At 64.4% G+C, this 57,671-nt stretch carries 47 protein-coding genes and 1 pseudogene (2 of these 48 running past the window's edge); 18 read left to right on the forward strand and 30 right to left on the reverse strand.

Annotated features, from left to right (window positions below; all coding sequences use genetic code 11):
* The 11 genes from CVM73_RS01805 to CVM73_RS01855 form a co-directional block, all read left to right on the forward strand.
* Positions 1–574 carry the end of a hypothetical protein gene (locus CVM73_RS01805; protein WP_100230291.1) on the forward strand. Its footprint begins 827 nt before the window's first position, so 574 of the gene's 1,401 nt are visible here — the last part of the coding sequence; its start codon lies off the left edge, out of view; its stop codon occupies positions 572–574.
* Between the two features lie 99 nt (positions 575–673).
* Positions 674–943: a hypothetical protein gene (locus CVM73_RS01810; RefSeq protein WP_100230292.1), complete on the forward strand. Its 270-nt coding sequence runs from the start codon at positions 674–676 to the stop codon at positions 941–943.
* 131 nt (positions 944–1,074) lie between these two features.
* A complete protein-coding gene (gene ccmI / locus CVM73_RS01815) occupies positions 1,075–2,184 on the forward strand; it encodes a c-type cytochrome biogenesis protein CcmI (RefSeq protein WP_100230293.1) in 1,110 nt (369 codons plus the stop codon).
* Between the two features lie 37 nt (positions 2,185–2,221).
* On the forward strand, positions 2,222–2,728 hold the full coding sequence (gene ccmE / locus CVM73_RS01820) for a cytochrome c maturation protein CcmE (RefSeq protein ID WP_100230294.1): 507 nt from the start codon (positions 2,222–2,224) through the stop codon (positions 2,726–2,728).
* Positions 2,725–4,707, forward strand: coding sequence for a heme lyase CcmF/NrfE family subunit (locus CVM73_RS01825; RefSeq protein ID WP_100230295.1), 1,983 nt, complete (start codon positions 2,725–2,727; stop codon positions 4,705–4,707). Before ccmE ends, CVM73_RS01825 begins: the two co-directional genes overlap by 4 nt.
* A gap of 4 nt (positions 4,708–4,711) precedes the next feature.
* Positions 4,712–5,194, forward strand: coding sequence for a cytochrome c-type biogenesis protein (locus tag CVM73_RS01830; RefSeq protein ID WP_100230296.1), 483 nt, complete (start codon positions 4,712–4,714; stop codon positions 5,192–5,194).
* Between the two features lie 117 nt (positions 5,195–5,311).
* Positions 5,312–6,655, forward strand: coding sequence for a methyl-accepting chemotaxis protein (locus CVM73_RS01835; RefSeq protein WP_100230297.1), 1,344 nt, complete (start codon positions 5,312–5,314; stop codon positions 6,653–6,655).
* A 220-nt stretch (positions 6,656–6,875) separates the two neighbouring features.
* Entirely contained in the window at positions 6,876–8,456 is a 1,581-nt protein-coding gene (locus tag CVM73_RS01840; protein ID WP_100230298.1) for a Do family serine endopeptidase, read from the forward strand.
* Positions 8,457–8,729: 273 nt separating this feature from the next.
* On the forward strand, positions 8,730–9,410 hold the full coding sequence (locus CVM73_RS01845; protein WP_100230406.1) for a response regulator transcription factor: 681 nt from the start codon (positions 8,730–8,732) through the stop codon (positions 9,408–9,410).
* The gene (locus tag CVM73_RS01850) at positions 9,394–10,854 is read left to right on the forward strand and encodes a sensor histidine kinase (protein WP_100230299.1); all 1,461 of its coding nucleotides are present in this window, start codon (positions 9,394–9,396) and stop codon (positions 10,852–10,854) included. Before CVM73_RS01845 ends, CVM73_RS01850 begins: the two co-directional genes overlap by 17 nt.
* Positions 10,851–13,838 (forward strand): bifunctional [glutamine synthetase] adenylyltransferase/[glutamine synthetase]-adenylyl-L-tyrosine phosphorylase, encoded by a 2,988-nt coding sequence (locus CVM73_RS01855; protein WP_100230300.1) that lies wholly within the window; start codon positions 10,851–10,853, stop codon positions 13,836–13,838. Before CVM73_RS01850 ends, CVM73_RS01855 begins: the two co-directional genes overlap by 4 nt.
* Here the strand turns inward: CVM73_RS01855 and CVM73_RS01860 are convergent.
* From CVM73_RS01860 to CVM73_RS01880, 5 genes are read right to left on the reverse strand one after another with little or no spacing between them, the layout of a single operon-like run.
* Complete coding sequence (locus CVM73_RS01860) at positions 13,795–14,028, reverse strand: formate dehydrogenase subunit delta (RefSeq protein WP_167406554.1); 234 nt, start codon at positions 14,026–14,028, stop codon at positions 13,795–13,797. The genes CVM73_RS01855 and CVM73_RS01860 overlap by 44 nt on opposite strands.
* Complete coding sequence (gene fdhD, locus CVM73_RS01865) at positions 14,018–14,845, reverse strand: formate dehydrogenase accessory sulfurtransferase FdhD (protein WP_100230302.1); 828 nt, start codon at positions 14,843–14,845, stop codon at positions 14,018–14,020. The genes CVM73_RS01860 and fdhD overlap by 11 nt, the downstream gene beginning before the upstream one ends.
* A gap of 4 nt (positions 14,846–14,849) precedes the next feature.
* Positions 14,850–17,735, reverse strand: a complete 2,886-nt coding sequence (gene fdhF, locus CVM73_RS01870) for a formate dehydrogenase subunit alpha (protein WP_100230303.1) — start codon at positions 17,733–17,735, stop codon at positions 14,850–14,852.
* 10 nt (positions 17,736–17,745) lie between these two features.
* Positions 17,746–19,302, reverse strand: coding sequence for a formate dehydrogenase beta subunit (locus CVM73_RS01875; protein ID WP_100230304.1), 1,557 nt, complete (start codon positions 19,300–19,302; stop codon positions 17,746–17,748).
* Entirely contained in the window at positions 19,299–19,775 is a 477-nt protein-coding gene (locus CVM73_RS01880) for a formate dehydrogenase subunit gamma (RefSeq protein WP_100230305.1), read from the reverse strand. Before CVM73_RS01880 ends, CVM73_RS01875 begins: the two co-directional genes overlap by 4 nt.
* Positions 19,776–19,999: 224 nt before the next feature.
* Here CVM73_RS01880 and CVM73_RS01885 point away from each other — a divergent pair, with 224 nt between their 5' ends.
* Positions 20,000–20,893 carry a LysR family transcriptional regulator gene (locus CVM73_RS01885; protein ID WP_027572019.1) on the forward strand — a complete coding sequence of 298 codons (894 nt, stop codon included), beginning with the start codon at positions 20,000–20,002 and terminating at the stop codon, positions 20,891–20,893.
* 223 nt (positions 20,894–21,116) lie between these two features.
* Here CVM73_RS01885 and CVM73_RS01895 read toward each other — a convergent pair whose 3' ends face one another.
* From CVM73_RS01895 to CVM73_RS39935, 15 genes are all read right to left on the reverse strand, one after another.
* Positions 21,117–23,447, reverse strand: a complete 2,331-nt coding sequence (locus CVM73_RS01895; RefSeq protein ID WP_100230306.1) for a PAS domain-containing sensor histidine kinase — start codon at positions 23,445–23,447, stop codon at positions 21,117–21,119.
* Positions 23,448–23,669: 222 nt separating this feature from the next.
* Positions 23,670–25,046, reverse strand: a complete 1,377-nt coding sequence (locus CVM73_RS01900; RefSeq protein ID WP_100230307.1) for a cation-efflux pump — start codon at positions 25,044–25,046, stop codon at positions 23,670–23,672.
* Positions 25,047–25,227: 181 nt separating this feature from the next.
* Entirely contained in the window at positions 25,228–26,196 is a 969-nt protein-coding gene (locus CVM73_RS01905; protein ID WP_100230308.1) for a zinc-binding dehydrogenase, read from the reverse strand.
* Between the two features lie 25 nt (positions 26,197–26,221).
* On the reverse strand, positions 26,222–27,217 hold the full coding sequence (locus CVM73_RS01910; protein ID WP_100230309.1) for an NAD(P)H-dependent flavin oxidoreductase: 996 nt from the start codon (positions 27,215–27,217) through the stop codon (positions 26,222–26,224).
* Positions 27,218–27,552: 335 nt separating this feature from the next.
* The gene (locus tag CVM73_RS01915) at positions 27,553–28,203 is read right to left on the reverse strand and encodes a hypothetical protein (protein ID WP_100230310.1); all 651 of its coding nucleotides are present in this window, start codon (positions 28,201–28,203) and stop codon (positions 27,553–27,555) included.
* A 42-nt stretch (positions 28,204–28,245) separates the two neighbouring features.
* Positions 28,246–28,449 (reverse strand): hypothetical protein, encoded by a 204-nt coding sequence (locus tag CVM73_RS01920; protein WP_061020029.1) that lies wholly within the window; start codon positions 28,447–28,449, stop codon positions 28,246–28,248.
* A 483-nt stretch (positions 28,450–28,932) separates the two neighbouring features.
* The gene (locus tag CVM73_RS01925) at positions 28,933–29,721 is read right to left on the reverse strand and encodes a fumarylacetoacetate hydrolase family protein (RefSeq protein WP_100230311.1); all 789 of its coding nucleotides are present in this window, start codon (positions 29,719–29,721) and stop codon (positions 28,933–28,935) included.
* Positions 29,718–30,737 carry a 2-dehydropantoate 2-reductase gene (locus tag CVM73_RS01930; RefSeq protein WP_100230312.1) on the reverse strand — a complete coding sequence of 340 codons (1,020 nt, stop codon included), beginning with the start codon at positions 30,735–30,737 and terminating at the stop codon, positions 29,718–29,720. Before CVM73_RS01930 ends, CVM73_RS01925 begins: the two co-directional genes overlap by 4 nt.
* Positions 30,738–30,976: 239 nt before the next feature.
* Positions 30,977–31,405, reverse strand: a complete 429-nt coding sequence (locus CVM73_RS01940; protein ID WP_100230313.1) for a CBS domain-containing protein — start codon at positions 31,403–31,405, stop codon at positions 30,977–30,979.
* A 176-nt stretch (positions 31,406–31,581) separates the two neighbouring features.
* A complete protein-coding gene (oxlT, locus tag CVM73_RS01945; RefSeq protein ID WP_100230314.1) occupies positions 31,582–32,904 on the reverse strand; it encodes an oxalate/formate MFS antiporter in 1,323 nt (440 codons plus the stop codon).
* 260 nt (positions 32,905–33,164) lie between these two features.
* Positions 33,165–34,454, reverse strand: a complete 1,290-nt coding sequence (gene oxlT / locus CVM73_RS01955) for an oxalate/formate MFS antiporter (RefSeq protein WP_100230316.1) — start codon at positions 34,452–34,454, stop codon at positions 33,165–33,167.
* Positions 34,455–34,859: 405 nt separating this feature from the next.
* Entirely contained in the window at positions 34,860–36,359 is a 1,500-nt protein-coding gene (locus tag CVM73_RS01960) for a tripartite tricarboxylate transporter permease (protein WP_100230317.1), read from the reverse strand.
* 42 nt (positions 36,360–36,401) lie between these two features.
* Entirely contained in the window at positions 36,402–36,893 is a 492-nt protein-coding gene (locus CVM73_RS01965) for a tripartite tricarboxylate transporter TctB family protein (protein ID WP_100230318.1), read from the reverse strand.
* A gap of 87 nt (positions 36,894–36,980) precedes the next feature.
* On the reverse strand, positions 36,981–37,988 hold the full coding sequence (locus CVM73_RS01970) for a Bug family tripartite tricarboxylate transporter substrate binding protein (RefSeq protein WP_100230319.1): 1,008 nt from the start codon (positions 37,986–37,988) through the stop codon (positions 36,981–36,983).
* A 464-nt stretch (positions 37,989–38,452) separates the two neighbouring features.
* On the reverse strand, positions 38,453–38,590 hold the full coding sequence (locus CVM73_RS39935) for a hypothetical protein (RefSeq protein ID WP_167406555.1): 138 nt from the start codon (positions 38,588–38,590) through the stop codon (positions 38,453–38,455).
* Between the two features lie 258 nt (positions 38,591–38,848).
* Between CVM73_RS39935 and zigA the strand changes: the two genes are divergently transcribed.
* A complete protein-coding gene (zigA, locus tag CVM73_RS01980; protein WP_100230320.1) occupies positions 38,849–40,054 on the forward strand; it encodes a zinc metallochaperone GTPase ZigA in 1,206 nt (401 codons plus the stop codon).
* Positions 40,055–40,171: 117 nt separating this feature from the next.
* Positions 40,172–41,476 (forward strand): Hsp70 family protein, encoded by a 1,305-nt coding sequence (locus tag CVM73_RS01985; RefSeq protein ID WP_100230321.1) that lies wholly within the window; start codon positions 40,172–40,174, stop codon positions 41,474–41,476.
* A 184-nt stretch (positions 41,477–41,660) separates the two neighbouring features.
* Here CVM73_RS01985 and CVM73_RS01990 read toward each other — a convergent pair whose 3' ends face one another.
* The 4 genes from CVM73_RS01990 to CVM73_RS02005 all read right to left on the reverse strand — a co-directional run bounded on the left by CVM73_RS01990 (position 41,661) and on the right by CVM73_RS02005 (position 45,434).
* On the reverse strand, positions 41,661–42,110 hold the full coding sequence (locus tag CVM73_RS01990) for a c-type cytochrome (RefSeq protein WP_100230322.1): 450 nt from the start codon (positions 42,108–42,110) through the stop codon (positions 41,661–41,663).
* 146 nt (positions 42,111–42,256) lie between these two features.
* Positions 42,257–43,540, reverse strand: coding sequence for a serine hydrolase domain-containing protein (locus CVM73_RS01995; RefSeq protein ID WP_100230323.1), 1,284 nt, complete (start codon positions 43,538–43,540; stop codon positions 42,257–42,259).
* A 368-nt stretch (positions 43,541–43,908) separates the two neighbouring features.
* Positions 43,909–44,352 (reverse strand): SRPBCC family protein, encoded by a 444-nt coding sequence (locus CVM73_RS02000; protein WP_100230324.1) that lies wholly within the window; start codon positions 44,350–44,352, stop codon positions 43,909–43,911.
* A gap of 392 nt (positions 44,353–44,744) precedes the next feature.
* The gene (locus CVM73_RS02005; RefSeq protein ID WP_100230325.1) at positions 44,745–45,434 is read right to left on the reverse strand and encodes a hypothetical protein; all 690 of its coding nucleotides are present in this window, start codon (positions 45,432–45,434) and stop codon (positions 44,745–44,747) included.
* Between the two features lie 53 nt (positions 45,435–45,487).
* Between CVM73_RS02005 and CVM73_RS02010 the strand changes: the two genes are divergently transcribed.
* The gene (locus tag CVM73_RS02010) at positions 45,488–46,543 is read left to right on the forward strand and encodes an alpha/beta hydrolase family protein (protein WP_245452186.1); all 1,056 of its coding nucleotides are present in this window, start codon (positions 45,488–45,490) and stop codon (positions 46,541–46,543) included.
* A 320-nt stretch (positions 46,544–46,863) separates the two neighbouring features.
* Here the strand turns inward: CVM73_RS02010 and CVM73_RS02015 are convergent, their stop codons facing one another.
* Positions 46,864–48,096: an alpha/beta hydrolase family protein gene (locus CVM73_RS02015; RefSeq protein ID WP_245452187.1), complete on the reverse strand. Its 1,233-nt coding sequence runs from the start codon at positions 48,094–48,096 to the stop codon at positions 46,864–46,866.
* A 389-nt stretch (positions 48,097–48,485) separates the two neighbouring features.
* Between CVM73_RS02015 and plsY the strand changes: the two genes are divergently transcribed.
* Positions 48,486–49,169: a glycerol-3-phosphate 1-O-acyltransferase PlsY gene (plsY, locus tag CVM73_RS02020; protein ID WP_100230327.1), complete on the forward strand. Its 684-nt coding sequence runs from the start codon at positions 48,486–48,488 to the stop codon at positions 49,167–49,169.
* 133 nt (positions 49,170–49,302) lie between these two features.
* On the opposite strand, the gene CVM73_RS02025 is transcribed toward plsY, so the two are convergent.
* The 5 genes and pseudogenes from CVM73_RS02025 to CVM73_RS02045 form a co-directional block, all read right to left on the reverse strand.
* Complete coding sequence (locus CVM73_RS02025) at positions 49,303–50,169, reverse strand: C13 family peptidase (RefSeq protein WP_245452188.1); 867 nt, start codon at positions 50,167–50,169, stop codon at positions 49,303–49,305.
* A gap of 204 nt (positions 50,170–50,373) precedes the next feature.
* A pseudogene (locus CVM73_RS41600) lies at positions 50,374–50,589 on the reverse strand (N-acetyltransferase); the annotation flags it as partial.
* Positions 50,590–50,918: 329 nt separating this feature from the next.
* On the reverse strand, positions 50,919–52,196 hold the full coding sequence (gene frc, locus CVM73_RS02035) for a formyl-CoA transferase (protein ID WP_100230328.1): 1,278 nt from the start codon (positions 52,194–52,196) through the stop codon (positions 50,919–50,921).
* 63 nt (positions 52,197–52,259) lie between these two features.
* Complete coding sequence (gene oxc, locus CVM73_RS02040; protein WP_100230329.1) at positions 52,260–53,993, reverse strand: oxalyl-CoA decarboxylase; 1,734 nt, start codon at positions 53,991–53,993, stop codon at positions 52,260–52,262.
* A gap of 76 nt (positions 53,994–54,069) precedes the next feature.
* The gene (locus CVM73_RS02045) at positions 54,070–54,765 is read right to left on the reverse strand and encodes a GntR family transcriptional regulator (protein ID WP_167406570.1); all 696 of its coding nucleotides are present in this window, start codon (positions 54,763–54,765) and stop codon (positions 54,070–54,072) included.
* A 352-nt stretch (positions 54,766–55,117) separates the two neighbouring features.
* On the opposite strand from CVM73_RS02045, the gene CVM73_RS02050 reads away from it, so the two are divergent.
* Entirely contained in the window at positions 55,118–57,247 is a 2,130-nt protein-coding gene (locus CVM73_RS02050) for an acetate--CoA ligase family protein (protein ID WP_100230330.1), read from the forward strand.
* Between the two features lie 164 nt (positions 57,248–57,411).
* Positions 57,412–57,671: the start of an IclR family transcriptional regulator gene (locus tag CVM73_RS02055; RefSeq protein WP_167406571.1), read on the forward strand. It continues 583 nt past the right edge of the window; the window shows 260 of its 843 coding nt (coding positions 1–260); the start codon lies at positions 57,412–57,414; its stop codon lies beyond the right edge, outside the window.

A 57,671-nucleotide genomic window follows, 5' to 3' on the forward strand; every position in this document is an offset into this window, starting at 1 on the left:
CGCGATCCTTCGCACGGACATCAAGCGCGGCCATTTCGACAATGTCGCCGGCAATCTCAAGACGCTGCACGACGGCGTGCGCGGCCTGCGCACCGAGCTCGACCTGCGCAACGATTCCGCCTGGGGCAAGCAGTTGACCTCGATCCGGGCTGACATCTCCAATGCGCTGCAATCCGAGATCGACAGCGTTCCCGGCCGCGTTCGCCGTATCCTGCGCCAGCGCCCCGAGAAAGACATTCCGCCGGGCGCGCGGATCGACAGCACCGAGGTCGAGGAAACCGTGGCGCTGATCGACTTCGTCGCGACTTGCCGCAACTATGCGAGCGAGCTTGCGATCAACGAGGTGACGCTGCGCACCTATTCCGACCTCCAGCAATATGTGGAACGGTCGACCGAGCAGCTGGTGCAGTCGCTGCGCGCCGCCGATCACAAGGTCCGCGCCTATCGGCAGCAGCAGGTGCAGGCCGCGATCCGCTTCTGCCAGGTGCTGTTCGGCGACGATTACGCCTCGCTGATGAGCAGGGCCGCGGAAAACGCACTCACAGGCGAGCGCAAATCGTCGCGCGCCGGTTAAGCAAGCGCATACTTTCGTAATCACAATTTACGGTTGACGGTGCCGGTCGCGCGCCGTACGGTCCCCGTGCAAGTCCGGGGAATTTCTATTTGTGGGCGCATGAAACCCGTTATCAGCTCCATCGAAATTGAGAACCGCGTTATCGTGGCCAAGTATCAAAGGCTGATGGTTGGGGCCAAGGTGGTGCTGGTCGAGAAGGCAAGCGATCGGCAGCTGCCTGAGACAATCACGAGGGTTGCATCTCGGGTTCCAGTCGGAGCGTTGCGCATCAGGTTGCCGGATGCAATCAAGCCGGGAACATACTTCCTGAAGGCCTTCAACGGGCACGGCGAGGACGCCGCGCAAAGTGTCGACTTCGAGATCGGCTAAGTCGTTGGATTTTCACCTTTTCGGCACCAGATGCGGTTGCGCCGACTTGACAATTGTCAATTGCCGCATCGTCCGGCCGTGGTGTAAAGGCACCTATAGGCGCGGTTCGTGCGCCGCCGGAAGCTTGCCAGATGACGCTATGGTTCGTGTTCGCGCTGATGACGGTCGCGGCGATTTTCGCCGTGCTCTGGCCGCTTGGCCGCACCAGCCGCGCGCAGGATCAGGGCAGCGAGGTCGCGGTCTACAAGGACCAATTGGCCGAGATCGAGCGTGACCTCACCGCAGGGTTGATCTTGGCACCGGAGGCCGAGGCCGCGCGCGTCGAGATCAGCCGCAGGCTGCTCGCGGCGGCGGCCAGCGAGCCCGCAACGGCGCCGAAGTCGAACGTCAAATGGCGCCGTGCGGCGGCCGTGCTGGCGCTCGCCGGCCTGCCGCTGGTTGCGGTCGGCGTCTACATGCCGCTCGGCTCACCGAGGCTTCAGGACTTTCCCCTGGCGCAGCGGGAGCGTGGCTCCGGGTCCGGCATGGCGCAGTCGCTCGAGAACCTCGTCGTGCAGGTCGAGCAGCATCTGGAAAAGAATCCAACCGACGGGCGCGGCTGGAACGTGCTCGCGCCGGTCCTGCAGCGGCTCGGCCGCTTCGACGACGCGGTGCGCGCCTATCGCAACTCGCTCACCTACAATGGCGAGAGCGCCGAGCGCCGGTCCGATCTCGGCGAAGCGATCTCGGCTGCCGCCGGCGGCGTGGTGACCGCCGAGGCCAAGGCCGAATTCGAGCGAGCACACGCCTTGAACGCCGACGATCCCAAGGCGAACTACTTCCTGGGCCTCGCCGCCGAGCAGGACGGCCGCAAGGACGATGCGGCCAATATCTGGCGCGCGCTGCTTGCGAAAGCGCCCGCGGATGCGCCGTGGCGTGCCCTGGTGCAGTCCTCGCTCGCGCGAGTCGGTGGCGGCACGATGCCGGCGTTGTCGGATGAGACGATTGCTGCCTCCAAGGACATGGCCGAAGGCGATCGCAACGCGATGGTGCGCGGCATGGTCGATCGCCTGGCCACGCGGCTGAAGCAGAACGGCGACGATGTCGAGGGGTGGCTGCGTCTGGTGCGCGCCTATCTCGTGATGGGGGAGCGTGACAAGGCTATGGGAGCTTCGGCTGATGCGCGGCAGGCTGTTGCCAGCGACGCCGAACGGCTGCGCCAGCTCAACGAAGGCCTGAGGACTCTCGGGCTCGGCGGATGACGATTTCGGGACGAGAGATGCGGAGAACGGATACGCCATGACGCGCAAGCAGCGACGTATGACCATCATCGGCGGATCGCTCGCCGTGCTCGCGCTTGCGGCCGCGCTGGTGCTCAACGCACTTCGCGACTCCATCGTGTTCTTCTCGACGCCGACCATGGTCGCCGAGAAGCACGTCGAGCCCGGCAAGCGGTTTCGCCTCGGCGGCCTGGTGCAGCCCGGCTCGCTCCAGCGCGGCGACAATCTCGCGGTGACGTTCGAGGTCGCCGACGGCAACGCAAAGCTTCCCGTTGCCTATAAAGGCATCCTGCCCGACCTGTTCCGCGAAGGGCAGGGCGTGGTCGCCGAAGGCGCGCTCGATGCCAACGGCGTGTTCAAGGCCGATACCGTGCTCGCCAAGCATGACGAAACCTATATGCCCAAGGACGTTGCCGATGCCCTGAAGAAGCAGGGGCATTGGAAGGACGATTACGGCGGCAAGCCTTCTGAGGGTGCCAAACCTGCGGCGACCGCGCAGGGCAATCCGCAGGGAGCGGTGCGGTGATCGCAGAATCCGGACATTACGCGCTGGTGCTGGCGCTGGGGCTCGCACTGATCCAGTCCATCGTGCCGCTGATCGGCGCGCGGCTGCGCGATGCTGCCCTGATGAATGTGGCGCGCTCCACGGCGCTGGCGCAGCTCCTGTTCGTCGGTGTGTCGTTCACCGCGCTCGTGATGCTGCACGTGAACTCGGATTTCTCCGTCGCCAACGTCTACGAGAATTCCCACTCGATGAAGCCGCTGCTCTACAAGATCACCGGCGTGTGGGGGAACCATGAAGGCTCGATGCTGCTGTGGGTGTCGATCCTGGCGCTGTTCGGCGGATTGGTCGCGAGCTTCGGCAACAATCTGCCGCTGTCGCTGCGCGCACATGTGCTCGCCGTGCAGGCCTGGATCGCCAGCGCGTTCTATCTCTTCATCCTGGTGACTTCGAATCCGTTCCTGCGCATTGCCAATCCGCCGATCGAGGGGCGCGATCTCAATCCCGTGCTCCAGGACATCGGCCTCGCGGTGCATCCGCCGATGCTCTATCTCGGCTATGTCGGCTTCTCGATCTCGTTCTCCTTCGCCATTGCGGCGTTGATGGAGGGCCGGATCGATGCGGCCTGGGCGCGCTGGGTGCGGCCCTGGACGCTGGTTGCCTGGATCTTCCTGACGCTCGGCATCGCCATGGGCTCGTACTGGGCTTATTACGAGCTCGGCTGGGGCGGCTGGTGGTTCTGGGACCCGGTCGAGAACGCCTCGCTGATGCCGTGGCTCGCCGGCACCGCGCTGCTGCATTCGGCACTGGTGATGGAGAAGCGCAATGCGCTGAAGGTCTGGACCATCCTGCTCTCGATCCTGACCTTCTCGCTGTCGCTGCTCGGCACCTTCCTGGTGCGCTCCGGTGTCATCACCTCGGTGCACGCCTTCGCCACCGATCCGACCCGCGGCGTGTTCATTCTGCTGATCCTGTGCCTGTTCATCGGCGGCAGCCTGTCGCTGTTCGCGGGCCGTGCCACCTCGCTGAAGCAGGGCGGCCTGTTCGCGCCGATCTCGCGCGAGGGCGCGCTGGTGCTGAACAACCTGCTGCTTACCGTCGCCTGCGCCGTGGTGCTGTTCGGCACGCTCTATCCGCTGGCGATGGAGATGCTCGCCGACTTCAAGATGTCGGTCGGCGCACCTTTCTACAACCTCACCTTCGCTCCGCTGTTTGCCCTGTTGCTGCTTGCCGTGCCGTTCGGGCCGATGCTGGCGTGGAAGCGTGGCGATCTGCTCGGCGTGACGCAGCGTCTGCTCGCGGCCGGTGTTGCCGGGCTCGTCGTGGTTGCCATCACCTGGGCCTGGGTGCGCGGCGGCAGCGCGCTGGCGCCGCTCGCGATCGGGCTCGGCGTCTTCGTCATTGCCGGCGCCGTCACCGACCTGGTCGAACGGACGGGCTTGGTTCGTCTGCCGTTCGCAACGGTGCTGCACCGGGCCCGCGGCCTGCCGCGATCGGCCTGGGGCACCGCGTTTGCGCATGCCGGCCTCGGCGTCGCACTGATCGGGATCGTCTGCGAGACCACCTGGAACAGCGAATACATTGCGACGATGAAGCCGAACGAGGTCGCCCATGTCGCCGGCTACGACCTGAAGCTCGACGGGCTGTTTCAACGCCAGGGCCCGAACTACCGGGAGATGATCGCCGAGTTCAACGTCAGCCGCGACGGCGAGGCCATCAGAGTCATGACGCCGTCCAAGCGCAGCTTCACCACCCGCGGCTCCTCGACCACCGAGGCCGCGCTGCTGACGCGTGGCGCGAGCCAGCTCTACGTTTCACTCGGCGATGCCACGGCCGAGGGCGCCATCGCCGTGCGCATCTACCACAAGCCGCTGGTCCTCCTGATCTGGTGGGGGCCGGTGCTGATGGCGTTCGGCGGCGTGCTCTCGCTCTCCGACCGCCGCCTGCGCGTCGGCGCGCCGAAGCCGGCGCGGGCCAAGCAGCGCCTCCAGCCCGCGGAATGATCCGATGCGCCGGATGATGGCCGCCTTCATCGCGTTGATGCTGCTGGGTTTGCCCGCGGCCCACGCTGTCCAGCCCGACGAGATCATGTCGGACCCCGCCAAGGAATCGCGCGCGCGCGAATTGTCGCGCGAGCTTCGCTGCATGGTCTGCCAGAACCAGTCGATCGACGATTCCGATGCGCCGCTGGCACGCGACTTGCGGCTCCTGGTGCGCGAGCGCATCGCGGCCGGCGACAACAATTCGCAGGTGCTCGACTTCCTGGTGGCGCGCTACGGCGAGTTCGTGCTGCTGAAACCGCGCTTCGAGCGGCAGACCCTGCTGCTGTGGTTGCTCGGGCCGCTGCTGCTGATCGGCGGCGGCCTGGCGCTGTGGCTGCAAATCCGGCGCCGCTCGCGAAGTGGTGTCGACGTACCGGCTCCGCCGCTCACGCCCGACGAAAAGGCGCGACTCGCGGCCTTGATGTCGGACGACACCAAATCGTCCTGAAGTCGTCCCAGCTACATAGTGCCACGCAGCCCGCGGCAACGGCCGCGTGGTTCATGCTATGTTGACCTTTGTCTGGAAGCTTGTCGCGAGATTTGATTCCAGACTCCGAGTCCCCCGATGTTCGCGAACAGCAATCTGACGATCCGCTTCCTGGTCGGCGCCGTTGTCGCTGCGCTATTGTTCCTGCTGGGCATCGGCGGCGGCACCGGCTTCATCGCGGTGCTCTATCTCAACAACGAGATCACCAGCCTGTCCTCGGACTTTGCCGCGTTGAACGGCCCGGCGCGCGACCATGCGATGCAGATTTACCAGCAGGCGCAGACCGCGTTCTCCTATTTCCTGGTCGCCTGCGGCGTGATCGCTGTCGTCGCTTGCGCGATCTGCCTCACCACCTGGTTCGCCGTGCGCAACGGCATCCTCAGTCCGCTGGCGGCGATCGTGCATGCCATGCGCGAGGTCGCTGACCAGAAGTTCGAGACATCCGTTCCGGGGCTCGACCGCACCAACGAGATCGGCCTGCTCGCCGGTGCGCTGGAGGTCTTCAAGACCAACGGCCTCGAGCGGCGCCGTCTCTCCGAGCAGCAGCTGCATGAAGCGCAGCATCAGGCCGAGCGGTCGAAATTCCTGGACGACCGGATCAAGCGCTTCAACGATCTCGTCGCCAGCGTCGTCGACAGCGTGGCGTCATCGGCCGTGCATCTCAAGAGCAATGCCGAGACGCTGTCCCGGACCGCCAACGACACCAGCACCAAGGCCAATGCGGTCGCGAGCGCCGCCAGCCAGGCCAGCGCCAGCGTGCAGACGGTTGCGGGTTCTGCCGAGGAGATGACGAATTCGATCGGCACGATCAGCCGCCGCGTCACGGACGCGACCCAGCGCGCCGAGGGCGCGGCGTCCCAGGCGGAGAAGAGCCGCGATACCATCCATACGCTGTCGGATGCCGCCGACAAGATCGGCGAGGTCGTCCAGCTGGTGCAGGCGATCGCATCTCAGACCAATCTCCTGGCGCTCAACGCCACCATCGAGGCGGCACGAGCAGGGGAGGCGGGCAAGGGCTTTGCCGTGGTCGCTTCTGAAGTGAAGAATCTGGCGCATCAGACCAGCAAGGCGACGGAGGAGATCACCTCCCATGTCGCCAGCATTCAGGGCATCACCGCGGAGACGCGCGGCGCGATCGACGGTATTTCCAGGACGCTGTCGGAGATTTCGTCCATCATGTCCGGCATCGAGGTCGATACCGCCCAGCAGCGCAACGCCACGCAAGAGATCACGCGCAGCGCCCAGGACGCCGCGCACGGCACCCTCGACGTCTCCAACCATATCGTCCAGATCACCTCGACCTCCGCCGAGACCGGCCGCATGGCCGCCGAGGCGCGGGATTCGGCGGTGGACCTGTCGCAGCAGGCCGAGACCTTGAAGCGCGAAGTCGACGAGTTCATCGTCAGCGTCAGGGCGAGCTGAGCGGCTAGAAATCGCGCCTCCGCCGCGTCACGGGAACTCGATTAAGTTCCTGTAAGACCACAATTTTTGGCCTGTGCTAAACTGCCGCATCCGTCTCATCGCTTCATTACGAAAGTTTAACCCGGCCGCCAGCGCGCGGTAAGGCGGGAGTCCCCATCTTCAGGTCCGCAAGGTGCTGGGATCCGGCACCAAAGGATTTCAAGGCCCTGGAGATTTTTGCATGAACGATCGTATCGACCTCTCGAACCTCCCGTCGTACCGGCAGCCGCGCCGGTCGGTGTTTTCCGCGCGCAAGCTCGCGCTGATGGCCTCGGTCGTCGCCGGTCTCGGTGCGGCCGTCTATGGCTTCAGCCCGTCGACCTCGCCGGTCGACCTGTTCTCCAGCCCGGCGCATGCGCAGGTCAACAATGAGGTCCGCAAGGTCGAGCGTCCCATCGGCTTCGCCGACATCGTCGAGCGCGTGAAGCCGTCGGTGATCTCGGTGAAGGTCAACATCAAGGAGAAGACCGCGAGCAATGATGACGGCGACGATTCCGCCTCGCCGTTCCAGCCGGGCTCGCCGATGGAGCGCTTCTTCCGCCGCTTTGGCGGGCCGGATGGCATTCCCGGCCTGAAGGGCGGCGGTCGCGGCCGCGTCGTGCAGGGTCAGGGCTCCGGCTTCTTCATCTCGGCCGACGGCTATGCCGTGACCAACAACCACGTGGTCGACGGCGCCGACAAGGTCGAGGTCACCACCGATGACGGCAAGACCTACACCGCCAAGGTGATCGGCACCGACCAGCGCACCGACCTCGCCTTGATCAAGGTCGAGGGCGGCTCGAACTTCCCGTTCGCGAAGCTCGCCGACAGCAAGCCGCGGATCGGCGACTGGGTGCTTGCGGTCGGCAATCCCTTCGGCCTCGGCGGCACCGTGACCGCGGGCATCGTTTCGGCCAGCGGCCGCGACATCGGCAACGGTCCCTATGACGATTTCATCCAGATCGACGCGCCCGTGAACAAGGGCAATTCCGGCGGTCCGGCCTTCGACACCAACGGTGAGGTGATGGGCGTCAACACCGCGATCTACTCGCCCTCCGGCGGCAGCGTCGGCATCGCGTTCTCGATTCCGGCCAACACCGTCAAGAGCGTGGTCGCCCAGCTCAAGGACAAGGGCTCGGTCAGCCGCGGCTGGATCGGCGTGCAGATCCAGCCGGTGACCTCCGACATCGCCGACAGCCTCGGCATGAAGAAGGCCGAAGGCGCGCTGGTGGCGGAGCCGCAGGCGAACGGTCCGGCCGCGAAGGCGGGCATCGAGTCCGGCGACGTGATCACGGCGGTCAACGGCGCGTCCGTCAAGGATGCCCGTGAGCTCGCCCGCACCATCGGCGGCATGGCGCCCGGCGCGACCGTGAAGCTCAACGTGCTGCACAAAGGCCAGGACAAGGTCGTGAACCTCACCCTCGGCCAGCTGCCGAACACGGTCGAGGCCAAGGCCGACGTCGATCAGGACAGCGGCAAGGGTGCCAGCAAGGGCACTGACGTGCCGAAGCTCGGCATGACCGTTGCCCCCGCCAATTCCGTGGCCGGTGCCGGCAAGGAAGGCGTCGTGGTCACCGAAGTCGATCCGAAGAGCGCCGCGGCTGAACGCGGCTTCAAGGAAGGCGACGTGATCCTCGAGGTCGGCGGCAAGAGCGTAGCTACCGCCGGCGAAGTCCGCGATGCCATCAACGCGGCGCGGACCGACAACAAGAACAGCGTCCTGATGCGGGTGAAGAGCGGCGGCCAGTCGCGCTTCGTCGCGATCCCCCTCGCCAAGGGGTAAGGCTCAGGAGGCCTACGAGATGAAGGGCATCGCCGGCATCAGTCGCCCCCGCCGCCGGTGTCCTTCGGGGAAGCCGCGCAACGCTGGCTTCCCTCATCTACCTTCCGGTGGAATTACGCCCCCCTCCGTCGGAAGGCCTAGGGCGGTGAGGTCCCCCCAGCTTCACCGCCCGCCTTTTTCCCGCTTCGAGACTCTCCCGCTCGGCTTGCATGCGATTGCTGCTCGCGCCATGTTTAGAGAAGGTTGACCTCCTTGACCGCCGCCGAACGCACGATGCGCCTCCTCATCATCGAAGACGACCGCGAATCCGCCGACTATCTCGCCAAGGCGTTTCGCGAAGTCGGACACATTGCCGACCACGCCGCTGACGGCGAGGAAGGCCTCGCCATGGCCGAGAACGGCGATTACGACGTGCTGGTGGTCGACCGCATGCTGCCCAAGCGCGACGGCCTGTCGCTGATCGGCGCACTGCGCGACAAGGGCAATGCGACTCCGGTGCTGATTCTCTCCGCGCTCGGGCAGGTCGATGACCGCATCAAGGGCCTGCGTGCCGGCGGCGACGACTATCTGCCAAAGCCCTATTCCTTCGCCGAGCTGCTGGCCCGCGTCGAAGTGCTGTCGCGCCGCCGTGGCGGTCCCGCCGAGGACACGCTTTATCGCGTCGGCGATCTCGAGCTCGACCGGCTGTCGCATCGCGTCGCCCGCGGCAAGGACGAGCTGACCCTCCAGCCGCGCGAATTCCGCCTGCTCGAATACCTGATGAAGCACGCCGGCCAGGTCGTGACGCGCACCATGCTCTTGGAGAACGTCTGGGACTATCATTTCGACCCGCAGACCAACGTGATCGACGTGCACATTTCGCGGCTCCGCTCCAAGATCGACAAGGGCTTCGAGCGCCCGCTGCTGCACACGATCCGCGGCGCCGGATACATGATCCGTGACGGCATTCGGTAAACTCGTCCGCACCACGGCGTTCCGGCTGACGCTGGTCTATCTGCTGCTGTTCGCGATGTTCGCGGCCTCGCTGCTGGCCTATTTCGCCTGGAATACGCGGCGGCTGATCACCGAGGAGATCACGCAGACGGTCAATGCCGAGACCTCGGAGATGAACGAGATCTACGACCGTCGCGGCATGTTCTACCTCGTGCGCGCGATCGAATATCGCGCGCTGCGGCCGGGCGCTAACCTCTACCTCGTGACCACGCCGACTGGGCAGGCGGTTGCCGGCAATGTCGGCTCGCTCGCACCCGGCGTGATGGCGACGCGCGGCTGGTCCGAGACCGCCTACCGGCGGCTCGAGGACGCCGATGACCGCGATCATCATGCACTGGTGCGCGTCACCGAGCTCGAGAACGGCTTCCGGCTGCTGATCGGCCGCGACCTTGCCGAGCGGCGGCGCCTGTTCGGCATCGTCGCCAAGGCGGCGCAATGGTCGGTCCTGATCGTCGTCGTGCTTGGTCTCGGCGGCGGCATCTTCGTCGCGCGGAGGGTGCTGAGGCGCATCGACGCGATGACCGGCACCACGCAGCGCATCATGACCGGAGATCTCAGCGAGCGCCTGCCCGTGGGCCGCAGCGGCGACGAGATCGACCGTCTCGCCGAGAACCTCAACGCCATGCTCGAGCGGATCGAGGCGCTGATGGCGGGGCTGAAGGAGGTCTCCGACAACATCGCCCACGACCTCAAGACGCCGTTGACGCGGCTGCGCAATCGTGCCGAGGAGGCGTTGGCGAGATCAGGCTGCGAGGCCGATTATCGCGCCGCGCTGGAGCGGACCATCGAGGAGTCCGACGGGCTGATCCGGACCTTTAACGCGCTTCTGATGATCGCGCGTGCAGAATCAGGACAGGCGCGCGGCAACATGGATGACTTCGATGCCGCGGAAGTCGCGGAGGGCATCCACGAGCTCTACGAGCCGCTCGCCGAGGACGACGGCATGACCCTGAAGGTCAAGTGCGAGCCGACGCCGGTTCATGCCAATCGCGAACTGATCAGCCAGGCCCTCGCCAATCTCGTCGAGAACGCGATCAAATACGGCAAGCCGGCGGCGCAGGCGGCCGAAACCGTGGTCAGCATGGATGCCAGGCAGATCACGATCGAGGCGAGGCGCGAGGGCGACCAGGTGCTGCTCAGCGTCACCGATCGTGGTCCGGGGATCCCCGAAGCCGATCGCAAGCACGTCGTCGAGCGATTCGTGCGGCTGGAGGCCAGCCGCACATTGCCAGGCTCCGGCCTCGGCCTCAGCCTCGCCTCGGCGGTTGCGACGTTGCACGGTGGCGAATTGCGCTTGGGCGATGCCCGTCCCGGCCTCGTCGCCACGCTCGTCCTGCCGGCGCGCGCGGGTGCCGGCGACAGGGTTGCTCCGCCGATGCAGGATGTGCCACAGAAGGTGGCATGAACCACTCCGCGCCGGGAAACGCGGACAAGCATGGTGAGAGTCTGGCCGCACGCTTCGCGGAGGCTCCCCATATTGCCGCTTCCACAACCGACGAACGACGTTTCGAAAGCTGGCTGGCCGAGCTTGAGCCGGCGCAATCGGCCCGTCTCGAAGCGCTCCTGGGCCATCCCTTCGCCCGCGACATCCTGGCCGGGATCGCGGAATTCTCGCCCTATCTGTTCGATCTGGTGCGCGCCGATGCTCCGCGCCTGATCCGGCTGCTCGAATGCGATCCGGACGCGCATCTGACGGCGCTGATCGCAGAGGCGCGGAGCGCGGTGCTCGCGGCCTCCGACGAAGCCGAGGTGATGCGGTTGCTTCGCCGCATGAAAGCGGAGGCCGCGCTCCTCACTGCCTTGTGCGACATCGGCGGCGTCTGGCCGGTGATGCGGGTGACGGCGGCGCTGACCGATGTCGCGGTGTCCTCCGTGCAGGCGGCGCTGCAATCCCTGCTGCGTCAGGAAGCCGCACGCGGCAAGCTCTCGCCGCCCAATCCCGAGGCGCCCGAAGAGGGCTGCGGGCTGATCGTGCTCGCGATGGGCAAGATGGGCGCGGGCGAGCTGAACTATTCCAGCGACATCGATCTCATCGTGTTCTTCGATCCCGATGCGACGACCCTGGCGGCGGACATCGAGCCGCAGCCGTTCTTCGTCCGGGTCACGCAAGGGATGGCGCGCATCCTTCAGCAGCGCACCTATGACGGTTACGTCTTCCGCGTCGACCTGCGCCTGCGGCCAGATCCGTCCTCGACGCAGGTGGCGATCTCGCGGGACGCCGCGCTGAACTATTACGAGCGGGAAGGGCGCACCTGGGAGCGCGCCGCCATGATCAAGGCGCGGGCCTGCGCCGGCGATCCCAGGGCGGGCGAGGCGCTTCTGGCAGAGATCGCGCCCTTTGTCTGGCGCAAGCATCTCGACTTCGCCGCGCTCGCCGACGTGCACGACATGAAGCGGCAGATGCAAACCTATCGCGGCCAGAGCGAGATCGCGGTGGAGGGCCATAACGTCAAGGTCGGGCGCGGCGGCATCCGCGAGATCGAGTTCTTCGCGCAGACTCAGCAGTTGATTGCGGGCGGCCGCCATCCGGAATTGCGGGTGCGGCCGACGCTCTGGGCGCTCGACGTGCTCGCCTCCAGCAACTGGATCACCCTTGCTGCGCGCGACGAGCTCACCACGGCCTACGAATTCCTGCGCCGGGTCGAGCATCGCCTCCAGATGATCGCCGACGAGCAGACCCACACGCTGCCCGAGGACAAGCAGGCGGTCGAGCGCTTCGCGTGGTTCTTCGGCTATCAGGATCGCGAGTCCTTCGCCCGCGACCTCTTGCACCAGCTCCAGATCGTCCAGGGTCACTACGAAAAACTGTTCGAGGGCGACGATCCGACCGGAACCGCAAACCTGCCGGCGCTCGACTACAGCGCGGGCCCCGAGGATCCGCGCCTGCTCCAGCACCTCGCGACGCTTGGCTTCAAGAAGCCCGCCGCCGTCGCGCAGACCTTGCGCGACTGGATCACCGGCGGCTATCGCGTCTTCCGCAATGAGGCGACGCGAAGCGCCTTCGTCGAATTCGTGCCGGCCTTGATCGACGGTCTTGCCCGTGCCGAGGAGCCGGATCGCGCCGTCGTGGCGTTCGACCAATTCCTTGGAGCGCTCCAGCGCGGCGGCCGGCTGATCACGCTGCTCGGGCAGAACCGCGATCTCGTCGCGCTGGTGGCGCTGGTGCTGGGAGCCGCGCCGCGGCTCGGCGAGATGCTGGCGCGCAAGCCGCAGCTCATGGACGGGCTGATCGATCCCCGCTTTTTCGGTGCCATGCCCGACAGGCAGGAATTGTCGGGGCGGTTAGCTGCCACCGTGCGAGACGCGGATTCCTATGAAGAGTTTCTCGATCGCCTGCGTCTGTTCGGGCAGGAGAGCTTGTTCCTGATCGGCACGCGAATCCTGTCCGGCACGGTCTCGGCGCAGCAGGCGAGCACGGCTTTTGCCGATGTCGCCGAAGGCATCGTCCACACCGTGCATGGCCTCGTCGCCGACCGCTTTGCCGCCCAGCACGGCCGCATCAAGGAGCAGGAGACCGCAATCATCGCAATGGGCCGGCTCGGGAGCCGCGAGATGACGGCATCGTCCGATCTCGACCTGATCCTGCTCTACGATTTCGACAGCGACAATCCGGACTCCGATGGGGCGAAATCGCTGCAAGGTGCCCACTACTTCGCCCGCTTCACCCAGAGGCTGATCAGCGCCTTCACGACGCGCACCAATTACGGCGTGCTCTATGAGATCGACATGCGGCTGCGTCCGTCGGGACGTGCAGGTCCCGTGGCCTCGAGCCTCACTTCGTTCGCGGACTACCAGGCCAACGAGGCCTGGACCTGGGAGCACATGGCGTTGACGCGCGCCCGCGTGGTGTCGGCCTCGCCCGAATTCCGGGAGCGGATCGAGCGCGTCATCCGCGATGTCCTGACCCGTCGCCGCGATCCCGCCATCACCGCCAACGACGTCGCCGACATGCGGCGCGCCATCGCGCAGGAGAAGGGCGAGGCCGATTGCTGGGATCTCAAGCATGCGGCCGGCGGCATGGTCGATATCGACTTCATCGCGCAATATCTCCAGCTCGTGCATGCCCACGACAAGCCGGAGATTCTCGACGTCAGCACCGTGCAGGTGCTGGAAAATGCCTGCAGGCTCGGCGTGCTCGCTCAATCCGAGACCGAGATCTTGCGTGCCGCGGCGCGGCTCTATCACGACCTGACGCAGATCCTGCGGCTCTGCGTCAGCGAGCGCTTCAAGCCGGAGACCGCCGGCACCGACCTCCTGCGCGTGATGGCGCGCGCCGGCGACGCGCCGGATTTTTCGTCGCTGGAGGCGCGGGTGAAGGAAACTCAGAGCGAGGTGCGGCGCGTGTTCAGGGCGCTGCTGGAAGGGACGTCGCCTGCTTCAGCGCGGTGATGGCTTCGCGGACGTCGGGCGCGAGGCCCGCACCGCCGGCATCGAGATGGGCGAAGATCGCGCGCTTCATGCGAGGATCCCAGAACTTCTTGATGTGCTCGGCGATGCCCGGCACGGCCTTGTCATGGCCCTGGCTTTGGAAGAACTTGCCGATCTGGTTGGCCATGTAGATCAGGCGGTCAGGCGACATCGGCAACCTCCGTGGCATGACGCGCGACGATCCGGCTGCCATGCGAAAACACTTCGAACCCGTCCTGGCGGGCAATGGCGATCAGCGTGATCCCGGCGGCTCCCGCCGTGCGGACCGCCAGCGCGGTCGGCGCCGACACGGCGACCATCACCGGCGCGCCGATGGCGGCCGTCTTCTGCACCATCTCCACGGAGACGCGGCTCGTCAGCAGCACCATGCCGTTGCCCGCATCCGTGCGGCTGCGCGCCAGGGCGCCAGCGAGCTTGTCGAGCGCGTTGTGGCGGCCGACATCCTCGCGCAGTGCGACGATGTTGCCCGTAGGGGACCAGAACGCAGCGGCGTGTACGGCGCGGGTTTGCAGATTGATCGATTGCAGCGGTGCAATCGCCTGCATCGCCGCCATGATCTGTTCCGGCGTGAAGATCTGCCGCTGCGGCACTACGGCGGCCGGCCGCACTGCCTCGGCAATGGACTCGATGCCGCAGATTCCGCAGCCGGTCGGGCCGGCGACGTGGCGACGGCGCTCGTTGATGCGTGCGGCATCCTCCGATGCCAGCCACATCCTGAGCTCGATGCCGTCGTCGAGGCGGACCACTTCGAGCGAGCGGATGTCGTCGACCGATCCGACGATGCCTTCGTTCACGCTGAAGCCGACCGCAAAATCCTCCAGGTTCTGCGGCGTCCCCATCATGACGGCATAGGTGCCGCCATTATAGGTCAGCGCCAGCGGCGTCTCCTCGGGAATCAGCCGTGCTCCTTCGGACACGACGCCGTCGCGCCAGATCTCGCGGTCGATGGCCTGGACTGCTACGTGCATGCCGTTACTCCGCAGCTTCGGCCGGCACGATGCGGCGGGACTGCCGCGCCTGCGCGTCATAGGCCTTCTGCCAGTCGGACGGGCCGTTCGAGGGCGAGACCTGCACCGCCGTGACCTTGTATTCGGGGCAGTTGGTCGCCCAGTCCGAATAGTCCGTGGTGATGACGTTGGCCTGCGTGTCCGGGTGGTGGAAGGTGGTGTAGACGACGCCGGGCGAGACGCGGTCGGTGATCTCCGCGCGCAGCGTGGTCTCACCGGCGCGGCTCTTCAGCCGCACCCAGTCGCCGTCGCGCACGCCGCGCTGCTCGGCATCGTGCGGGTGGATCTCGAGGCGGTCCTCGGCATGCCAGACCACGTTCTCGGTGCGCCTTGTCTGCGCACCGACATTGTACTGGCTGAGGATGCGGCCCGTGGTGAGCAGCAGCGGATAGCGCGGGCCGGTGCGCTCGTCGGTCGCGACATATTCGGTCACGACGAACTTGCCCTTGCCGCGCACGAAGCCGTCGATATGCATCACCGGCGTGCCTTCGGGCGCCTTGTCGTTGCAGGGCCACTGCACCGAGCCGAGCTCGTCGAGCTTGGCATAAGAGACTCCGGCGAAAGTCGGGGTCAGCGCCGCGATCTCGTCCATGATCTCGGAGGGATGGCTGTAGTTCATCTCGAAGCCCATCGCCTTGGCAAGGCCGATGGTGACCTCCCAGTCGGCTAGGCCGTTCTTCGGCGTCATCACCTTGCGCACGCGCTGGATGCGGCGCTCGGCGTTGGTGAAGGTGCCGTCCTTCTCGAGGAAGCTCGAGCCGGGCAGGAAGACGTGGGCGTAGTTCGCGGTCTCGTTCAGGAAGAGGTCGTGGACGATGACGCATTCCATCGCCGACAGCGCCGCCACCACGTGGCTGGTGTTGGGATCGGACTGGAGGATGTCCTCGCCCTGCACGTAGATCCCCATGAACGTGCCTTCGACCGCGGCATCGAACATGTTGGGAATACGCAGGCCCGGTTCGGGATTGAGCTTGACGTTCCAGAGCGCCTCGAACTGATCGCGCACGGCATCGCCCGAGATGTGGCGGTAGCCGGGCAGCTCGTGCGGGGACGAGCCCATGTCGCAGGAGCCCTGCACGTTGTTCTGTCCGCGCAGCGGATTCACGCCGACGCCAGGACGGCCGATATTGCCGGTCGCCATGGCGAGGTTGGCAATCGCGATCACGGTGGTGGAGCCCTGGCTGTGCTCGGTGACGCCGAGACCGTAATAGATCGCGCCGTTGCCGCCGGTGGCGTAGGTCCGCGCGGCTTCGCGCAGAACCTTGGGATCAACGCCGGTGAGGATGGCGGTGGCTTCCGGGCTGTTGTTGGGCTGGGCGACAAAGGCGGCCCATTCCTCGAACTCGCTCCAGTCGCAGCGCTCGCGCACGAAGGCTTCATTGACGAGGCCTTCGGTGACGATGACATGCGCCAGCGCGGTCATGACCGCGACATTGGTGCCGGGCATTAGCGGCAGGTGCAGCGCTTTCACATGCGGCGATTCCACCATCTCGGTGCGGCGCGGATCGATCACGATCAGCTTGGCGCCCTGGCGCAGCCGCTTCTTCAGGCGCGAGGCGAAGACGGGGTGAGCGGAGGCCGGGTTGGCGCCGATCACGACCACGACGTCGGTGTCCTCGACCGAGTCGAAATCCTGTGTGCCGGCGGAGGTGCCGAAGGTGGTGGCGAGGCCATAGCCGGTCGGCGAATGGCAGACGCGGGCGCAGGTGTCGACATTGTTGTTGCCGAAGCCGGCGCGGATCAGCTTCTGCACCAGATAGGTCTCTTCATTGGTGCAGCGGGAGGAGGTGATGCCGCCGATGGCGTCGCGGCCATACTTCTTCTGGATGCCGCGCATCTTGGCGGCGGCAAACGAGAACGCCTCATCCCAGGATACTTCGCGCCAGGGATCCTCGATTCTTTCGCGGATCATCGGCTTGAGGATGCGTTCCCGGTGATTGGTGTAGCCCCAGGCGAAGCGGCCCTTGACGCAGGAATGGCCGCGATTGGCCTTGCCGTCCTTGTACGGCACCATGCGCACCACTTCCTCGCCGCGCATCTCAGCCTTGAAGGCGCAGCCGACGCCGCAATAGGCGCAAGTTGTGACCACCGAATGTTCGGGCTGGCCGATCTCGATCACGGATTTTTCCGTCAGCGTTGCGGTCGGGCAGGCCTGCACGCAGGCGCCGCAGGAGACGCACTCGGAGCCCAGAAAACTCTCGCTCATGCCCGGCGAGACGCGGCTGTCGAAGCCGCGGCCGGAGATGGTCAGCGCGAAGGTGCCCTGGACTTCTTCGCAAGCGCGGACGCAGCGCGAGCAGACGATGCACTTGGAGGGATCATAGGTGAAGTACGGGTTGGACTCGTCCTTCGGCATCCAGTGGTCGTTGCTACAGCCGTCGGTCTTGCCAGGTGTCTTGGCGAAGACGTGGTTCTCGCCCTCATAGCCGTAGCGCACGTCGCGCAGGCCCACCGCGCCGGCCATGTCCTGCAATTCGCAATCGCCGTTGGCGCCGCAGGTGAGGCAGTCGAGCGGATGGTCGGAGATGTAGAGCTCCATCACGCCCTTGCGCAGCTTCTTGAGCCGCTCGGTCTGGGTGTGCACGACGAGGCCGTTCATGACGGGCGTGGTGCAGGAGGCCGGCGTCCCGGCGCGGCCCTCGATCTCGACGAGGCAGAGCCGGCAGGAGCCGAACGCGTCGACCATGTCGGTCGCGCAGAGTTTCGGGATCTGGTGGCCGGCCTCCATCGCCGCGCGTATGATCGAGGTGCCCTCGGGCACCGTGACTTGGTTGCCGTCGATGGTCAGCGTCACCATCGTTTCCGATTTCGAGCGCGGCGTGCCGTAGTCGATTTCTTCGATCAGAGACATTGTCGTTCTCCTATTCCGCGGCCTGAAGCGTGGTCGGCGCCGGGACGAAGTCCTCCCGGAAGTGCTTCAATGCGCTGAGCACGGGGTAGGGCGTGAAGCCGCCGAGTGCGCAGAGCGAGCCGAATTTCATGGTGTTGCAGAGGTCCTCGATCAGCGCGAGGTTCTCGCTCACGCGCTCGCCGTGGATGATCTTCTCGATGGTCTCGACGCCGCGGGTCGAGCCGATCCGGCACGGCGTGCACTTGCCGCAGGATTCGATGGCGCAGAACTCCATCGCGAAGCGCGCCTGCCTGCGCATGTCGACGCTGTCGTCGAACACGACGATGCCGCCATGGCCGATCAGGCCGTCGCGCGCGGCAAAGGCCTCGTAGTCGAACGGCGTGTCGAACAGCGCGCGGGGGAAGTATGCGCCCAAGGGACCACCGACCTGCACCGCACGCACGGGCCGGCCGGTGAACGTGCCGCCGCCGATGTCGTCGACGAGCTCGCCGAGCGTCACGCCGAACGCCGTCTCGAACAGTCCGCCATAGCGGATGTTGCCGGCGAGCTGGATCGGCATCGTGCCGCGCGAGCGGCCCATGCCGAAATCGGCATAGGCCTTGGCGCCTTCGGCGAGGATGAAGGGGATGGCGGCGAACGACAGCACGTTGTTGATGACGGTCGGCTTGCCGAACAGGCCGTGATGCGCAGGCAGCGGCGGCTTGGCGCGCACGATGCCGCGGCGGCCTTCGAGGCTCTCCAGCAGCGAGGTCTCCTCGCCGCAGACATAGGCGCCGGCGCCGACGCGGACCTCGAGATCGAAGCTGTAGGCCGAGCCGCCGATCTTGTCGCCGAGATAGCCGCCGCGCCTGGCAGCCTGGATCGCCGCGTTCATCGCCTCGACCGCGTGCGGATATTCGCTGCGGATGTAGATGTAGCCCTTGGTCGCGCCGACGGTGAGGCCGGCGATCGTCATGCCCTCGATCACCAGGAAGGGATCGCCTTCCATGATCATGCGGTCGGCGAAGGTGCCGCTGTCGCCCTCGTCGGCGTTGCAGACGATGAATTTGCGGTCGGCCTTGGCCTGCGCGACCGTCTTCCATTTGATGCCGGTCGGGAAGCCGGCGCCGCCACGGCCGCGCAGGCCGGAGGCGGTGACTTCGGTGAGGATCGCATCCGAGCCGAGCGACAGTGCGCGTTCCAGGCCCTTGTAGCCGCCATGGGCGCGGTAGTCGTCGAGCGAGCGCGGATCGATCACGCCGCAGCGGGCGAAAGTGAGGCGCGTCTGGCGCTTCAGCCAGGGGATCTCGTCGGTGGCGCCGAGCCGCAGGAGATGCGGGGTGTTGCTGGCGAGCGCATCGAGCAGCGAGGGCACGTCGGACTCGGTGACCGGACCAAACGCGATCCGGCCCTGCGGCGTCGCGACCTCGACCAGCGGCTCCAGCCAGTACAGGCCGCGCGAGCCGGTCCTGACGATCTCGACCGCAACGCCACGCTTGGCGGCGGCCTGCTCCAGCGCAAGGGCAACCTCGTCGGCGCCGACGGCCAATGCACCCGCATCGCGTGAGACGTAGAGACGCATGCTCATCGCTGTGCCTCCGCAACGAGGGCATCGAGGCGTTTCTGATCGAGCCGGCCGATCAGGCGGCCGTCGAGCATCGCCGACGGCGCGGTGGCGCACAGGCCGAGGCAGTAGATCGGCTCCAGCGTGACGCGATCATCGGCCGTGGTGTTGCCGAGCGAGACGCCAAGCTTCGCCTCGGCCCGCGCAGCCAGCGCATCGCCGCCCGCAGCCTGGCAGGCTTCGGCGCGGCACAGCTTCAGGACATGGCGGCCGGCCGGCTTGTGGCGAAAGTCATGGTAGAAGGTGAACACGCCGTGGACTTCGGCGCGGGACAAATTGAGCGCCTGCGCCACCATGGGGATCGCCGCCTCCGGCACATAGCCGAACGCCTCTTGAAGCGCATGCAGGATGACGAGCGTCGCGCCTTCCTGCTGGGCATGTTCGGCGATGATCTCGGCGCCGCGCGCTTCGTCCCAAAGTTCGTAAGGCGTTGTCATTGTTCGTTCTCAACCTGAGCGTTTCTCCGCCTCAAACTATTTGGAATCATTCGAAGATCAATAAAGCTGTCTCATGCTGCGATTGCGAATTCAGATCGATTTGCAACCGCAATCGATCGATACGGAACGGTAATGAAGGTTGTATCGGCTGCCGGTTTTTGCGTGTTGGCGCAGGCCCGGCATGCTAGCTTGCATGCCAATACAGAATTCGAGGGGACGGCCGGTTGATCGACAAGCTTGAACTGTTGCTGGCGCTCGCGAAGGAGCGGCATTTCGGACGCGCTGCCGAGGCCTGCGGCGTGACGCAACCGACGATGTCGACCGGGCTGAAGCAACTCGAGGAAATTCTCGGCGTCATGCTGGTTCAGCGCGGCTCGCGCTTTCAGGGATTCACCCCTGAAGGCGAGCGGGCACTGGACTGGGCGCGGCGGATCGTGGGCGATGCCCGCGCGATGCGCGACGAGATCAACGGGCTGAAGCATCAGCTCTCCGGCGAGATCCGCATCGCGGCGATCCCGACCGTGCTTGGCATGGTCGCCTCGCTGACGACGCCGTTTCGCGCGAGGCATCCCGAGGTGCGCTTCCGCATCCAATCCACCACCTCGTCCGAGGTGCTGGGGTTGCTCGAAAATCTCGAGGTGGATGCGGGGCTGACCTATATCGAGAACGAGCCGATCGGGAAGGTGCGCACCATTCCGCTCTACAACGAGAGCTATCGCCTGCTGACCGCGCCGGATGCGATGTTCGGCGACCGCGAGACGGTGACCTGGACCGAGGTCGGGCAGGTGCCGCTGTGCCTCTTGACGCCCGACATGCAGAACCGCCGCATCATCGACCGCGCGTTGCGCTCGGTCGGCGCGGAGGCGACGCCGACGCTGACGTCGAACTCGCTGCTGGTTCTGTTCACGCATGTGAAGACGGGGCGCTGGGCCAGCGTGATGCCGGCCAAGCTCGCCGAGACGCTCGGCCTGTCCGATACCGTCCGTTCGATCCCGATCGTCGACCCCGAGGTCAATTACAGCATCGGCCTGGTGATCCCGCAGCGCGATCCAATGACGCCGCTGATCGCCGCGCTGGTCAATGTGGCGCGGGAAGTGGCGCCGAAGCTGCAATCGTAGGGATTTGCAGCGCGATGAGATCAGGCTTGATTGCTCCAACGGAGGTGTGCTCCCTCGCCCGCTTGCGGGAGAGGGTTGGGGAGAGGGTGTTTCCGCAATGGGACAATCCCCTAGTGGAGAAAGCCCTCACCCGCGCCTTCGGCGCGACCTCTCCCGCAAGCGGGAGAGGTGTTCGAGCCGCGGCATCGATCCAACCTAAAGCGATTCTGCTCTAGAGCGAGCCTCAAGCCGCCGCCGATATCCCGGACGCCGCCTTGATCGCGTCGCGCGGCAGGGTCACGCGGACGACGGTGCCGACCTCGATTTTCGAGCGGAGCCGCATCGAGCCGCCGTGGAGCTGCGCCAGCGAGCGGGCGATGGCAAGGCCCAGGCCCGAGCCGTGATAGGTCTTGGTGAGCTGGCTCTCGACCTGCTCGAACGGTCGCCCGAGCCGCGCCAGCGAATGCGGCGCGATGCCGATGCCGGTGTCGGCGATCATCAGCACGATCCTGTCGTCGAGCTGTCGGCTGCGCACCACGACGCGCCCGCCGTCGGGCGTGAACTTCACGGCGTTGGAGAGCAGGTTGACGATGATCTGCTTGGTGGCGCGGCGGTCGGCGACGACCGAGATGGATTTTGCGATGTCGGCGTCGAGCGTCAGGTGCTTGTCCTGCGCCCGGCCGGTGACGACCCGCAAGGATTCGGCGAGCGTCTTCGAGAGGTCGAGCTCTTCCATGTCGAGCTTCATGCGGCCGGCTTCGATCTTGGACATGTCGAGGATGTCGTTGATGACCTCGAGCAGATAGTGGCCGCTGGTCAGGATGTCCTCGCAGTATTCCTGGTACTTCTCGCTGCCGAGCTCGCCGAACATGCCCGAGCCCATGATCTCGGAGAAGCCGATGATGGCGTTGAGCGGCGTGCGCAGCTCGTGGCTCATATTGGCGAGGAATTTCGACTTGGTCTGGTTGGCTTCCTCGGCGCGGGTCTTCTCGCGCTGGTACTTCTCGGCGAGGTCGGCGAGCTCGACCGCCTGGCGCTCCAGCGCGGCCTGCGAGCGCTTGAGGTCGATGACGGTGGCGCGCAGGCGCAGATCGTTGTCGACCAGCTTCTGCTCGTGCTCCTTGATGCGGGTGATGTCGGTGCCGACCGAGACGTAGCCGCCGTCCTTGGTGCGGCGCTCGCTGATGTGCAGCCAGCTGCCGTCGTCGAGCTGCGCCTCGAAGGTGCGCGCGCCCGGGCCTTGGGCAGCGGTCTCGTTGTGGCGGGTGCGCACCTCCGGCATGCGGCCGACCTCGAGCACGGTCTCGTAGGAGGTGCCGGGGATGACCGCGCTGTCGGGCAGCTTGTGCAGGCGCTGGAAGTGCGAATTGCAGAGCACCAGGCGGTCGCTCGCATCCCACAGCACGAAGGCTTCCGGAATGGTCTCGATCGCGTCGCGCAGGCGGAGGTCGGCTTCCACGGTCTTTTCCGCAAGGCTCTTCTGCTCGGTGATGTCGACGGCGATCCCGATCAGGTGCACGCTGGAATCGGTCGCCCCGCACGTCTTCTCGCAGCGGACGCGGAGCCAGATCCAGTGGCCGTCGACATGCTGCATGCGGAAGGTCTGGTCGATATGGTCGATCTTCTCGGAGATGAGCTGATCGGCGATCGCGAACAGGTCGATGTCGTCGGACTTCACCAGCGCGTTGACCTCGCCGAAGGTGAGGAGCTCGTTGCGGCCGTCGAGGCCGAGCATCGAGAACATCGACTGCGACCAGAAGATCCGGCCGCGCGACAGATCCCAGTCCCACAGCCCGCAGCGGCCGCGGTTGAGCGCGGTGTCGATGCGGCCGCGCACGGCGTCGTTGATGAGGTCGCCCTCGCGGGCGCGGGTCGATTGCCAGTGGAAGGCGAAGCCGAGGATCAGGACGACGAAGCCGGTGGTCGCCGACAGCGTCACCGAGAGCGCGGCGTCCGAGCCCCAGATCGGCTCGTTGCGCTCCTGGATCACGGTGACGAAGCCGGGCAGTGACTTGATCTGCCGTGAGGTCGCCATCGCGGCGTTGCCGCTCGGCAGCGTCATGTCGGCAATGTTGCCGTCGCGTGGCGGCGCCGCGATCAGTTGCGCGGTCGTGATCGCATCGAGCAGGCGGTCGTTGCCGGCGGGATCGCTGTCGGCCGGGATGCGGGCGAGGATACGGCGGTCGATGCCGGCAGAGGTGACGATGACGTGGCGGCCCGAGGCCGTGGCCCACGACGGAATGAGATCAGGCAGCAGCGTCGGCAGGCTCTCGATGTTCTTGAGCCGCTCCTGGCGGACCGAGACGAGGCGATCGATGCGCTCGGCGAGCAGGTCGGCGAGTGCCGAAATGTCGTGGCGGATCACCAGCCGCTTCTGCCGCGTCTGATCGACCACCTGCACGAACGCGCCGAGGCAGATCGTGATCAGGAAGGCGATGATGAGCGTCGGCACGGCGCGGCGCAGCGCCGGCTCGGCGATCAGGAGCCGGTGATAGGCAGGTTTCGCGATCGATTGCGCCAATCCCTTGATCGAATCGGATTGGACGCACGCGCTCGCGGCGTCTGCGCGCGACATGCCTTCGGCCCCCTGAAAACCTGCTTGCAACTGAAGTCCGGAAGCAGCCCCACGTCGCTTCCGAATCACACTGATTTGAATCCAGTTTTCGCGGGCTGTCGAGAGTCAACGAATCGTTAACGCAAAATTATTCTTATCCAACGCGCAGTTTGTGCATCGGGTGTCCGCAAACTCACGGGCGCGAGGAGTCCGAAACGAGAACGTGTGACTCTCCACGCATTCTCATCGCGCACGCGGCGGTTCGGCGTGACTGATGACGCGCTTCACGCTCGGGAACGCGCGCCGCAATGCGCGCTCGATCGCGTCCACACGCTCGTGCACCTTGATCACGCTCATCGACGGCGCAGCGCGGCAGTGGAAATTGACGATCTCGCCGGCGTCGGTGTTGCGGACCCGCACATTGTGGATGTCGTGGATCTCGCCTTCGCCGGCGAATTCGGCCAGCGCGGCGGCGATGGTCTGCACCCTCTCCGGCGCGGCATCGACGCCGAACGGCAGTCCCGGTTCCAGCGGCTCGATGTGAACGTCGACCTCGACGTCCTCGCCGAACTCCTCCTGGATGTTGCGCTCCAGCGTGTTGGCGATGTCGTGGGCGGCCTCGAGCCGCATGTCGGCTTCGACCTCGAGGTCGATGCTGACGATCAGCTTGGCGCCGAGATCGTGCACCGTGACGTGGTGGATGGCGAGCCCGGAATTGCGCGCGATCACCATGATGCGGTCGCGCACGGTCTCGTTGTCGCGCGCGACCGGCACCGCGGCGAACGTGAGGTCGGCATCGCCGAAGGCCTTGGTGACCGCGGCCTGCGCGTTGCGCTTGATATCCTCGACACGGTCGATCGGATAGGTCCGCGGCACCTTCGCGATGGTGTCGATGAACGTGGTCGCTCCGACCATGCGAACGCGCAGCCGGTCGACGTCGATCACGCCCGGTACGCCGCGGATCGCGGCGGTGGCCTTCTGCTGCGCGCCTTCGGGAGCGCGATCGACCAGCGTCTGCACGGTCGAGCCGGCCATGCGCAGGCCGAGCGCTGCGATCATCACGGCAACCGCGGCGGCCGCGGCCGCGTCGCCCCACCAGAAGCCGAGGGCGGCGAGGACCAGGCCTACGATCACAGCGAGCGAGCCCATCACGTCGGAGGCGAAATGCAGCGCATCCGCCGCCAGCGCCTGGCTCCTGGTCTCCCGCGCGGCGCGGTGCAGGGCACGGGCGCGCCAGAGATTGACGGCGATGTCGGCCACCAGCACCACGAACGGCACGGCCGAAATGGTCGGCGGCGGGGTTCCCTCGCGCAGCCGGCTATAGGCCTCGACCAGGATGCCGCCGGCGAGCACGTAGAGCAGGGCGGTGACGCCGAGCGCGGAGACGCTTTCCAGCTTGCCGTGGCCGTAATGGTGCTCTTCGTCCGCGGGCTTGTCGGACACCCGCACCACCGCCCAGGTGATGATGGTCGCGACCAGGTCGATCGAGGAATGCAGGGCCTCGGAGATCAGCGCCAGCGAGCCGATCGCGATCCCGACCACGAATTTGGCCGCCGCCATGCTGCCGCTGGCAAAGATGGAGATCGCGGCGACCGAGGTTTTGCTGGGCTGGGAGGTCATGGCCGGGGATTTAGCAGCCCAGCGGGGGACATCAAGTGATGATCCACAGAAGTAGTCGCAAGTGAGTTGCAGGAGCGGGACCACGTCGACGATGTCATTCCGGGATGGTCCGAAGGACAGACCCGGAATCTCGAGATTCCGGGTTCGGCTCTTTGAGCCGCCCCGGAATGACGGTGGCTCCTCACACCGTCACCACGATCTTCCCCAGATGCTTGTTCGCCTCCATGTGCTCGAACGCCTTGTCGATGTCGTTGAACGCATAGACTTTGTCGATCGGCAGCTGCAGTTTTCGCGACTCGACCGCGCCCCAGATGTCCCTGTGGACCTCCGCAAAAATCTCGCGGACCTCCTCGATGGTGCGGGTACGGAAGGTGACGCCGACATAGTCGATGCGGCGGGCCGCATGCAGGTCGAAGTTGAAGTCGGCATGGGTGCCGCCGAGCCGGCCGACATTGACGATGCGGCCCTTGATCTTCGTCGCGGCGAGGTTCTGGCTCGCGACCTTGCCCGAGACCTGGTCGACGATGAGGTCGACGCCTTCGCCGTTCGTCGCCTTCAGCACCTCGTCGACCCATTTCGGATCGGAGCTATCGACGGCGAGGTCGGCGCCGTATTCCTTCAGCCGGCCACGGCGAGTGGCATCGGTCGACGAGCCGATCACGAGCTTGGCCCCCTTGAGCCTGGCGATCTGCATCGCCATCAGCCCGACGCCGGAGCTCGCGCCCTGGACCAGCACGCTCTGGCCAGCCTGCACTCCGCCGACGGTGACGACGGCATTGTGCATGGTCGCGAGCGCGATGGGGAGGGTGGCGGCCTCCTCGAAATTCATGTTCGAGGGTGCATGGAATAACCGGCCGTGATCGGCCAGGGTATATTCGGCAAACGCCGCGCTGCCCGAGCCCATGATGCGGTCGCCGACCTTCACGCCCTTCGCATCCGGTCCGAGCTCGGCGACCTCGCCGGCCCATTCCATTCCGAGCACAGTGCCGACCCCGCCGGCCGCGCCATGGGCGTGGCCTTTGCGCATGCCGGCGTCGGCGCGGTTCAGCCCGCAAGCGCGGACGCGGACCAGCACCTGCGTGCCCTTCGGCTTCGGTTGAGCGACGTCGGAAATCCCAGCACCGTCAGCGCCGTAGACGTAGGCTTTCATGAATTACTCTCGCTTCTTCCAGTGATCATTCAGCGGCTTGCGCGCTCGGTTGAGCAATCATCCCCTCCAGCCGGCCGCGGATGATCGCCTCCGCCTCGCGGACGATGCGGGAGACGAGCTCGGCGCAGCTCGGGATGTCCTGGATCAGGCCCTGGACCTGGCCGGCCGACCAGATGCCCTCGTCGGAATTGCCGGTGGCATAGACCAACTTGCCGCGGGCACCCGCGACGAGCTCGCGGATATCCTCGAACTTGGCACCCTCCTTTTCCATCGCGACGACCTTGGTCGAGACGGCGTTCTTCGCCACGCGCGAGGTGTTGCGCATGGTGCGGAAGATCAGCTCGGTCTCGCGCTCGTCATTGGCGACGATCTTCTCCTTGATGGACTGGTGGATCGGGCTTTCCTTGGTAGCCATGAAGCGGGTGCCCATGTTGATGCCGTCGGCACCCAGCGCCAGCGCGGCGACGAGGCCGCGGGCATCGGCAAAGCCGCCCGAGGCGATCATCGGGATCTTGACCTTGTTGGCGGCGGCCGGGATCAGGATCAGACCGGGGGTGTCGTCCTCGCCGGGATGGCCGGCGCATTCGAAGCCGTCGATCGAGATGGCGTCGACGCCCATGCGTTCGGCCGAGAGCGCGTGACGGACGCTGGTGCATTTGTGCACGACCTTGACGCCGTGCTTTTTGAATTCGTCGACATGCTCCTGCGGCTTGTTGCCGGCGGTCTCGACCACCTTGATGCCGCTCTCGATGATGGCGGCGCGGTACTCGGCATATGGCGGCGGCTTGATCGCGGGCAGGATGGTGAGGTTGACGCCGAACGGCTTGTCGGTGAGGTCGCGGCAGCGCGCGATCTCCTTGGCGAGGTCCTCCGGCGTCGGCTGGGTCAGCGCCGTGATGAAGCCGAGCGCGCCGGCATTGGCGACCGCGGCGACCAGCTCGGCCCGTCCAACCCATTGCATGCCGCCCTGAACGATCGGGTGCTGGACGCCGACGAGCTTGGTGAACCGTGTCTGCAACATGATCTGTTTCCCCCGGCCTTAGGCGGCGCTCTGTTATCGGTTGATGCCGGGAGGATGCCGCCGGGGGTGAGAAATGTCTATCAGCGGGGGCGTGCGGTGGGGACGGGGCCTCATGCGGGAGGCGGAGGTGATTCCGCGGGGCGGATAATTGAAAGGGCGACGCTGGGGGACTTGTGGGCGGTTGTTTGGTGCGTAAGGTGCCTCGTTGAGCACCGCCGTCATACCCCGCGCAGGCGGGGGGTATCCGGTACGCCGCAGCTTCTCGGTTCCAGCCTCGCAGTCTCGGAATACTGGATTGCCCGCCTGCGCGGGCAATGACAGCGTGAGCGGAACCGCTACTCCGCCGACAGCCGCACCATTTGCCGGCCGCCGTTCATTTCCTTGAGGCGGTTGACGAAATTTTCCGGGCGCTGCCAGCGGTTGGGGACCTGCAACCCCATGAACTCGGCGATATCGCCGATGAAGCCGGTGCAGTTGGCGGTCTCGGCATTCCACACCGGCGAGTTCGCCTGCAATTTCTTGATGTAGGCGAACACGCGCTTGGCGTCGGCCTCGTTCAGGTACACGCGGTAGCTCGCGGTCAGATATTCCGGATCGAGATCGCCGTAGCTGGCGCCGGTCTCCGACGGCACGAAGGTGATGTGTCCGAGCACATAAGCGAGCGTGTCGCCGGCTGGCGTCAGGCCCGCGACCTCGACCGCCTTCTCACTGGTCTTGCCATACCAGACGAAGGCGTGGCCCCAGCTCGCCGCCGTCCGGGCGCGGAAGTCGACGTAGTAGGGGCCTTTCTCCGCGCGCGCGACGGAGCGCCGCGTCGATTGCGGCGCCGGTCGTGATGCGGTGTCAGCCGTGGCAAGCGCGTTCGCGTCGGCAACGCGCTTGTTCGCCTCGTGGGCCGAGGCCGAGGGCGTCGTGCACGAGAGCATAGCCGCAAGAGCGAAGCCCGCGAGAATGCAGGATCCCGGTCGGTTAGCTTTGTTCGTCACGCTATTCCCCTCGACTATCGGCCGCTACGCAAATTCTGCGCGTCAGTAGCGCGCCGCGACCGGGCCGGGCGCCTTGCCGATCGGGGCCTTTCCAACCGGGCTCTTGCCAATCGGCATCTTGCCAATCGGTGCCTGCTCCGCCGGATAGACCGGCACGGGCTGGCGACGCGGCAGATCCGCAGCGTTCGCAGCCGTCACCAGAGCAAGCGTAGCACCGAGAGCAATTACAATTTTCTTCACAGTCATACCCCTAGAAGGTTTGGTCCAAACACGGCGATGCCGTGCCCCCAGACACGTGTCACAGAAGGGCGGCTGAATGCGTCCAAGTTGCGGCGCGCGCGGGACATGTTGGCGGCATATGTCTGGCGCGCGCAGATGTGATGTGTCTGGATGTTTCGGGCCGCGAGCTGTCGTAGCCCGGATGAGCGATAGTCCCGGATGTCGCTATCGCTCATCCGGGCTACGGCACTAGCAGCACGCGTCGATGCGAACCGGCGCGCTTCGGTCTATCATTTCCCGAGAAAGTTCGAGCGCATCTTGTCGGCCAACCACACGACGAAGATCGCCGCGAACGAGAGAGCGAAGTACAAGGCCGTCCACAAAAGTGCATTACCGGCATTCGTCATGGCGTCCTCCCTTTGCATCAAAAGTCGATGTCTTGCAGGGAAGGATACCGGTGGCCGCGACGCTCGATTTGCGCGGGATCAATTTTGCTGCGCTGCGGGGCGGCTACAGCCGAAACTCGTTGGTGAGCTCGCCGATGCCTTCGATCGCGACGGTCACCGTGTTCACCGGCTCTTTCATGACGCCGACGCCGACCGAGGTGCCGACGGCGATGAGGTCGCCGGGCAGCAGGGTCATGTCGTGGGAGATCTTGCTGACCAAGTCCTGCGCCGTGAAGATCATGTCCGATATCGGGTAGTTCTGCCGCTCCGCGCCGTTGAGGATGGTGCGGACCACGAGCTTGGCCGGATCGAGGCCGGTCGCGATGACGGGGCCGAACGGGCCGTAATCATCGATGCCCTTGGCGCGGGCCCATTGCGGGAAAGTGGGGTCGCTGGTCAGGATATCGTTGGCGGTGATGTCGTTGACGCAGGTGTAGCCGAAGATGAAGCTGTCGGCTTCATCAGGCGAGACGCGGGCGCAGGTCCTGCCGATGACGATGCCGAGCTCGCCCTCATAGGTCGTCTTGCCGTCATAATAAGAGGGGCGGCGGATCACGGCGCCGGGCGTCGTGATGGTGGTGGTGGCCTTGAGCAGATAGAGCGGCTCCGGCGGCTCGGGTTGGTTGAGTTTCGCGGCGAGCGCGTGAAAATTATTCCAGAGCGCTATGATCTTGCTGGGCACGCAGGGCGCGAGCAGCTCGACCTCGGGCAACGCCAGAATCTTGCTCGTGGGTGCATGGCGGCCGAACATCTCGCCCTCATGCACACTGATGCCTGATGAGGTCAGCGTGCCGAAGCCGGTCGTGCCGGCATGGCGGAATCGCAGCCAGTGCTTGATCTGGTCCGTCATCATGCCACCGCCAGTGCGCGCGGATCGGCCGCCGTCGACACCCCGTCATAGAGGCCGGCGATGCGAGCGCGCTGGGTCACCATCGCCAGCACGGAGTCGAGCGCGGGCGTGGCGATGCCGGTGAGGCGGCCCATCTCCTGCACCACGGTGACGAGCGGATCGATCTCCATCGGGCGGCCGCGCTCGAGATCCTGCAGCATCGAGGTCTTGTGGGCGCCGACCTTGCGAGCGCCTTCGATGCGGCGCTCGACATCGACGCGGAATTTGACGCCGAAGGTCTCGGCGATCGCTTGCGTCTCCACCATGATCGCACGTGACAGCGCACGCGTGGCCGGATCGGTGCAGATCACATCGAGCGTGGCGTGGGTCAGGGCGCTGATCGGGTTGAAGCAGACATTGCCCCAGAGTTTCAGCCAGATCTCGTCGCGGATGCGGTCGAGCGCGGGAGCTTTCAGGCCGGCCGCGACGAAGAGATCCGCGAGGCGCGCTACGTCCGAGGAGCTCTCGCCGGAAGGCTCGCCGAGCGGAAAATTGTTGCCATAGACGTGGCGGATCACGCCGGGTGCCTCGATCTCGGTGGCGGGATAGACGATGCAGCCGATGGCGCGCTCGGCCCCTAACTCGCGCCACTGCCGACCGCCGGGATCGATGCTCTCCAGCGTCGAATTCTCGTATTGGCCGCCGTGCTTGTAGAAGTACCAATAGGGGATGCCGTTAACGGCCGTGACGATGCGGGTGTGGGGCCCGAGCAGCGGCTGCATCTTCTCGCTCACGCCGGTGATCGAATGCGCCTTCAGCGTGATGATGATGAAGTCCTGCACGCCGAGTTCGGTGGGATCGTCGGTGCAGCGCGGATGCACGGTGTGCTTCTCCTCGCCCGCAAGCAGCGTCAGGCCGCGCTCGCGCATGGCCGCGAGGTGCGCGCCACGTGCGACCAGGCTGACATCGGCGCCCGCGCGCGCGAGCTGAACCCCGAGATATCCGCCGATCGCGCCGGCGCCGTAGATGCAGATCTTCATGAAATCCTCGCGGGACCAAATTTGGCAGTTGGTTGGATCGATCAGGCAACAGGCTCCCTGCACCTCTCCCGCTTGCGGGAGAGGTCGGCGCGCCCCGGGCGATGCGAAGCATCGTCCCGAGCGCGGCGGGTGAGGGCTCTATCTTCTTGGGGAGTCTCCCCAGCGGAAACACCCTCTCCCCAACCCTCTCCCGCAAGCGGGAGAGGGGGCGCAGCTCTTCCGTGGCTGGAAGTGTCGCTCTAGGCGGCGACTTGCGGCCTGCCCTTGAGAGCCTCGTCGATGGCAGCTGCGATGTCGCGCATGCTGATGACGGAGACGAGGCTGTAATCGTCGATCACCGGCAGGTGGCGGATGTGATGACGGTTCATCAGATGACGGACGTGCTCGATCGTGTCCGAGGAGGTGCAGGACACCAGCTGCTGCACCGAGACCAGCTGTGAGACCTTGACGTTGACGGCACCCGCGCCGTGCTCGGCGACGGCGCGCACCACGTCGCGCTCGGTGAACATGCCGACCGCGGTATTGCCCTCGGAGCGGACCACGTCCTTGACCACCAGAGCGCTGATATTGTTGGCGCGCATCAGCTTGGCCGCGATCCCCACCGTTTCGTTCATTCGCACCGTGACAACGCGCGGCGTCTTCTTGCGCAGAATGTCTCCGACCAGCATTGCAACCTCCCTGGGGTGAATGTTGGGAGAAGTGTGGTATACATAATGCCAATCGTCAAGCGCTGGATTTGGCGGATCCGAAAAATCTTGCGACAGGAATGCTGACGTTTGTCGCGGGCAAAAGGAAAGGGGCGCATCGCTGCGCCCCTTCGCAAGCATGCAAAGCGTGTGATGGCTTACGCCGTCTCGGTCTTGGCTGTGCCGGTCGCGGTGTCCGTGCTCTCGGCTTCCTTGCCGAGGATGAAGGAGCGGCGCAGCGGCTTGATCACGAACAGCGCCATCAGCGCCGCCGTTGCGTTGAGTGCCACCGCCACCACGAACACGGCCTTCCAGCCATAGGCGGTCGAGATCACGCTGGCGAGCGGGACGAGCAGGGAGGCTGTGCCCTTCGCCGTGTAGAGCATGCCGTTGTTGGTGGTTGCGAACTTTGCACCGAAGGTGTCGCCGCAGGTCGCGGGGAACAGCGAGTAGATTTCGCCGAACACGCCGAAATAGACCGCGGTTGCCAGCACGAAGACAACAGGCACGTGCCCGTAGGCCGACAACGTCAGCAGCATCAAAGCCGCGGTGCCGAAGGCGATGAACATGGTGGGCTCGCGGCCGATGGTGTCGGAGAGCCAGCCGAAGAAGGGACGTCCAAAACCGTCGAGGATGCGATCGAGCGAGATCGCAAAAGTCAGCGCCGCCATCTGGAAGCCGGCGAGCGTCACCGGCGTGTCGGCGATCTTGAAGTCGTGCGCGATCGGGGCGATCTGCGCCGCGGTCATCAGCCCGCCCGATGCGACCATGACGAAGACGAGATACATCACCCAGAAAACGGGGCTGCGCAGCACCTGCGGCGGGGTGAAGTCGATCCTGGTCTGCGGAAGATTGAGCTGCTTCTTCTTCGGCGGAATCGAGATCCGCGGCGGCTGGATGAAGAAGGCGAGCACGAACACGACGAGGCCCTGGCCGATGCCGAAGGTGAGGAACGCGTGCTGGTAGCCGCTCGAGACGATCATGCTCGCGATCGGCACGATGGTGAGCGCGGCGCCGGCGCCGAAGCCGGCGGCGGTCGCGCCGGCCGCGAGGCCGCGGCGGTCGGGAAACCATTTCAGCGCATTGCCGACGCAGGTGCCGTACACCGCGCCCGCGCCCATGCCGCCGATGATCGCGGCGGCGTAGAGCAGGGTGAGGCTATCGGCATAGGAGTTGAGAATCCAGGACAGCGCGATCATCGCGCCGCCGAACATGATCACGATGCGCGGGCCGTATTTGTCGACGAACCAGGCCTCGACCGGCACCAGCCAGGTCTCGGTGACGACGAAGATGGTGAAAGCGAGCTGGATCGCGGCACGCCCCCAATGATGGGCGGCGTCGATCGGATCGACGAACAGCGTCCAGCCATATTGCAGATTGGCGATCATCGCCATGCAGACGATGCCCATGCCGAGCTGGAGCCAACGGAAACCGGTGCGAAGCGGCGCGGCGGTGACGGCGCCATCCGGGCTGGAAATCATCAAGAACCTCCCAACGCCTGTTTGGTCTGACATCGGATTGCCAAGATGACCTGATGTCGCAAATATTGTGGCTTATCGTCGCAGGCGTGATGCGGAGCTTGGTATACCATATCCCAGATTGCAAGCTCTATCTTGGCTCCTCGTTCAACAAAATGCGCGGTTCTGCCCTGACCCTGCAGGAACGGAGGACCTTCGCGCAAAACGAAAACGCCCGGCCATGGGGCCGGGCGTCGTGCTCGCGTGAGCTGTAGTGGGGGCGATCAGAGGGTCGATTTCGCGACCACGACCTTGCGCCAGGGCTTGAGCAGGGCGATCGCCAACAGCGAAGCCAGGATGTTGGCGCCGGCGGCGATGATGAACACGCTGTCCCAGGTGCCCGACGACTGCTGCATGTAGTTGGCGATCGGCACCAGCAGCGCGGCGGTGCCCTTCGCGGTGTAGAGCAGGCCGGCATTGGTGGTCGCGAACTTGGCGCCGAACGTGTCGGTGCAGGTCGAGGGGAACAGCGAGTAGATCTCACCCCAGGCGAAGAACACGAAGCCCGAGAGCAGCACGAACCAGATCGGATCGTGGCCCCAGAGGTAGAGCATCCAGATGCCGATCCCTTCCATGCCGAAGGCGATGAACATCGTGTTCTCGCGGCCGATCATGTCGGAGATCCAGCCGAAGAACGGGCGCGTCAGGCCGTTGAGCACGCGGTCGATCGTGGCCGCGAAGGTCACCGCCGTCATCGTCACCGCCATCAGCGTGACCGGCACGTTGTCGACCTTCCAGTCGGCTGCGATCGGCTTCAGGTTCGCCGTCACCATCAACCCGCCGGCACCGACGATCACGAACATGAAGTACATCAGCCAGAAGATCGGCTGACGCAGCACTTCGGTCGGCTGGTAGTTGCGCCGGGACTGGAGCAGTGCAGCATTCGCCACCACGTTCGGCACCTGGCCCGCTTTCGGCGCGAGCAGGAAGAAGGCGAGGATGCAGATGATGATGCCTTGCCCGAGGCCGAAATAGAGGAAGGTGGTCTGGAAACCACTGTCCTTGATCATGGCCTGAATCGGCGCGACGGTCAGCGCAGAGCCCGCACCGAAGCCCGCCGCCGTGATGCCCGCGGCAAGACCGCGCTTGTCCGGAAACCACTTCAGCGCGTTGCCGACGCAGGTGCCGTAGACGCCACCGGCACCGATGCCGGCGATGATCATGCCGAGATAGTAGCCGTTGAGCGAGGTGGCCTGCGCGTTGATCGCCCAGCCGATGGCGCAAAGCACGCCGCCGACCAGCACCACGATGCGCGGGCCGTATTTGTCGACGAACCACCCTTCGATCGGCACCAGCCAGGTCTCGAACAGCACGAACAGCGTGAAGGCCCACTGGATCGACGCGCGATCCCAGCCGAACTTCTTCTGGATGTCAGGGACGAAGAACGTCCAGCCATATTGATAGTTGGCGATCATCACCATCGCGCCTACGCCGATGGCCAATTGCGCCCAGCGATACGTATCGCTCACGCGTGCGGCACTAGGGGCCGCTGCCGACTGCACCATGTCCGTCATTAAAAACCCTCCCGAACGCGCCGATCATTTTTATGCATGCGCTGATGGGCATCCTGGTATGCATTATGCCAAGATTCAAGCGAAGGACGGGAGGTGCGGCGAAATAACGCGGGCCTGTTCACATGCGCTATGGCAATGGAATTGTAAAGCCAGAATTGCTGCCGGCGCGCCGACATCAATTGGCGCTCGGCTCACGCAAATCGTTGATTCGGCGACGGATTGTCTGCATTTTGCAGCGCCGCAAGCACGCTTCAAAGAGCGCGCATGCTCGGGGATTTTCCACCGATGCGCTCTTCGTGCACTCCGAAGTGCGGTCGTTCGGGGAGCGCGCAATTCCTGGAATTCTTTATTCCAGAAGTCGCGCCTGCGACGGTTTGGCACTGGCAGTGGCGCGAATTGCGGGCCTCACGCCATCGCCGTGCGCAGCCGGCTGTAGCCTTCCTGGATCGCGGACCAGAACAGGGCGACCAGACCGAGTGCCATGATCGTGCTGACGAGGCCGTTGGAGAAGAACACGCCGAGCGAGCCCTGCGATCCCAGCAGCGATTGGCGGAAGGCTTCCTCGGCCTTGTCGCCGAGCACGATGGCGAGCACCAGCGGGGCGAGCGGGTAGTTGCACTTCTTCAGGAGATAGCCGAGCACTCCAAACACCAGCATCAGCATCACGTCGAAGGTGCTGTTGTGCACCGAATAAGCGCCGATCGCGCAGAGCACCAGGATGAGCGGCGCGATGATGCCGAAGGGCACGCGGAGGATCGCGGCAAAGATCGGCACGCAAGTGAGCACGACGAGGAGGCCGGCGAGGTTGCCGAGATACATCGACGCGATCAGGCCCCAGACGAATTCCTTCTGCTCGACGAACAGCATGGGGCCGGGCTGCAGGCCCCAGATCAACAATCCGCCGAGCAGGACGGCGGCGGTCGGAGAGCCCGGCACGCCGAGCGAGAGCATCGGCAGCAGCGCGGAGGTGCCCGCGGCATGCGCGGCCGTCTCCGGCGCGATCACGCCCTCGATCTCGCCCTTGCCGAAATTGTTGCCGCGTCGCGCCAGGCGCTTGGCGATGCCGTAGCTCATGAAGGAGGCCGGCGTTGCGCCGGCGGGCGTGACGCCCATCCAGCACCCGATCAGGCAGGAGCGCAGCGAGGTCATCCAATAGGCCGGCAACTCCCGCCAGGTCTGCAGCACCACGCGAAGGTTGATGGTCGCATTGCCGCCGCGGAACGCCAGCCCTTCCTCCATGGTCAGCAGGATCTCGCCGATGCCGAACAGGCCGATCACGGCGATCAGGAAGTCGAAGCCGTTGAGCAGCTCGGTGACGCCGAAGGTCAGTCGCAACTGCCCCGTGATCGAATCGAGCCCGACCGCCGCGAGCGCAAAGCCCATCATCATCGCCGCGATGGTCTTGAACGGCGGCTCCTTGCTCAAACCGACGAAGCTGCAGAAGGCGAGGAAGTACACCGCGAACTTCTCCGCGGGGCCAAATCGCAGCGCGAAGCCCGCAACGAGGGGCGCGACCAGCGTGATCATGATGACGGCAAACAGCGCGCCCACGAAGGAGGAGGTGAAGGCGGCCGTCAGGGCTTCGCCGGGCTTGCCCTGTTGCGCCATCGGATAACCGTCGAAGGTGGTCGCCACGGACCAGGGCTCGCCGGGTATGTTGAAGAGGATCGAGGTGATGGCGCCGCCGAACAATGCGCCCCAATAGATGCAGGACAGCATGATGATCGCCGACGTCGGCGGCATGCTGAAGGTCAGGGGAAGCAGGATGGCCACGCCGTTGGCGCCCCCTAACCCCGGCAGCACGCCGATGATGACCCCGAGCGTGATGCCGATGATCATCAGCATGATGTTGTAGGGCTGCAGGGCGACCGCGAAGCCGTGAAACAGATTGGCTAACTCTTCCATATCGATACGTCCTGCAGCAGTAATCGGATAAGTGCGCGGCTCTTACAGGCCGAGCCATTCCTCGAACGGACCCTTGGGAAGCGGGACCAGGAACCAGCGCTCGAAAACCAGATAGGTCAGGACCGGCATGCCGACCGCGACCGCGATGGTCGTCAGCCAGCGATAGCCGCCGAGCCAGCGCATGAACCAGGCGATGAAGACCATCGAGGCGGCGTACAGGCCGATGAACGGCATCGAGCCGACATAGATCGCGGTCGGCACGACGACGCTCATGACCTGGCGAAGCTGTCCCCAGGATGCGAACAGCCGGCCATCGTCGTCGCGTCGCGCGCTCCAGAGGTTGATGGCGCTCGCACCGACGATGGCGGCGCCGACATAGAACGGGAAGAAGCCGGCACGCGGACCCTCCGCGCCCCAGTTGATGCCGGCCTTCAGGCTACCGAAGATCACGACCAGGCCGAAGGCGCCGATCAGCAGCGCCATGCCGATTTCCAGCGTCTTGTGGGCCGGGCCGCGTTCAGATCGTTCAGACATGGGGGCCTCCGGGCGGAATGGCGGTGTTTCGCGGTCGCGGCAGGCGTGAGGACGACCAGCGTCCTCAGCCGTCGTCGATGTCGCGGCTCAATTCCCCGATGCGAGGAAGCCGGCTTCCTTCATCAAGCCTTCGTGGCGCTTCTCCTCCGCCTCGACCCACTTGGCGTAGTCGGCGCCAGTCAGGAAGGTCGTGTTGAAGGCGCCGTTCTTCATGAACTCCTGCCATTCCGGCGTGGCGCGCACCTTCTTGAACAGCTCGACGTAGTATTCGACCTGGTCCTTCGTGGCCTTGGGCGACATGAAGATGCCGCGCAGCATGAGATATTCCATCGCAAGGCCCTGCGACTTGCAGGTCGGAATATCCTTCCAGGCCTTGCCGTCCGCGATCGGCTCGTCATAGGCCATCGGCTGGGCGTCGAAGACGCAGAGCGGACGGAGCTTGCCGCCGCGCCATTGCGCGACCGCCTCGATCGGATTGTTGACGGTTGAATCGACGTGATTGCCGACGAGCTGGACGGCGACTTCGCCGCCGCCCTTGTAGGGAATGTAGGTGAACTTCGTGCCGATCGCCTTCTCGATGCCGACCGTGATGATCTGGTCTTCCTGCTTGGAGCCGGTGCCGCCCATCTTGAACGAGCCGCTTGGGGCCTTCTTCACGGCGTCGACGTAATCCTTGACGGAGCTGTACGGCTTCTCGGCGTTGACCCAGAGCACGAATTCGTCGAGCGCCAGCATCGCGACTGGAGTCAAATCCTTCCAGTTGAACGGAATGCCGGTCGCCAGCGGCGTCGTGAACAGGTTCGACAGCGTGATGATGATCTTGTGCGGATTGCCCGACGACGTCTTCACGTCGAGGAAGCCTTCACCACCCGCGCCGCCGGCCTTGTTGATGACGACCAGAGGCTGCTTCATCAGATTGTGCTTGGTGACGATGCCCTGAATGGTGCGTGCCATCTGATCGGCGCCGCCGCCGGTGCCCGCGGGCACGATGAACTCGACCGGACGAACCGGCTCCCAGGCGGCACGGCTTGCGGTGCCGTTGGCGCACGACATCACGATTGCCGCCAAAGCGACATTCAGGACGAATGGCTTCATCTTGTTTCTCTCCCTGTCGAAACCTCAACGCAGCCGCTCTTTGTCGGCTTGCGTCAGCCCATCTTGAGTCACATGCCTGGGGTCACCCTTGCGGTCGTTTCTCCCATGGCAGTCCCGGTCGAAACTGTATGAGCAGGGACAACGCGCGGCATCCGCTTCTTTCGGCTAAGATTCCGCCAAGGTTCGCGGCACGTGCGCCTCCTCGGCTGTTCCCGTCCTGCGCTACGTTTCCCCGTCTTATACTTTTGGTTGCACAATCGTTCTTGGTTGGCGAATGGTATGCGAGATGCCAGCAAACAAACAATCGGATCGATGGGGCACGTCGGCGGACCAATCGTCGCAGTTGTCGTCGCGAGCCGGGCGAGGACACGAAAAGAAAATGGCCCCGACGAGCGGAGCCATTTGATCAAACCTGGCGTCTGCGAATCTGTCAGCCCGCGGTTCGGCGGCCTGACGAGACCCTCCTACAGGCCGAAACGCGGCAAGTCGCCGTTGTGATTCGAGATTTCGGCGCTCGCCATCAGGAAGCTGTCGATCGCGGCCATCAGGCGGGCGAACAGCGAGGAGGAGGGGGCGAGAGCAACGGAAGCGGTCTTGGACATCGGAATTCCCTTTCTTGAGACAGGCAGTCTTGCTGTCTCATTCCTGGGAACAGTTTATGTATACCAGATGCCAGCGTCCATGCTCTTGTTTGCATAGCAGCATACAGTCTATCGCATTGCAGCATAATGCTCCCTTGGGCGGGCAGGGCGCCTTGACACGGCCTGCCGAACAGAGAATGTTATGTTATAACATAACATAATGAGACGCCGTGTCCCCTCGTTCTCGACCCATCCCGCTCAAGAGGCTGTTCGATCTCCATGCCCAAACTCCCCGTCACCGTCTTGTCCGGCTTCCTCGGGGCTGGAAAGACCACTTTGCTGAACCACGTCCTGAACAATCGGCACGGCCTGAAAGTGGCGGTAATCGTGAACGACATGAGCGAGGTGAACATCGATGCGGACCTGGTCCGCGATGGTGGTGCCAACCTCTCGCGGACTGATGAGACACTGGTGGAGATGACCAACGGCTGCATCTGCTGCACCCTGCGCGACGATCTCCTGAGGGAGGTACGCGCGCTCGCCGAAAGCGGGCGCTTCGATTATCTGCTGATCGAATCGACGGGCATTTCCGAGCCGCTCCCGGTCGCAGCGACGTTCGATTTCCGCTCGGAAGAGGGTGACAGCCTCTCCGACATCGCCCACCTGGACACGATGGTGACGGTGGTCGACGCCGCCAACCTGCTGAAGGACTATTCCTCGACCGAGTTCCTCGGCGAGCGCGGCGAGGCGCTGGACGGCGACAAGCGGACGCTGGTCGATCTCCTCGTGGAGCAGATCGAGTTCGCCGACGTGGTCGTCCTCAACAAGGTGGACGATGCCTCGCCGCAACAGCGCGAGGCGGCACGGCAGATCATCCGCTCGTTGAATCCCGAAGCCGACATCATCGAGGCCACTCACAGCCGCGTGCCCTTCGACCGCGTGCTCAACACCGGCCGGTTCGACTTCGAGAAGGTCCAGCAGCATCCGCTCTGGTACAAGGAGCTCTATGGTTTCGCCGACCACGTGCCTGAAACGCAGGAATATGGCGTGGAGAACTTCGTTTACCGCGCCCGCCGGCCGTTCGATCCGTCGAAGTTCGACAAGTTCGTCAAGGAGTCCTGGCCGGGCGTGATCCGGGCGAAGGGGCATTTCTGGCTGGCGACGAGGCCGCAATGGCTTGGCGAGATCAGCCAGGCGGGAGCGATCGTGAGGACCGAAGCGCTGGGTTTCTGGTGGGCGAGCGTTCCAAAGGAGCGGTGGCCGAACGATGAGGCCTGGCGCAAGCGGCTCGGCAAGTACTGGGACGAGGTGTACGGCGATCGTCGCCAGGAGATCGTGTTCATCGGCACCGGCATGGATGAGGCCGGGATCCGCCGCAGGCTGGACGCATGTCTTGTCCCGCAAACGTCCGCCATGGACATTGCCGCATGGTCCGCTCTCGCCGATCCGTTTCCGGCCTGGCGTCGAGGCGATCAGTCCAACTGATCGACGTAAATACAGGGCGGCGTGAGATCCCGGCTCCACATCCGACCAGGTCTTGCAAGGGGACGGCAAAGCCGTTAGTGCTCTGCCCCCTTTTCCAATCATCTTTCAGAGTGGTTCATGTCGAGCGCCTCGCCCGCCGTCTCGATCGGCATCGATTTTGGGACCAGCAATACGGTCGTCGCGCTTGCGGCGGACGACCGCCGGGTCGAGGCCATCCGTTTCGATCATGGCGGACAGCGCCACAGCGTCTATGTCTCGGCCCTGTGCTTCTGGGAGGACCGGCCGGGCGCCGGCGCCCAGGCCGAGGGCGGCCCGTGGGCGATCGAGCAGTTCCTCGAGGGCCGCCATGTCTACCGCTTCCTGCAGTCGTTCAAGACCTTCGCAGCGAGCTCTAGCTTCAACACCACCCAGGTGTTCCGGCAGCGCTACAAGTTCGAGGACATCCTGGCGGCGTTCCTGCGCACGCTGGCGCGCCATGGCGGGGAAAAGTTCGGCTTCGAGGCGGCGAACATCACGGTCGGCCGGCCCGTGCGCTTTGCCGGCGGCAATCCCGACGAGGCGCTGGCGATGCAGCGCTACCGCGCCGCGTTCGAGCGCCTCGGTGCCGGCCACGCCCGCTATGTCTACGAGCCCGTCGGTGCGGCGTTTTCCTTCGCCCGCCGGTTGGAGCGCGATGCCACCGTGCTGGTTGCGGATTTCGGCGGCGGCACCAGCGATTTCTCGGTGATGCGGTTCTCCCGCGCGGGAGGCGCCCTTTGCGCCGAGCCGCTCGGACACGCCGGCATCGGCATTGCCGGCGACACGTTCGATTACCGCATCGTCGACCACGTCGTCTCGCCGCGGCTCGGCAAGGGCTCGAGCTTCCGCTCGTTCGACAAGGTGCTGCCGGTCCCGAGCGGCCACTACACCAATCTCGCGCGCTGGCATCAGCTCGCGATGATGAAGAGCAACGGCGATCTGCGCGAGCTCCGCGAGCTGGCGCGCACCGCGTTGAAGCCAAAGCTGCTCGAGGATTTCATCACCATCGTCGATCTCGACCTCGGATTTGCGCTGTACCGCGCGGTGTCCGACGCCAAAGTCGCGCTGTCGGCGCAGGATGAGGTGGACTTCCGCTTTAGGGGTGGCGGCGTCGACATCGGCGCGGCCATCACGCGGAAGAACCTTGAATCCTGGATCGCCGACGATATCGCCCGGCTGGGCGCCACCGTCGACAAGGTGCTGGCCGAGGCCCGCATCACCGCGCGCGAGGTGGAGAAGGTGTTCCTGACCGGCGGCACGTCCTTTGTGCCGGCCGTCCGACGCTTGTTCGCCGAGCGGTTCGGCAACGAGCGGCTGATGTCGGGCGACCAGTTCGAGTCGATCGCCTATGGGCTTGCGCTGATCGGGCACAGTCCCGACCCGGACCGCTGGGCGGCAAGTTAGAGCCTGATCCGGAAAAGTGTGAAGCGGTTTTCCCACGCGACAAACGCAGAATGCGTTTGCGCGGAGACCATGCTCAAACAATCATCTAAAGCGCGATGACCGTTCATCCAAATTTCATCGCGCTTCAGGCCACGCTCGCGTAGCAGGTGGCGAGCGGCGTCCCTGCGGCGACGCTGTTCGGTCGCTACTTCTGCTGAATCCGGTTCAGGTAATCGATCACGGCGAGAATGCGAGTCCGCACGACGATCTCCGGGTTCTGCTGCGGCCCAGCCTTCTGCCAATAATAGGGATCAACGGCGTGAGGCAGGTTGACGATGGGGTTGAACCGTTCGCCCCAGACCGGCATTTCACGCGTGCCGTGAGCTGGGACTGATTTCGATCCATATATGGTTTCGTAAACGGCGTTGGTGGGAAACACCCCGTTGTTGTTCTTGGCCAACATGGTCAAGTCCGAAGGCGGCGTCTTGAGCTGGCCGCTGACCGGTCCTTTGCCCTTTGCGTCGGCGCCATGACAGCTCGCGCACGAAGACTGAAATTCCGCCTTGCCGATGTCGACTTCTTCGGCCCGAGCGGAAGCAGCGAAACCAGCGGCAAGACCGGCAATGATCAACCATTCGACAGCAGATCTCATCATCTCGCCTCCGACGCCGGCAGGGAAGACTCCTGCTCCTAGCCGCTTTGCCCCTTTGACAGTTTGACGCACATCAAGAGCGTACAGCCAGAGCCGAAGCGCGCACATAGCTTTGGCTTTGCAGTCGCTCGCTCGCCGACCTGACGCCGTCAGTTCTCCATGGCCTCATAAATCAGCTGTTTCACAGTTCTTTGGATGCGCTGGCGCTCCGAGGGGGTCTGCTCGAGCAAAACGAAAAACATGTCCTGCTTGCGGTCGATCACGAAATAACAGCCGCTGGCGCCGTCCCATTTCAGCTCGCCGAGATTGCCCGGCGGCGGCGGTTTGGCGTTGCCCGGATCGGTGCGCACGGCGAGCCCGAGTCCAAAGCCGAAGCCGTCGCCCGGAAAATAGAAGAAGTCCCGATCGACGCCCGAACCCGGGCCGACATGATCTGTCGTCAACAGCTTGAACGCCTTGGGACTGAGAATGGTCTTGTCCTCGTATTTACCGCCATTGAGCAGCATCTGAGCGAAGCGCGCGTAGTCGGCCATGGTGGAGACCATGCCGCCGCTGGCGTACATCATCTTCTTCGGCTTGGTCGGGTCGTTCTCCCGCCCCACCCGGAAATCGCTGTCGTTCGGCATCGGCTTGGCGAGCAACTTCTGCTTGTCGGGATCGGTGACGAGGAAGTCGGTATCCTTCATCCCGAGCGGATCGAGCAGCTTCTCCTTCTCGATCTCGATCAGAGACTTGCCGGATACGATTTCCATGATCCGTGCCAGGATGTCGGTGGAATGGCCATACTGCCAGAGCGCGCCGGGTTGGTTGTGCAGCGGCAATTTTGCGATCCGCTCAGCAAACTCGGCGAGGTCGAAATCACCAGCATAGATATCGGCAGCCTTGTAGGCCTTGCGCACCAGACTGTCGCCGTAGAAGCCGTAGGTGATGCCCGAGGTCTGGCGCATCAGGTCGAGCACTGTCGGCGGCCGGTCCGGCGGCACCAGCTCGAGCGTCTTGGTCCCGTCGCTGGCTTGCTTCTCGACGCCGACCTTCATGTTTGCAAACGACGGAATGTATTTTGCGATCGGCTCGTCGAGGGAGAACTTGCCCTCATCCAGCATCTGCACGGCAACCACGCTGGTGATGGCCTTGGTCATCGAGAACAGGCGGAAGATGGTCTGGTCGGTGATCGGAGCCTGCGACACCACGTCCTGCACGCCGAAGGATTGGTGATAGACCGGCTTGCCGTGCTGTTGGATGAGCAGGATCGCTCCGGGAATCTTCCCGGTCGCTACTTCGTTGCGGAAGAACTCGTCAATTCTTGCCAGCTTGTCCTTGTTGAAATGTGCCCCCGCGGGAATCTCGAAAGTCCCTTCGGCCCAGGCCGAACCTGCAGCCGCAACGAGCAGCGCGCTACAGACAAGCACCCGCAATGTCTGGAATGCTCTCATCAGCCCCTCCCGGTTCCGTCCGAGTTTAGCCGTCCGTTCGACCGGCACAAGGGGCATCGAATTGCAGGGAGCGCCGGCACGCAGCCGGGAGAGCGCCTGCCGCGCTGCCGCCGCACACCCGACCTCATCCTGAGGGCCCGCCTGCGGCGGGCGTCTCGAAGGATAGGGACGGAGTGCGCGGCGGCAGTCTCAACGGGCACTGACGCCGATTGGCCTCAACCTTGAGGAAGCGCGTAAGCGCCGTCTCGAAGGACGAGGCGTGCGCGCAGGCCGTCGCAACAAGTCATATGCGATCGCTCTGCCCAAGCGGGGGAGGCCGAACGAGCCCGCGGCTCACATCGAGCCAGCTCGAAGCCATTCCGTTCAGCCTATTGATTGATCTCCGGCTCGACGAGCCGTGCCAGATTGCGCAGCGATTCCTGCCAGCCGAGATAGCAGGCCTCAACGGGAATGACGTCGGGCAGGCCGGACTGCGTGATCTCGACCTCGGTGCCGACCGAAACCTTCTTCAGGATCACGGTCACCTCGATCACACCAGGCAGATTGGGATCGTCGAACTTGTCGGTGTAGCGCAGGCGTTCGCCCGGCACGAGCTCGACATATTCGCCGCCAAACGAATGGCCGTTGCCCGTGGTGAAGTTCCGGAACGACATCTTGAAGGTGCCCCCGACCTTGGGCTCGAGATGATGCACGGTGCAGGTGAAGCCGTTCGGCGGAAGCCATTTCGCCATCGCGTCAGCCTCCAGGAAGGCGCGATAGACCTTCTCCGGCCTGGTGGCGAGAACGCGGTGCAGACGGACGGTATTGGGCATGGTTGTTATCCTCAGTGATTGATGGGCCCGAGTTTGGCGTCTATGGCCCATTCATGTCACGAGGACGACGGGGAAGCCGCCGATCCGACAGGGGGTCTTCGATTTTTTTGTTCGAGCCTTGTTCGGCCGGGTTGCGAAAGCATGATGGGATGAGGCTTGATCGCTGCAACGACGGAGGTGCACTCCCTCCCCCGCTTGCGGGGGAGGGTTGGGGAGAGGGTGTCTCCGCGTTGGGGTTGTTGAGAATTTGCCGAGTATGTCCCTGCGCGGCGAGAGCCCTCACCTGGCGCACGGGACGATGCTTCGCATCGCCCGGAACGCGGCCGACCTCTCCCGCAAGCGGGAGAAGTGAACGACCCGTGGCAATCGGTTCAACCTAAAGCCATTCCGCTTTAGACGGCTGCGATATCCTGAGATGTCATCGTGAAGGCGAGCTGGTAGCGGTCGATCTTCGGGTTGTCTTGCGCACCCAGTGTGCCAAGCGTCGACGGCGAAAGCGGGCTGGCGATCACAGCCTCGATCATTTCGGCGTCGTACCCCGACAACAACACGATCCAATCCGCGGCGCCGTCCTCTCCCCGGATCTGCTGTTCCGTGGTGGGCGAACTCGTCTTCGGCGTATCGGTCAAAAGGAGGTGAGTGCCCGTCAGTCCCGGTTTCGACGCAAGGGCGCCGAGCATATCGAGGAGGTGTGCCTGCAGTTCTGCAGCGTGCCCGGCCTGCGGCGAAAGCCTGATGGTGGCCAACGAGCTTGCCACGCCGCCGCCAAAGCTCGCGACGATCCGGCACTGGCTGCGGACCATGCCGAGGTGATGCGGCATCATCTTCGTCGACCACGGTGTCGGCGCATTGAGCCGGTCGAGATATCCCTTCGACGTCAGCACCTCATATCGTTCCAGCTCGTAGAGCACGAAGAAGCCTTCGGCATCCGTCGTGCTGGTCCAACGGGATCCCCGCCGGAAGCCGGGAATGCTCATCCGCTCCGGAAAGTGCTCATGCGCGTGCCAGTCGCCGAACTCGCTGCGCTGCTCGGAGCGAACGCTCCACCACATCGCGACGGCGGCCTTGCCGAGCAGTGTCATGCTGACCTCCCTTTTTGCGGGTAGTTTGCCTCAATGCCAACGGCGGCGGCAAGGTGCGCACGCTTGACAAGCCGAAGCCACAATTCCGCTATCGTTTTCCCGTTCAACTCCTGCGGGAAATCAGGGGGCTTCCGTTGCGCAGCACGCTTTGGGCTTTCGCCGTCACGCTCTGCTGCTTTGGCTCGCCGGCCGAGGCTGCGGGCATTCAGCTGCTCGACGCCGATCCGGCGCTGTCAGGCGCGATCTGGTATCCTTGCGCGGCGGAGCCGACAGTTGTGGCGCTTGGCCGTCTTTCTGTGCCCACGGTCGATCGGCTGGAGGGAGCGAAGGACTGTCCCGTCACCGGGGCCAAGCTGCCGCTGATCATCGTCTCCCATGGCAATAGCGGCTACTTCGCGCTTCATCTCGACATCATCGAAGCGTTGGCGAACGCCGGCTTCATCGTCGCGGCGATCAACCATCCCGGCAACAATACCAACGATATGTCGGCGCGCGGGATGTCTGTCTGGGCGTCGCGTCCAGCGCATATGGTCCGCCTGCTCGATTTCATGCTGCACGAGTGGAAAGACAGGAGCGCGATCGATCCCGCCAGGGTTGGCCTGTTCGGTTTCTCCCTGGGCGGCTTTACCGGACTGGTTCTGGCCGGCGGTCGGCCCGATTTTCGCAGGTTTGCTCCCAATTGTAAGCAAGAGAACAAGTCGACCGTCTGCGAGGAGTTGCGCGCTGGCGAGTTTCCTGCGGATCCGCCGCACGATGCAAGGATCAAGGCCGCAGTGATCGTTGATCCTGCCGTGAGCTTTTCATTCACGCCCGAAAATCTCGCGGGCATCGGAATCCCGCTGCAGGTCTGGCGATCCGAACTGGGAGGCGGGGGCGTCAATGCGGCGGGCGTCGCTTACGTCACCCGCAGTCTGCCGGGCAAGCCCGACATTCACGTCGTGCCGGCCGGTCACTATGCGTTTCTGCCGCCCTGCACGGCGGAGCTCGCGGCATTCAGGCCACAAGTTTGCGCTGATCCCGACGGCTTTGACCGGGCGGCCTTTCACCGCGAGTTCAATGCAGCCGTGGTGAAGTTCTTCCACGAGCAGCTTGTTGGCGGTTTGCGGTGAGCGCTGGATAGCGCGGCATCCCTCGACAGCCTCCACCAATAGCTCCAGCTAGGCCGATGCAACTCGGCTGATCCTGCATCAGAATAGCGTCGATCAAATCGCCGAACGGATAAAATGACGCCGAGAAATTTCACCGGCTGCATTTGGCCTCTGGAAACGTTCGGCCGGCGCGTAACACGTCTGTCCACCAGAGCTAACCGGAAGTCACCGCCGCGCGGTCGTAGCGACGCGCTTGAGCCGGTGCGGACTCATTGGCCCATTTCGCTTGAGCGGCTCCTGTTCGTCGACCGGAAATCGATCAGACATGGAAGCGCAGTACATTAGGGGCGTCGCGTATTGAACGAGGCAAGGAATTCGTCGGCGATCGGTCGCCAGCGGTCCGGAAAGAGCCGCAGCAAATGGCCATCGCCAGGAACGCCGTGGAGAAGCTCGAAGCGCAGTTTGCCGCCGGCCGCGACGAATGCCTGATGGTACTCGCGGATCAGGGCTTCACGGTAAAGACGATCGTTATCGGCGTATAACCAGAGTTGCGGGACCTTGCCGGCGGCGCCGTGGCCAGCGTTGGCGTAATAGGGCGTGGTCACCGGTCCGTACGGGTACCAGCCGCCCACGAAGTTCACCACGCCCATAACCTCATCAGGTTTTAGACCTGCATAGTGCATGGCGAGAAAACCACCGCGCGATTGGCCCGAGAGCAGCACCGGCCCAGGCCGGACGCCAGGCAGTTTGCGGCCGTAAGCGATGGCCGATTCAAGATCCTCAACGGCTTGCGCCACCCCTTTCGATACATCGACGAGGCTGCCGTCGTGATCGCGCCCGAAATCCTCCTCGCCGTTGACGCCCTCGGACATGCCGCGCCCGCGCCGCGTGAACACCAGCACGGCAAAGCCGTTGTCGCGCAGCCAATGGGCCTCGGTTGCGAATGACCAACTCCGCAATTGATTGCGGCCGACGTCGGAGCCGTGGGTGATGATCGCGAGCGGTGCCGGCCCCGGTCCGGCCGGCGGGTAGAATGTCGCCTCGAGCATCATCGGCCGCGCATCGTCGGGCGTACGAAGCGTGAGGTGTGGGAGGAAGAGACGCTCGCCGGGCCAGGGCCAATTCTCCGGCCGCTCACCTGCGGCCAACCGCATTGGATCAGCGCGGACCAGTGCCCCGGACGTGACGTTGCCGGAGGCGACGCCGGATGCGATGGTGGCGGCCAGGTACAATCGGTCGGGACCATCGAAGGCATATCGGAAGGTGCGAAAGCCCGTCATGGTCAGCACGCCCTCGGCGACCGTCGCTTCGCCTCGCCACCATTCGCGATTCATGCCGTAGAATGCCGAATCCGACTGAGCGAAAACCACGTTCGCATGCCCGTCCGGCCTGACGCGCTCGACCACGAGAATATGTCTGTCGTCGTGCCAGGTTCCGATCCACGCTCCCTGAAAGCGCGCAATCTCGGGCGGCACGTCCCGCGCCGGCGTCTCCATGTCGAACTTGTCCGGCAACGGAACGATCGATTCTGGGTCGACGGTGAGGGGCTGGGCCGGAGCGTTTTGCATCAACATCAAGAAAACCATCAAATGAACAGCCGAAGCTCTGCGCATACTCTGCTCGAAATCCTGTCGAATCCTGCGAAGTGATCGCGCTCCGAATACAGCGCGCCGACGCGCGCCCATCATGAGACGGTCGCCAAACCGCGCCACACCCCGATCTACCGAGATGTCCGATCGCTGCATTCTCTGCCACGTCTCCTGCCGAAGCTCAGACTAGGGCCCGATCTCATGAGGCGCAATCTCTGCTTGTGCCCCTTCGCGACGATCATCCGGTCGTCAACATGTCGGCTGTGAGTGGAAGGCCGGACCTACTGAGGCGCGGGCAAACCGTCGCGATTGACCCATAGCGATCAATCGAAGTCGGGGATAAAACAGCGTTCAGGAAACTGGACATAAAACCCATGGCTTTTTGGACAGCGGGCGCGGTTGGCTTAGTGATCGCGTATTTCCTCGGCTCGGTCCCCACGGGCTATCTGGCGGGAAAACTGCTCAGGGGCATCGACATTCGAGATCACGGCTCCAAGTCCACCGGGGCAACGAATGTCTTGCGGACCCTCGGTAAATGGCCTGCCTTGTTCGTGCTCGTGGGCGATGTGCTGAAGGGCGTGGGTGCGATCATCGTCGCGCGTTGGTTCTGTCCTTGGCTCTATGCAGAACTATCCCCGCCGGCGACAGCGTCTGATCTGCAAATCTGGGTACCATGGGACGTTTGTCTGGCTGGAATTGCCGTGCTGTTGGGACATAGCCGATCGATCTGGCTGAACTTCACGGGCGGCAAGTCGGCTGCGACCGGGCTCGGTGTGTTGCTGGCGATGTCGTGGCCCGTGGGATTGGGGGCTGCAGCCGTCTTTGGCGTCGTGCTGGTTATGACCCGGATCGTTTCCTTGAGCTCGATGCTCGCGGCGGTGACGGCAATCGTTCTTGTCTGCGCGGTCGAGCACCCATTGCCGTATCGGTTGCTGGTTATCGGAGGCGGCTTCTACGTGATCATCCGCCATCGCGCCAACGTTCAAAGGCTTTTGGCGGGAACGGAGCCGCGTCTGGGTCGAAATGGCCGGGGTGCAAAAGCGGAAGCGCAGGTCTAGCACAGGACTTATCTGGGGCCGCTTGTGGCCCGAATGCGAAGTCTAAGCGGGCCGCCAAACAGTCTGCTTATCGGGGGTGACCGGAAACGGCGATGCGCCCGCCAGCAATAGCTCTGCGCTCGCTGCCTGTTGTTCAAGGACGTCCGACAAGCAATGGCAGCACGTCTGCACCGCCCGCCATGAGCGGATTCGACGGCTCGAAATGTTCCCGCAATTCTCGCTTTCGGACGAGTGAGCGCGCATCGAGAAACGCATCCTTCAGGCTGACGGCTTTCCGGAGCGCGACGTTGAAAAAAGCGTTGCCAAAATAGGTCCACTTGGCCTTGTCCTGGCAGCCGAACGATGGATGCTTCTCATCGGCCGCGGTGATGACCAGCACATCGGGAGTCGCCAGGCGCGGGATAAAAACCCCCGAATAACAAGCCGAGATGACCACCACCTTGTGTCGCACACCTGTCTTCGCGAGCATGTCACGGAGACGAGATGGTGTGAGCGTTTCTGTGAGCCGCCCCGCCTTGATTGCAAGGCCATCAGGAGAGCCATGCGAGGTGAGAATCAAAAAGAGAACATCTTTCTCGGCATCCAAGCGGTTGGCTGCCGTCTGCAACGACTTGGCCAGAGCTTCGATCGTTGCACTTCCCCCTTTCTTGGAATTGTACTCCACGTTGATTGTTCCAGTCTCGAAACGGCCGGCCACGACCTGAGCCGCGCCGGTCGCCTCGGATCTGAACACGTCTTGATCCCCGTACAGGCCAAAGGACACCACGCCAACCTTTCCAGCGTCCGCAACAGCATGTACCGGAGGAACCAACGGCCAGATGGTCAGAAAAAAAGCGACGAGCGGCGCGCCGAGCCGCCTGATCGAGGACCTGGAGGTCATCGCGAACCTCGTTTCGAGATCGCCGCTACAGAACTGCGGCTCAATACAAAATAGCGGAAAGCCAGTGAATTTCCATCCATCCTTCGGAATCGCACGTGCAAGGGTCCGGATATGGCCCATCGGCGACCTCAACGATGTCTGTGCCGCTGTTGAAGGATGAGCGGACATCTAGGGCACCCAATCTAAGCGTGTGACTTAAGAGTACACGCGCTAGCCCGTGTACCCAAGCTCGGCCGCGCGATGCCATGAAAGCTCAGTCCGCTTTGCCCCTGTGGCGACCAAGTTGGTGCGGCAATCGCGATGCGCCTAGAGCGGATGGGCGCATCAGAGCTGTTTGGTGAAATGATAACGCCGAATACCACCGCCCAGAGATTTGTTGCTGGCTGCCACGGCCACCTCTTCGCGAACCAAGTGATATCCGGAGGTCCTGTAAAGGGATAGTGCGTCGCGCTGCAGTTCGGATGTGCTGAGATCCATCCGGGGACGATTGCGTGTGCGGCACTCGTCTTCCGCAAAACTCAACATCTGTCGTGCGATGCCGCGGCGTCGAGCTCGACACCATTAATTCAGCCAACCCGCCGGCAATTCTGCAGTGTCGTTTCAAATAAGGATGAACGACTAGTGAAGGCGGCGAGCTCCTTGCCGAGCCTAACATCCGTATCATTCGACGTTGGCATAATACCCCTGTTTTGCCCGACGGGTCAAAGGCAAGTTCGAAAAATAAGAAGTTACTTTGAGCCCAAGCAGTTAGCTACTGTGCATAGGGTTGTTCTTCAGTTTTTTAGTTGGTGCCTGTCATTGCACGGCCTTCACAAGCAAAAGGGCCGCCCTTTCGGGCGGCCCTTGCGTATCGTTCAAGGCGGTGCCGCTTACTCCGCGGCCTGCTTCTGCGGCGGGTCGAGCGCGCCGGACTTGTGGATGTCGGCGACCTGGTGATCGCTGAAGCCGAGCACCGAGCGCAGGATCTCGTCGGTGTGCTCGCCGAGCAGCGGGGAGCGGGTGACGTCGCTCGGGGAGTCCGACAGCTTGATCGGGTTGCCGACCGAGATGTACTTGCCGCGGGTGGGGTGGTCGACCTCGACCAGGGTGCCGGTGGCGTGCAGCGACCGGTCCTCGATGATCTCCTTCATCGACAGGATCGGGCCGCAGGGGATGTCGTCCTTGTTGAGGATCTCCATCGCCTCGAATTTGGTCTTGGTCATCGTCCACTGCTCGATGCGGGCGAAGATCTCGTTGAGGCGCGACAGCCGGGCCGGCGGCTTGGCGTAGTTCGGATCGGTCTTCCAGGTGGGCTCACCGATCACGTCGCAGATCTTCTCCCAGACCGGGGCCTGGGTGATGAAATAGAGGTAAGCGTTGGGATCGGTCTCCCAGCCCTTGCACTTGACGATGCGGCCGGGCTGGCCGCCGCCGGAATCGTTGCCGGCGCGCGGCACGGCATCGCCGAACGGAATGCCTTCGCCGAACTGGCTGTATTCCTTGAGCGGACCGTGGGCGAGGCGCTGCTGGTCACGCAGCTTGACGCGGGCAAGGTTGAGGACGCCGTCCTGCATCGCTGCGGTGACGCGCTGGCCCTTGCCCGAGTGGGTGCGCTGATAGAGCGCGGTGACGATGCCGAGCGCCAGGTGCAGGCCGGTGCCGGAATCGCCGATCTGGGCGCCGGTGACGAGCGGCAGACCGTCACGGAAGCCGGTGGTGGAGGCGGCGCCGCCGGTGCACTGCGCGACGTTCTCATAGACCTTGCAGTCTTCGTAAGGCCCGGGGCCGAAGCCCTTGATCGAGGCGACGATCATCTTCGGGTTGATCTGCTGGATCTTCTCCCAGGGGAAGCCCATGCGGTCGAGCACGCCGGGGCCGAAATTCTCCACCAGCACGTCGCACTTCTTGATCAGCTCGGTGAGGACTTCCTTGCCCTTGGGGTTCTTGGTGTCGAGCGTGATCGAGCGCTTGTTGTGGTTGAGCATGGTGAAATACAGGCTGTCCACGTTCGGGATGTCCTGCAGCTGGCCGCGGGTGATGTCACCCACGCCCGGGCGTTCCACCTTGATCACGTCGGCGCCGAACCAGGCCAGCAGCTGCGTGCAGGTCGGTCCGGACTGGACGTGGGTGAAATCGAGAATGCGAACGCCCGTGAGCGCTTTGGTCATCGTGTTGCTCCGTACTCTGTCTGCCCCTGCTAACCACAGGGAGTTAGGGTTGAAGGGGAGGACTTACTTCTTCTTCTGCAGAACGCTCTGCGGGTTGAGGTTGCCGATGCGGCCGCTCTCCGAGCCTGCGGCCGGATCGATCACCGCGTTGATGAGCGTCGGCTTGCCGGATTTCATCGCTTCGCCCACGGCGCGCTTGAGCTCGTCCGGCGAGGTCGCGTTCACGCCGACGCCGCCAAAAGCTTCCATCATCTTGTCATAGCGCGCGCCCTTGACGAACACCGTGGTCGCCGGGTCGGAGTTCGCGCCGTTGACGTCGGTGCCACGATAGATGCCGTCATTGTTGAAGATGACGACGCAGATCGGCAGGTTGTAGCGGCAGATGGTCTCGACCTCCATGCCGGAGAAGCCGAACGCCGAGTCGCCTTCCACCGCCAGCACGGGATGACCGGTCTCGAGCGCGGCGGCGATCGCCTGGCCCATGCCGATGCCCATCACGCCCCAGGTGCCGACGTCGAGACGCTTGCGCGGGCGGTACATGTCGATGACGCCACGGGCGAGGTCGAGCGTGTTGGCGCCTTCGTTGACGAGGATCGCCTCGGGGTGCTCCTTGATGACGTTCTTCAGCACGCCGAGCGCGCCGTGATAATCCATCGGCGATTTGTTGTTCATGAGCTTCGGCGCCATCTTGGCGACGTTCTCTTCGCGCTTGGACGAGATCGCCTTGGTCCATTCGGCGGGCGGGGCGGTCCAGCCCGTACCCATCGCCTGGTTGAAGGCGGAGACGACCGAGCCGATGTCGCCGACGACGGGCGCGACGATCTCGACGTTGGAGTCCATCTCCTTCGGCTCGATGTCGACCTGGATGAACTTCTTCGGCGCTTCGCCCCAGCTCTTGCCCTTGCCATGCGAGAGCAGCCAGTTCAGCCGCGCGCCGATCAGCATGACGACGTCGGACTCCTTCAGCACCGTCGAGCGGGCCGCGCCGGCGCACTGCGGATGGGTGTCGGGGAGGAGGCCCTTGGCCATGCTCATGGGGAGGAACGGCGCGCCGCTTTTCTCGACGAAGCTCTTGATCTCCTCGTCGGCCTGGGCGTAGGCCGCGCCCTTGCCGAGGATGATGAGCGGACGCTTCGCCGCCTTGAGCACGTCGAGCGCACGCTTCACCGAGGCGGGCGAGGGGATCTGCGCGGGCGCAGCATCGATCACCTTGACCAGCGACTTCCGGCCGGCCTCGGCGTTCATGACCTGGCCGAACAGTTTCGCCGGCAGGTCGAGATAGACGCCGCCCGGACGGCCCGAGACCGCAGCGCGGATGGCGCGGGCAAAACCGATGCCGATGTCCTGGGCGTGCAGCACGCGATAGGCCGCCTTGCACAGCGGCTTGGCAATCGCGAGCTGGTCCATCTCCTCGTAGTCGCCCTGCTGGAGGTCGACGATCTCGCGCTCCGAGGAGCCCGAGACCAGGATCATCGGGTAACAGTTGGTGGTGGCGTGCGCGAGCGCGGTGAGGCCGTTGAGGAAGCCGGGCGCCGACACCGTGAGGCAGACGCCGGGCTTCTTGGTGAGGTAGCCGGCGATGCCTGCGGCGTAGCCGGCGTTCTGCTCGTGGCGGAAGGAGATCACGCGAATGCCCGCGGCCTGCGCCATGCGGCCCAAATCCGTGATCGGGATGCCCGGCACATTATAGATGGTGTTGATGCCGTTCAGCTTGAGCGCGTCGATGACGAGATGGAAGCCATCCGTCAGTTCCTGCTCGGTGCCCGGTGCTTCGGACTTGGTCGCGGTATTCAGCATGGGCCTTGTCTCCCTGGTCTCAAGGTCGTTGGGGCGAATTGTTCGCCCTTCTGGTGAACGTTGCTTAAGTGAACAGCTATGTGAACAGTTCTTGGCCGTGCGCTTCGACGTAGGCGGCAAGGCCGAGGGTGTGATCGCGGGCGCGCTTCTCGGCGAGCTCGGTGTCGCGCGCTTCCAGCGCCTCGATGATGCCGAGATGCTCGGGCAGGGAGGTCGCGGTGCGGTCCTTGCGTCCGATGGTCAACTGGCGATAGCCGCGCACGTGCAGCAGCAGGTCGTTGGTGAGGTCGACCAGCACCGGTGATTCCGACAGCGAGATCAGCGCCTGATGGAAGGCGATGTTGGCCTTGGAATATTCCTCGACGTGATCCTCGGGCAGGCGGTCCTTGCCGAAATCCTTGAAGAAGTCGCGCAGCGCGGTGATGTCCTTCTTGCGCGCGGTGGTGGTGATGAGACGCGCGGCCATGCTCTCTAGCGCCGCCCAGGCGCGGATCATGTCGACGATCTCGCTCTTGGTCCTGCGCACCACCATGATGCCGCGGCGCGGAACGGTCTTCACGAAACCGTCCTGCTCGAGCATCGCGATGGCTTCGCGGATCGGCGTGCGGCTGACGCCAAGCCTCTCGGACAATGCGCGCTCATCGAGCATCACCGGCTCGGGCGTCGAATAGATGTCCATCTTGAGGATGGCTTCCTTCAAGGCGTCATACGCCTTGTTCTTGAAGCTGCTCTCCGGGGCAATACGAACGATTGCGATGTCTGCCTCGGCCATGTTCGGCAACGCCTTGGTTGGTTTCCGTAGTGACACGACGAATCTCCTCCAGTGGGGAGTCGTCTTTTACAGGAATATTAACGGGAAAGTTTTTGGCATACCACATGCCAGAATGTCAAGCTGCCTATTTTTTGCGGCATTCCAGGGTGCGCTGCGGCTTGACAAGTTGGCTTCTGGCATACCAAATGCCATCGCCAGCCATTTTTGATCCAAGCCGGCGGGGTAGTCTTGAGCTTTATGCCACTCCGCTCCGCCGCATGGAACAGAGCGCGGCGAATGGCAAGCATCACGGGCAGCCGCTAACCACGCGCGCGCTTTGAAAAGAACGAACTGAGGTCAAGGGAGAAGCCACATGTCCAATTCCAAAGATGCCGTCCGCAAGGTGCTTGACCAGGTCAAGGCGGACAACCGCACCAGCCTGACGGCGCCGGAAGGCAAGCTGGTCTGCGACGCCTACGGCATTCCGGTGCCGAAGGAGGGCGTGGCCAAGTCGGCGGGCGAGGCCGGCAAGATGGCGTCGTCCATGGGCTTCCCGGTCGTGATGAAGATCGTTTCGCCGGACATTCTCCACAAGACCGAAGCCGGCGGCGTCATCGTCGGCCTCAAGACGGCGGAGGAGGCCGAGAAGGCCTACGAGACCATTCTCGGCAACGCAAAGAAATATAAGTCCGATGCCAAGATCGAAGGTGTGCAGGTGCAGCAGATGCTGGCCGGCGGCACCGAAGTCATCGTCGGCTCGATCACCGACGGCTCGTTCGGCAAGCTGGTGGCGTTCGGGCTCGGGGGCGTGCTGGTCGAAGTCTTGAAGGACATCACCTTCCGCCTCGCGCCTGCCACAAAGGAAGACGCGCTCTCGATGCTCGACGGCATCCAGGCGCACGAGATTCTGAAGGGTGTGCGCGGCAGCGAGCCGGTCAACCGCGCGGCGCTTGCCGATGTCATCGTCAAGGTCTCGCAGCTCGTCACTGACTTCCCTGAGATCGTCGAGCTCGACCTCAACCCGGTGTTCGCGACGCCGAAGGGCGCGACTGCCGCCGATGTCCGCATCGTCGTCGACTTCGCCTACAAGCCGAAGCCCAAGCCGCGTCCGACCGAAGAGATCGTCGCGGCGATGAACCGCATCATGCAGCCGAAGGCGGTCGCCGTGATCGGCGCCTCCGCGGAGGATGGTAAGATCGGCAATTCCGTGATGAAGAACCTCATCAACGGCGGCTACAAGGGCGAGATCATTCCGATCCATCCCAAGGCCGCCGAGATCCTCGGCTACAAGGCCTACAAGAGCGTCAAGGACGTCCCTGGCGTTATCGACGTCGCGGTGTTCGCGATCCCCGCAAAATTCGTCGCTGGCGCGCTTACAGAATGCGGCGAGAAGAAGATCCCGGGCGCGGTGCTGATCCCGTCAGGCTTTGCGGAAGCCGGCGCGCCGGAGCTGCAGGCCGAGATCGTCGAGGTCGGCAAGAAGTACGACATCCGCCTGATGGGGCCGAACATCTACGGCTTCTATTATACGCCGGCCAATCTCTGCGCGACCTTCTGCACCGCCTATGACGTCAAGGGCCACGCGGCGCTGTCGTCGCAGTCGGGCGGCATCGGCATGGCCATCATCGGCTTCTCGCGCTCGGCCAAGATGGGTGTCTCGGCGATCGTCGGCCTCGGCAACAAGTCCGACATCGATGAGGACGATCTGCTCGCCTTCTTCGAACAGGACCCGAACACCAACCTGATCGCGCAGCACTGCGAAGACCTCAAGGACGGCCGCGCCTTTGCGGAAGCGGCAAAACGCGTCTCGAAGAAGAAGCCGGTCGTCGTGCTCAAGGCCGGCCGCACCTCGGCCGGTGCGAAGGCGGCCTCGTCGCACACCGGCGCGCTCGCCGGCAACGACCGCATCTACGAGGACGTGTTCAAGCAGTCCGGTGTGATCCGTGCGCGCAGCTTGCGCCAGCTGCTCGAATTCGCCCGCGGCGTGCCGGTGCTGCCGACGCCGAAGGGGGAGAACGTGCTGATCATCACCGGTGCCGGCGGCTCGGGCGTGCTGCTGTCGGACTCCTGCGTCGACAACGGCCTGTCGCTGATGTCGATGCCGCCGGATCTGGATGCGGCCTTCCGCAAGTTCATTCCGCCGTTCGGCGCGGCCGGAAATCCTGTGGATATCACCGGCGGCGAGCCGCCGATCACCTACGTCAACACCGTGAAGCTCGGCCTGTCGGATGAGCGCATCCACGCGCTGATCCTCGGCTACTGGCACACCATCGTCACCCCGCCGATGGTGTTCGCCCGCAACATGGTCGAGGTGAAGAAGGAGATGGAGGCCAAGGGTTTTGTGAAGCCGATGGTCGCTTCTCTCGCCGGCGACGTCGAGGTCGAGGAAGCGGCCGAATATCTCTACCAGAACGGCATCCCGGCCTACGCTTATTCGACCGAGCTGCCGGTTGAGGTCCTCGGCGCCAAGTACAAATGGGCGCGCGGGGCAGGGTTGCTCTGAGCACCATCTCTCCCGTCATCCCGGGGCAACGCGAAGCGTTGAGCTATGGTGCGCAATTGCGCACCTGAGGATCTCGAGATTCCGGGTCTGGTACGCCAGGCCCGCGCTGCGCGCAGTCCCGGCGCACCATCCCGGAATGACGGATGCACAAGCGACAGGTCGCGATGAGCAAGAACGTGATCCGGCGCAAATCGCTCGAATCCAGATCGCCGGCGGAGGCTGATCAAGAGGGCCGCGACGGTGGCGTGCAATCTGTCGACCGCGCGCTGTCGATCATCGAGACCTTGGCCGAGGACGATGAAGGTTATCGCCTCAGCGACCTCGCGATCCGCACCGGCCTGTCGGCCTCCACCGTGCATCGACTACTCGCAACGCTCGAAAGCCGCCGCTTCGTGCAGTTCGACCGTGGCGAATCCAAATGGCA

This window comes from Bradyrhizobium forestalis (assembly GCF_002795245.1).
GTDB classification, from domain to species: Bacteria; Pseudomonadota; Alphaproteobacteria; order Rhizobiales; family Xanthobacteraceae; genus Bradyrhizobium; species Bradyrhizobium forestalis.

What these genes read in the sequence shown, in the direction of transcription:
- CVM73_RS01810 (WP_100230292.1), top strand. Translation starts at nt 674, where the DNA reads ATGAAACCCGTTATCAGCTCCATCGAAATTGAGAACCGCGTTATCGTG.
- ccmI (WP_100230293.1), top strand. Translation starts at nt 1,075, where the DNA reads ATGACGCTATGGTTCGTGTTCGCGCTGATGACGGTCGCGGCGATTTTC.
- ccmE (WP_100230294.1), top strand. Translation starts at nt 2,222, where the DNA reads ATGACGCGCAAGCAGCGACGTATGACCATCATCGGCGGATCGCTCGCC.
- CVM73_RS01830 (WP_100230296.1), top strand. Translation starts at nt 4,712, where the DNA reads ATGCGCCGGATGATGGCCGCCTTCATCGCGTTGATGCTGCTGGGTTTG.
- CVM73_RS01835 (WP_100230297.1), top strand. Translation starts at nt 5,312, where the DNA reads ATGTTCGCGAACAGCAATCTGACGATCCGCTTCCTGGTCGGCGCCGTT.
- CVM73_RS01840 (WP_100230298.1), top strand. Translation starts at nt 6,876, where the DNA reads ATGAACGATCGTATCGACCTCTCGAACCTCCCGTCGTACCGGCAGCCG.
- CVM73_RS01845 (WP_100230406.1), top strand. Translation starts at nt 8,730, where the DNA reads ATGCGCCTCCTCATCATCGAAGACGACCGCGAATCCGCCGACTATCTC.
- CVM73_RS01855 (WP_100230300.1), top strand. Translation starts at nt 10,851, where the DNA reads ATGAACCACTCCGCGCCGGGAAACGCGGACAAGCATGGTGAGAGTCTG.
- CVM73_RS01860 (WP_167406554.1), bottom strand. Translation starts at nt 14,028, where the DNA reads ATGTCGCCTGACCGCCTGATCTACATGGCCAACCAGATCGGCAAGTTC.
- fdhD (WP_100230302.1), bottom strand. Translation starts at nt 14,845, where the DNA reads ATGCACGTAGCAGTCCAGGCCATCGACCGCGAGATCTGGCGCGACGGC.
- fdhF (WP_100230303.1), bottom strand. Translation starts at nt 17,735, where the DNA reads ATGTCTCTGATCGAAGAAATCGACTACGGCACGCCGCGCTCGAAATCG.
- CVM73_RS01875 (WP_100230304.1), bottom strand. Translation starts at nt 19,302, where the DNA reads ATGAGCATGCGTCTCTACGTCTCACGCGATGCGGGTGCATTGGCCGTC.
- CVM73_RS01880 (WP_100230305.1), bottom strand. Translation starts at nt 19,775, where the DNA reads ATGACAACGCCTTACGAACTTTGGGACGAAGCGCGCGGCGCCGAGATC.
- CVM73_RS01895 (WP_100230306.1), bottom strand. Translation starts at nt 23,447, where the DNA reads ATGTCGCGCGCAGACGCCGCGAGCGCGTGCGTCCAATCCGATTCGATC.
- CVM73_RS01900 (WP_100230307.1), bottom strand. Translation starts at nt 25,046, where the DNA reads ATGACCTCCCAGCCCAGCAAAACCTCGGTCGCCGCGATCTCCATCTTT.
- CVM73_RS01905 (WP_100230308.1), bottom strand. Translation starts at nt 26,196, where the DNA reads ATGAAAGCCTACGTCTACGGCGCTGACGGTGCTGGGATTTCCGACGTC.
- CVM73_RS01910 (WP_100230309.1), bottom strand. Translation starts at nt 27,217, where the DNA reads ATGTTGCAGACACGGTTCACCAAGCTCGTCGGCGTCCAGCACCCGATC.
- CVM73_RS01920 (WP_061020029.1), bottom strand. Translation starts at nt 28,449, where the DNA reads ATGACTGTGAAGAAAATTGTAATTGCTCTCGGTGCTACGCTTGCTCTG.
- CVM73_RS01925 (WP_100230311.1), bottom strand. Translation starts at nt 29,721, where the DNA reads ATGATGACGGACCAGATCAAGCACTGGCTGCGATTCCGCCATGCCGGC.
- CVM73_RS01930 (WP_100230312.1), bottom strand. Translation starts at nt 30,737, where the DNA reads ATGAAGATCTGCATCTACGGCGCCGGCGCGATCGGCGGATATCTCGGG.
- CVM73_RS01940 (WP_100230313.1), bottom strand. Translation starts at nt 31,405, where the DNA reads ATGCTGGTCGGAGACATTCTGCGCAAGAAGACGCCGCGCGTTGTCACG.
- oxlT (WP_100230314.1), bottom strand. Translation starts at nt 32,904, where the DNA reads ATGATTTCCAGCCCGGATGGCGCCGTCACCGCCGCGCCGCTTCGCACC.
- oxlT (WP_100230316.1), bottom strand. Translation starts at nt 34,454, where the DNA reads ATGACGGACATGGTGCAGTCGGCAGCGGCCCCTAGTGCCGCACGCGTG.
- CVM73_RS01960 (WP_100230317.1), bottom strand. Translation starts at nt 36,359, where the DNA reads ATGGAAGAGTTAGCCAATCTGTTTCACGGCTTCGCGGTCGCCCTGCAG.
- CVM73_RS01965 (WP_100230318.1), bottom strand. Translation starts at nt 36,893, where the DNA reads ATGTCTGAACGATCTGAACGCGGCCCGGCCCACAAGACGCTGGAAATC.
- CVM73_RS01970 (WP_100230319.1), bottom strand. Translation starts at nt 37,988, where the DNA reads ATGAAGCCATTCGTCCTGAATGTCGCTTTGGCGGCAATCGTGATGTCG.
- CVM73_RS39935 (WP_167406555.1), bottom strand. Translation starts at nt 38,590, where the DNA reads ATGTCCAAGACCGCTTCCGTTGCTCTCGCCCCCTCCTCCTCGCTGTTC.
- zigA (WP_100230320.1), top strand. Translation starts at nt 38,849, where the DNA reads ATGCCCAAACTCCCCGTCACCGTCTTGTCCGGCTTCCTCGGGGCTGGA.
- CVM73_RS01985 (WP_100230321.1), top strand. Translation starts at nt 40,172, where the DNA reads ATGTCGAGCGCCTCGCCCGCCGTCTCGATCGGCATCGATTTTGGGACC.
- CVM73_RS01990 (WP_100230322.1), bottom strand. Translation starts at nt 42,110, where the DNA reads ATGATGAGATCTGCTGTCGAATGGTTGATCATTGCCGGTCTTGCCGCT.
- CVM73_RS01995 (WP_100230323.1), bottom strand. Translation starts at nt 43,540, where the DNA reads ATGAGAGCATTCCAGACATTGCGGGTGCTTGTCTGTAGCGCGCTGCTC.
- CVM73_RS02000 (WP_100230324.1), bottom strand. Translation starts at nt 44,352, where the DNA reads ATGCCCAATACCGTCCGTCTGCACCGCGTTCTCGCCACCAGGCCGGAG.
- CVM73_RS02005 (WP_100230325.1), bottom strand. Translation starts at nt 45,434, where the DNA reads ATGACACTGCTCGGCAAGGCCGCCGTCGCGATGTGGTGGAGCGTTCGC.
- CVM73_RS02015 (WP_245452187.1), bottom strand. Translation starts at nt 48,096, where the DNA reads ATGTTGATGCAAAACGCTCCGGCCCAGCCCCTCACCGTCGACCCAGAA.
- plsY (WP_100230327.1), top strand. Translation starts at nt 48,486, where the DNA reads ATGGCTTTTTGGACAGCGGGCGCGGTTGGCTTAGTGATCGCGTATTTC.
- CVM73_RS02025 (WP_245452188.1), bottom strand. Translation starts at nt 50,169, where the DNA reads ATGGGCCATATCCGGACCCTTGCACGTGCGATTCCGAAGGATGGATGG.
- frc (WP_100230328.1), bottom strand. Translation starts at nt 52,196, where the DNA reads ATGACCAAAGCGCTCACGGGCGTTCGCATTCTCGATTTCACCCACGTC.
- oxc (WP_100230329.1), bottom strand. Translation starts at nt 53,993, where the DNA reads ATGCTGAATACCGCGACCAAGTCCGAAGCACCGGGCACCGAGCAGGAA.
- CVM73_RS02045 (WP_167406570.1), bottom strand. Translation starts at nt 54,765, where the DNA reads ATGGCCGAGGCAGACATCGCAATCGTTCGTATTGCCCCGGAGAGCAGC.
- CVM73_RS02050 (WP_100230330.1), top strand. Translation starts at nt 55,118, where the DNA reads ATGTCCAATTCCAAAGATGCCGTCCGCAAGGTGCTTGACCAGGTCAAG.